53 protein-coding genes and 3 pseudogenes (1 of these 56 running past the window's edge) are annotated in these 56,098 nt (G+C 64.2%); 37 read left to right on the top strand and 19 right to left on the bottom strand.

From position 1 onward, the window contains the following. A pseudogene (locus AYJ54_RS53550) lies at positions 1 to 59 on the top strand (hypothetical protein); the annotation flags it as partial. A gap of 24 nt (positions 60 to 83) precedes the next feature. Further along, on the top strand, positions 84 to 1,472 hold the full coding sequence (locus AYJ54_RS29220; protein ID WP_063704446.1) for an ATP-binding protein: 1,389 nt from the start codon (positions 84 to 86) through the stop codon (positions 1,470 to 1,472). A gap of 179 nt (positions 1,473 to 1,651) precedes the next feature. On the opposite strand, the gene AYJ54_RS29225 is transcribed toward AYJ54_RS29220, so the two are convergent. Next, positions 1,652 to 2,182, bottom strand: coding sequence for a DUF3617 domain-containing protein (locus tag AYJ54_RS29225; protein WP_063704448.1), 531 nt, complete (start codon positions 2,180 to 2,182; stop codon positions 1,652 to 1,654). A gap of 43 nt (positions 2,183 to 2,225) precedes the next feature. Continuing rightward, positions 2,226 to 2,519 carry a hypothetical protein gene (locus AYJ54_RS29230; protein ID WP_063704450.1) on the bottom strand — a complete coding sequence of 98 codons (294 nt, stop codon included), beginning with the start codon at positions 2,517 to 2,519 and terminating at the stop codon, positions 2,226 to 2,228. Positions 2,520 to 2,701: 182 nt separating this feature from the next. Here AYJ54_RS29230 and AYJ54_RS29235 point away from each other — a divergent pair, with 182 nt between their 5' ends. The 4 genes from AYJ54_RS29235 to AYJ54_RS29250 all read left to right on the top strand — a co-directional run bounded on the left by AYJ54_RS29235 (position 2,702) and on the right by AYJ54_RS29250 (position 5,626). Next, complete coding sequence (locus tag AYJ54_RS29235) at positions 2,702 to 3,169, top strand: hypothetical protein (protein ID WP_063704451.1); 468 nt, start codon at positions 2,702 to 2,704, stop codon at positions 3,167 to 3,169. A 106-nt stretch (positions 3,170 to 3,275) separates the two neighbouring features. Then, a complete protein-coding gene (locus AYJ54_RS29240; protein WP_063704453.1) occupies positions 3,276 to 3,977 on the top strand; it encodes a ribonuclease T2 family protein in 702 nt (233 codons plus the stop codon). A gap of 325 nt (positions 3,978 to 4,302) precedes the next feature. Then, entirely contained in the window at positions 4,303 to 5,160 is an 858-nt protein-coding gene (locus AYJ54_RS29245) for a 23S rRNA (adenine(2030)-N(6))-methyltransferase RlmJ (protein WP_063704455.1), read from the top strand. A 250-nt stretch (positions 5,161 to 5,410) separates the two neighbouring features. Further along, positions 5,411 to 5,626, top strand: coding sequence for a cold-shock protein (locus tag AYJ54_RS29250; protein WP_008544396.1), 216 nt, complete (start codon positions 5,411 to 5,413; stop codon positions 5,624 to 5,626). 72 nt (positions 5,627 to 5,698) lie between these two features. Here the strand turns inward: AYJ54_RS29250 and AYJ54_RS29255 are convergent, their stop codons facing one another. Then, the gene (locus AYJ54_RS29255) at positions 5,699 to 6,322 is read right to left on the bottom strand and encodes an outer membrane protein (RefSeq protein WP_063704457.1); all 624 of its coding nucleotides are present in this window, start codon (positions 6,320 to 6,322) and stop codon (positions 5,699 to 5,701) included. Positions 6,323 to 6,573: 251 nt separating this feature from the next. On the opposite strand from AYJ54_RS29255, the gene uvrC reads away from it, so the two are divergent. The 7 genes from uvrC (at position 6,574) to AYJ54_RS29290 (ending at position 13,036) form a co-directional block, all read left to right on the top strand. Then, entirely contained in the window at positions 6,574 to 8,637 is a 2,064-nt protein-coding gene (gene uvrC / locus AYJ54_RS29260) for an excinuclease ABC subunit UvrC (protein WP_063704458.1), read from the top strand. 95 nt (positions 8,638 to 8,732) lie between these two features. Next, a complete protein-coding gene (pgsA, locus tag AYJ54_RS29265; RefSeq protein WP_063704460.1) occupies positions 8,733 to 9,350 on the top strand; it encodes a CDP-diacylglycerol--glycerol-3-phosphate 3-phosphatidyltransferase in 618 nt (205 codons plus the stop codon). Continuing rightward, positions 9,347 to 9,598 (top strand): molybdopterin converting factor subunit 1, encoded by a 252-nt coding sequence (moaD, locus tag AYJ54_RS29270; protein ID WP_063704462.1) that lies wholly within the window; start codon positions 9,347 to 9,349, stop codon positions 9,596 to 9,598. The genes pgsA and moaD overlap by 4 nt, the downstream gene beginning before the upstream one ends. A gap of 186 nt (positions 9,599 to 9,784) precedes the next feature. Next, complete coding sequence (locus AYJ54_RS29275; protein ID WP_063704464.1) at positions 9,785 to 10,252, top strand: molybdenum cofactor biosynthesis protein MoaE; 468 nt, start codon at positions 9,785 to 9,787, stop codon at positions 10,250 to 10,252. Next, positions 10,252 to 11,211 (top strand): 50S ribosomal protein L3 N(5)-glutamine methyltransferase, encoded by a 960-nt coding sequence (prmB, locus tag AYJ54_RS29280; protein ID WP_063704466.1) that lies wholly within the window; start codon positions 10,252 to 10,254, stop codon positions 11,209 to 11,211. Before AYJ54_RS29275 ends, prmB begins: the two co-directional genes overlap by 1 nt. A gap of 95 nt (positions 11,212 to 11,306) precedes the next feature. Further along, positions 11,307 to 11,906: a phage holin family protein gene (locus AYJ54_RS29285; protein ID WP_063704863.1), complete on the top strand. Its 600-nt coding sequence runs from the start codon at positions 11,307 to 11,309 to the stop codon at positions 11,904 to 11,906. Next, entirely contained in the window at positions 11,906 to 13,036 is a 1,131-nt protein-coding gene (locus tag AYJ54_RS29290; RefSeq protein ID WP_063704468.1) for a YihY/virulence factor BrkB family protein, read from the top strand. The genes AYJ54_RS29285 and AYJ54_RS29290 overlap by 1 nt, the downstream gene beginning before the upstream one ends. Before the next feature lie 50 nt (positions 13,037 to 13,086). On the opposite strand, the gene AYJ54_RS29295 is transcribed toward AYJ54_RS29290, so the two are convergent. Next, positions 13,087 to 13,929, bottom strand: coding sequence for a class I SAM-dependent methyltransferase (locus AYJ54_RS29295; protein ID WP_063704470.1), 843 nt, complete (start codon positions 13,927 to 13,929; stop codon positions 13,087 to 13,089). A 119-nt stretch (positions 13,930 to 14,048) separates the two neighbouring features. On the opposite strand from AYJ54_RS29295, the gene AYJ54_RS29300 reads away from it, so the two are divergent. From AYJ54_RS29300 to AYJ54_RS29310, 4 genes and pseudogenes are all read left to right on the top strand, one after another. Then, positions 14,049 to 15,611 carry a winged helix-turn-helix domain-containing tetratricopeptide repeat protein gene (locus tag AYJ54_RS29300; RefSeq protein ID WP_063704472.1) on the top strand — a complete coding sequence of 521 codons (1,563 nt, stop codon included), beginning with the start codon at positions 14,049 to 14,051 and terminating at the stop codon, positions 15,609 to 15,611. Between the two features lie 142 nt (positions 15,612 to 15,753). Then, positions 15,754 to 15,984 (top strand): annotated as a pseudogene (locus AYJ54_RS52860) (EAL domain-containing protein); the annotation flags it as partial. A 1-nt stretch (position 15,985) separates the two neighbouring features. Then, positions 15,986 to 17,196: pseudogene (locus AYJ54_RS29305) on the top strand (EAL domain-containing protein); the annotation flags it as partial. Between the two features lie 15 nt (positions 17,197 to 17,211). Beyond that, positions 17,212 to 18,066 (top strand): TIGR01459 family HAD-type hydrolase, encoded by an 855-nt coding sequence (locus AYJ54_RS29310; RefSeq protein ID WP_063704476.1) that lies wholly within the window; start codon positions 17,212 to 17,214, stop codon positions 18,064 to 18,066. 196 nt (positions 18,067 to 18,262) lie between these two features. Here the strand turns inward: AYJ54_RS29310 and AYJ54_RS29315 are convergent, their stop codons facing one another. Beyond that, complete coding sequence (locus AYJ54_RS29315) at positions 18,263 to 18,658, bottom strand: response regulator (protein WP_008567674.1); 396 nt, start codon at positions 18,656 to 18,658, stop codon at positions 18,263 to 18,265. A 228-nt stretch (positions 18,659 to 18,886) separates the two neighbouring features. On the opposite strand from AYJ54_RS29315, the gene AYJ54_RS29320 reads away from it, so the two are divergent. The 7 genes from AYJ54_RS29320 (at position 18,887) to arfB (ending at position 28,027) form a co-directional block, all read left to right on the top strand. After that, positions 18,887 to 19,858: a bifunctional riboflavin kinase/FAD synthetase gene (locus AYJ54_RS29320; RefSeq protein WP_063704478.1), complete on the top strand. Its 972-nt coding sequence runs from the start codon at positions 18,887 to 18,889 to the stop codon at positions 19,856 to 19,858. Positions 19,859 to 20,063: 205 nt separating this feature from the next. Further along, positions 20,064 to 23,063 carry an isoleucine--tRNA ligase gene (gene ileS / locus AYJ54_RS29325; protein WP_063704480.1) on the top strand — a complete coding sequence of 1,000 codons (3,000 nt, stop codon included), beginning with the start codon at positions 20,064 to 20,066 and terminating at the stop codon, positions 23,061 to 23,063. Positions 23,064 to 23,222: 159 nt separating this feature from the next. Beyond that, positions 23,223 to 23,717: a signal peptidase II gene (lspA, locus tag AYJ54_RS29330; protein WP_063704482.1), complete on the top strand. Its 495-nt coding sequence runs from the start codon at positions 23,223 to 23,225 to the stop codon at positions 23,715 to 23,717. Positions 23,718 to 23,811: 94 nt separating this feature from the next. Beyond that, complete coding sequence (locus tag AYJ54_RS29335) at positions 23,812 to 24,534, top strand: hypothetical protein (RefSeq protein ID WP_063704484.1); 723 nt, start codon at positions 23,812 to 23,814, stop codon at positions 24,532 to 24,534. Positions 24,535 to 24,731: 197 nt separating this feature from the next. Continuing rightward, positions 24,732 to 26,123 (top strand): M16 family metallopeptidase, encoded by a 1,392-nt coding sequence (locus tag AYJ54_RS29340; protein ID WP_063704486.1) that lies wholly within the window; start codon positions 24,732 to 24,734, stop codon positions 26,121 to 26,123. After that, complete coding sequence (locus AYJ54_RS29345; protein ID WP_063704488.1) at positions 26,120 to 27,493, top strand: M16 family metallopeptidase; 1,374 nt, start codon at positions 26,120 to 26,122, stop codon at positions 27,491 to 27,493. Before AYJ54_RS29340 ends, AYJ54_RS29345 begins: the two co-directional genes overlap by 4 nt. Before the next feature lie 117 nt (positions 27,494 to 27,610). Continuing rightward, positions 27,611 to 28,027: an alternative ribosome rescue aminoacyl-tRNA hydrolase ArfB gene (gene arfB, locus AYJ54_RS29350; RefSeq protein WP_063704489.1), complete on the top strand. Its 417-nt coding sequence runs from the start codon at positions 27,611 to 27,613 to the stop codon at positions 28,025 to 28,027. Between the two features lie 59 nt (positions 28,028 to 28,086). Here the strand turns inward: arfB and AYJ54_RS29355 are convergent, their stop codons facing one another. Continuing rightward, entirely contained in the window at positions 28,087 to 28,395 is a 309-nt protein-coding gene (locus tag AYJ54_RS29355; RefSeq protein ID WP_063704864.1) for a hypothetical protein, read from the bottom strand. 310 nt (positions 28,396 to 28,705) lie between these two features. Between AYJ54_RS29355 and AYJ54_RS29360 the strand changes: the two genes are divergently transcribed. The 4 genes from AYJ54_RS29360 to AYJ54_RS29375 are packed head-to-tail and all read left to right on the top strand — an operon-like array spanning position 28,706 to position 31,680. Next, on the top strand, positions 28,706 to 29,092 hold the full coding sequence (locus AYJ54_RS29360; protein ID WP_082905914.1) for a c-type cytochrome: 387 nt from the start codon (positions 28,706 to 28,708) through the stop codon (positions 29,090 to 29,092). Continuing rightward, on the top strand, positions 29,093 to 29,488 hold the full coding sequence (locus AYJ54_RS29365; protein ID WP_063704491.1) for a VOC family protein: 396 nt from the start codon (positions 29,093 to 29,095) through the stop codon (positions 29,486 to 29,488). Positions 29,489 to 29,532: 44 nt separating this feature from the next. Further along, the gene (locus AYJ54_RS29370; RefSeq protein ID WP_063704493.1) at positions 29,533 to 30,081 is read left to right on the top strand and encodes a hypothetical protein; all 549 of its coding nucleotides are present in this window, start codon (positions 29,533 to 29,535) and stop codon (positions 30,079 to 30,081) included. A 30-nt stretch (positions 30,082 to 30,111) separates the two neighbouring features. After that, a complete protein-coding gene (locus tag AYJ54_RS29375) occupies positions 30,112 to 31,680 on the top strand; it encodes a GMC family oxidoreductase (RefSeq protein WP_063704495.1) in 1,569 nt (522 codons plus the stop codon). A gap of 84 nt (positions 31,681 to 31,764) precedes the next feature. Here the strand turns inward: AYJ54_RS29375 and AYJ54_RS29380 are convergent, their stop codons facing one another. After that, positions 31,765 to 32,082, bottom strand: coding sequence for a ribbon-helix-helix domain-containing protein (locus AYJ54_RS29380; protein ID WP_063704497.1), 318 nt, complete (start codon positions 32,080 to 32,082; stop codon positions 31,765 to 31,767). Between the two features lie 253 nt (positions 32,083 to 32,335). Here AYJ54_RS29380 and mutL point away from each other — a divergent pair, with 253 nt between their 5' ends. Next, positions 32,336 to 34,147 (top strand): DNA mismatch repair endonuclease MutL, encoded by a 1,812-nt coding sequence (mutL, locus tag AYJ54_RS29385; RefSeq protein WP_063704500.1) that lies wholly within the window; start codon positions 32,336 to 32,338, stop codon positions 34,145 to 34,147. Positions 34,148 to 34,247: 100 nt separating this feature from the next. Here the strand turns inward: mutL and rsmD are convergent, their stop codons facing one another. Together rsmD and AYJ54_RS29395 are read right to left on the bottom strand one after the other, a co-directional pair. Further along, a complete protein-coding gene (gene rsmD, locus AYJ54_RS29390; RefSeq protein WP_063704502.1) occupies positions 34,248 to 34,802 on the bottom strand; it encodes a 16S rRNA (guanine(966)-N(2))-methyltransferase RsmD in 555 nt (184 codons plus the stop codon). A 99-nt stretch (positions 34,803 to 34,901) separates the two neighbouring features. Next, a complete protein-coding gene (locus tag AYJ54_RS29395; protein WP_063704504.1) occupies positions 34,902 to 36,863 on the bottom strand; it encodes a pseudouridine synthase in 1,962 nt (653 codons plus the stop codon). 119 nt (positions 36,864 to 36,982) lie between these two features. Between AYJ54_RS29395 and AYJ54_RS29400 the strand changes: the two genes are divergently transcribed. Continuing rightward, positions 36,983 to 37,441, top strand: coding sequence for a nucleoside deaminase (locus AYJ54_RS29400; protein ID WP_063704506.1), 459 nt, complete (start codon positions 36,983 to 36,985; stop codon positions 37,439 to 37,441). 167 nt (positions 37,442 to 37,608) lie between these two features. On the opposite strand, the gene AYJ54_RS29405 is transcribed toward AYJ54_RS29400, so the two are convergent. The 6 genes from AYJ54_RS29405 to AYJ54_RS29430 all read right to left on the bottom strand — a co-directional run bounded on the left by AYJ54_RS29405 (position 37,609) and on the right by AYJ54_RS29430 (position 42,640). Continuing rightward, entirely contained in the window at positions 37,609 to 38,511 is a 903-nt protein-coding gene (locus tag AYJ54_RS29405; RefSeq protein ID WP_063704508.1) for an alpha/beta fold hydrolase, read from the bottom strand. 232 nt (positions 38,512 to 38,743) lie between these two features. Further along, entirely contained in the window at positions 38,744 to 40,027 is a 1,284-nt protein-coding gene (purD, locus tag AYJ54_RS29410; RefSeq protein WP_063704510.1) for a phosphoribosylamine--glycine ligase, read from the bottom strand. 228 nt (positions 40,028 to 40,255) lie between these two features. Continuing rightward, a complete protein-coding gene (locus tag AYJ54_RS29415; protein WP_063704511.1) occupies positions 40,256 to 40,555 on the bottom strand; it encodes a winged helix-turn-helix domain-containing protein in 300 nt (99 codons plus the stop codon). Positions 40,556 to 40,557: 2 nt separating this feature from the next. Next, on the bottom strand, positions 40,558 to 41,109 hold the full coding sequence (locus AYJ54_RS29420; protein WP_063704513.1) for a hypothetical protein: 552 nt from the start codon (positions 41,107 to 41,109) through the stop codon (positions 40,558 to 40,560). Continuing rightward, the gene (locus AYJ54_RS29425; protein ID WP_082905906.1) at positions 41,106 to 41,627 is read right to left on the bottom strand and encodes a DUF2306 domain-containing protein; all 522 of its coding nucleotides are present in this window, start codon (positions 41,625 to 41,627) and stop codon (positions 41,106 to 41,108) included. The genes AYJ54_RS29420 and AYJ54_RS29425 overlap by 4 nt, the downstream gene beginning before the upstream one ends. A gap of 2 nt (positions 41,628 to 41,629) precedes the next feature. Beyond that, a complete protein-coding gene (locus tag AYJ54_RS29430; protein WP_063704517.1) occupies positions 41,630 to 42,640 on the bottom strand; it encodes an alpha/beta hydrolase in 1,011 nt (336 codons plus the stop codon). 119 nt (positions 42,641 to 42,759) lie between these two features. Here AYJ54_RS29430 and xseA point away from each other — a divergent pair, with 119 nt between their 5' ends. The 3 genes from xseA (at position 42,760) to AYJ54_RS29445 (ending at position 46,448) form a co-directional block, all read left to right on the top strand. Beyond that, entirely contained in the window at positions 42,760 to 44,400 is a 1,641-nt protein-coding gene (gene xseA / locus AYJ54_RS29435; protein WP_082905907.1) for an exodeoxyribonuclease VII large subunit, read from the top strand. A 675-nt stretch (positions 44,401 to 45,075) separates the two neighbouring features. Next, on the top strand, positions 45,076 to 45,438 hold the full coding sequence (locus AYJ54_RS29440) for a hypothetical protein (protein ID WP_063704521.1): 363 nt from the start codon (positions 45,076 to 45,078) through the stop codon (positions 45,436 to 45,438). Next, positions 45,435 to 46,448: a hypothetical protein gene (locus tag AYJ54_RS29445; protein ID WP_136624014.1), complete on the top strand. Its 1,014-nt coding sequence runs from the start codon at positions 45,435 to 45,437 to the stop codon at positions 46,446 to 46,448. The genes AYJ54_RS29440 and AYJ54_RS29445 overlap by 4 nt, the downstream gene beginning before the upstream one ends. Positions 46,449 to 46,574: 126 nt before the next feature. Here AYJ54_RS29445 and AYJ54_RS29450 read toward each other — a convergent pair whose 3' ends face one another. Beyond that, a complete protein-coding gene (locus AYJ54_RS29450) occupies positions 46,575 to 47,600 on the bottom strand; it encodes an ATP-binding protein (RefSeq protein ID WP_136624015.1) in 1,026 nt (341 codons plus the stop codon). Positions 47,601 to 48,062: 462 nt separating this feature from the next. On the opposite strand from AYJ54_RS29450, the gene AYJ54_RS29455 reads away from it, so the two are divergent. Together AYJ54_RS29455 and AYJ54_RS29460 are read left to right on the top strand one after the other, a co-directional pair. Continuing rightward, positions 48,063 to 49,259, top strand: a complete 1,197-nt coding sequence (locus AYJ54_RS29455; RefSeq protein ID WP_082905908.1) for an FAD-dependent oxidoreductase — start codon at positions 48,063 to 48,065, stop codon at positions 49,257 to 49,259. Positions 49,260 to 49,415: 156 nt separating this feature from the next. Further along, a complete protein-coding gene (locus AYJ54_RS29460; protein WP_136624016.1) occupies positions 49,416 to 51,116 on the top strand; it encodes a hypothetical protein in 1,701 nt (566 codons plus the stop codon). A gap of 552 nt (positions 51,117 to 51,668) precedes the next feature. Here AYJ54_RS29460 and AYJ54_RS29465 read toward each other — a convergent pair. Continuing rightward, the gene (locus AYJ54_RS29465; RefSeq protein WP_063704529.1) at positions 51,669 to 52,499 is read right to left on the bottom strand and encodes a dienelactone hydrolase family protein; all 831 of its coding nucleotides are present in this window, start codon (positions 52,497 to 52,499) and stop codon (positions 51,669 to 51,671) included. Positions 52,500 to 52,693: 194 nt separating this feature from the next. Between AYJ54_RS29465 and AYJ54_RS29470 the strand changes: the two genes are divergently transcribed. Then, on the top strand, positions 52,694 to 52,921 hold the full coding sequence (locus AYJ54_RS29470) for a DUF2093 domain-containing protein (protein ID WP_063704531.1): 228 nt from the start codon (positions 52,694 to 52,696) through the stop codon (positions 52,919 to 52,921). A 16-nt stretch (positions 52,922 to 52,937) separates the two neighbouring features. On the opposite strand, the gene AYJ54_RS29475 is transcribed toward AYJ54_RS29470, so the two are convergent. Continuing rightward, the gene (locus AYJ54_RS29475) at positions 52,938 to 53,243 is read right to left on the bottom strand and encodes a hypothetical protein (RefSeq protein ID WP_063704870.1); all 306 of its coding nucleotides are present in this window, start codon (positions 53,241 to 53,243) and stop codon (positions 52,938 to 52,940) included. Between the two features lie 446 nt (positions 53,244 to 53,689). Here AYJ54_RS29475 and AYJ54_RS29480 point away from each other — a divergent pair, with 446 nt between their 5' ends. Then, a complete protein-coding gene (locus tag AYJ54_RS29480; RefSeq protein WP_063704872.1) occupies positions 53,690 to 55,147 on the top strand; it encodes a hypothetical protein in 1,458 nt (485 codons plus the stop codon). 18 nt (positions 55,148 to 55,165) lie between these two features. On the opposite strand, the gene lpxK is transcribed toward AYJ54_RS29480, so the two are convergent. Continuing rightward, on the bottom strand, positions 55,166 to 56,098 hold the 3' portion of the coding sequence (gene lpxK, locus AYJ54_RS29485) for a tetraacyldisaccharide 4'-kinase (protein ID WP_063704533.1). It continues 84 nt past the right edge of the window; only the last 933 of its 1,017 coding nucleotides appear in the window; its start codon lies off the right edge, out of view; it ends in the stop codon at positions 55,166 to 55,168.

Consider the following 56,098-nt stretch of genomic DNA (forward strand, 5'->3'; position numbering starts at 1 on the left):
ATCCCCTGTTCCTCCAGGCGGTGCGCGGCATCGGCTACCGGCTGGTGGCCTCGCCGTAGGTTGAGAGCAGTGAAGCGCGACCGATGAGCACGATCGATACCGGCCTGACGCTGCTGAAGAGCGCCGCCGGACGCGTCTCTGCCGCCAATGGCTGGATGGGCAACGCGTTCAAGGGCTGGATGCCGACCGGCCTCTATGCCCGCGCGCTGCTGATCATGATCGTGCCGATGGTGGTGCTGCAATCGGTCGTCGCCTTCGTGTTCATGGAGCGGCACTGGAACACGGTGACGCGCAGACTGTCCGCCGCGGTGGTGCAGGACATCGCCGCCCTGATCGACGTCTACAAGGGCTATCCCCAGGACAAGGACCGCGATCACATCCGGCGCATCGCCCAGCAACGCCTGGGCCTCGTCGTCGATTTCCTGCCCGCCGGCGACATGCCGCCGCCGGGGCCAAAGCCGTTCTTCTCGCTGCTCGACCAGACGCTCTCGGTGCAGCTCGGCCGCCAGATCGGGCGCTCCTTCTGGATCGACACGGTCGGCCGCTCCAATCTCGTCGAGATCCGCATCCAGCTCGACGACGCCGTGATGCGCGTGTTCGCACAGCGCAGCGCCGCCTATGCCTCGAACTCGGAGATCTTCCTGTTCTGGATGGTCGGCACGTCCTCGATCCTGTTGATCGTGGCCGTGCTGTTCCTGCGCAACCAGATCAAGCCGATCCTGCGGCTCGCGGATGCCGCGGAAAGCTTCGGCAAGGGCCGCGAGGCGCAGAACTTCAGGCCCAGAGGCGCACGCGAGGTGCGGCGCGCGGCCGTCGCCTTCCTCGAGATGAAGTCGCGCATCGAGCGTGCGATGGAGCAGCGCACCGCGATGCTGGCCGGCGTCAGCCACGATCTGCGCACCATCCTGACCCGCTTCAAGCTCGAGCTGGCGCTGATCGGCGACAGCCCCGAGCTGGAGGGCATGCGCAAGGACGTCGACGAGATGTCGATGATGCTTGAGGATTACCTCGCTTTTGCCCGTGGCGATTCCGGCGAGCAGGCACAGCCGACCGACATGTCACAGGCGCTCGAAGAGCTGCGCAGCGACGCCGAGCGGCATGGCCATACCGCGACCGTGACGTTCCACGGCCTGCCCGTGGTCACGGTGAAGCCGGCCTCGTTCAAGCGCTGCCTTGCCAACCTCGTCACCAATGCCGCCCGCTACGGCAAGACCATCGCCATCGCCGGCCAGCGCGATCACCGTTATTTGACCGTCACGGTCGACGATGACGGGCCTGGCATTCCCAGCCATCTGCGCGAAGAGGTGTTCAAGCCGTTCCTGCGGCTGGACAATGCGCGCAACCAGGACGAGGGCGGCACGGGCCTGGGGCTTGCGATCGCCCGCGACATCGCCCGCTCGCATGGCGGCGACATCACGCTCGGCGACAGCCCGATGGGCGGCTTGCGCGCGAGCGTGAGAATTCCGGTGTAGTCTTTCTCACCTCGCCCCGCTTGCGGGGAGAGGTCGAATTCGATCGCAGATCGAATTCGGGTGAGGGGGACTCTCCACGAGTCCAACTCTCACCGCCCCCGCGGATAGAGCCCCTCACCCCAACCCTCTCCCCGTGAGAACGGGGCGAGGGAGCGCACCGGCTGCGTGGCAACGGCCGCTTACTTCGGCAGCAGGTTCTTCAGCTTGTCGGCGTCGCGCATGTTCATCTTGAAGCCGCCGGGCATCACGATGTCGCCGGGCTTCTGATCGGGCTTGCAGGCTCCCAACCACTTGGCTTCGATCGTCGTGGTGGCATGGCGCCCGGCCGCGCCGGCCACACCGCCTTGCGCGTGCGACGAAGTTTTCACCGTGTAAGCCGAATTGAAATCGCCGGTGAATTCGGCATGCGAGGTCGTGGTCACGCCGGCGACGGTGCACTCGGAATCGTTGACATAGCCGGTCGCCGTCTTCTTGATGTCCTGCTTGGAGCAGATCTGCTTGGCCATCGGGGAGATGTTGTTGTTCATCTCCTTGTCGACGGTCTCGTCCGTGCAGTGCTGCAGGGTCATTTCCGGCATCGGCGAGCCGGCCCTGACCATCTTCAGCTCCCACAGACCGGCCTTGCGCATCGGCAGATCGTCCGCGCAGGCGGCGCCTGCCGACAACAAGAGGCAAACGGCCGAACCAAGCAAAGCAAGCTGCCGCGTCATGCGAGGTGCTCCCGGCTGTGTCGTGGCCGCTACGGGCAACGCGTCAGTAGAGCGTGCGGATCGGCCGTTCGGCGGCGTCATAGGGCACCCAGCGGCAGGAAAACGAGATGTAGCCGCCCTCATAGGCCTGCACGGCAAGGAATTTGACCACCTTGCCGTACCGCGCGCAGTGATCGACCGCGACTTGCCGCGCATCGACCTGGGTCGCCATCGAATAGGCGATGATACCGCCGGTGTCGTTGCCCTTGAACGGCGGCACCGGCAGGATGTCGGCGCGCGCCGGCTGACTAGCCAGCATTCCCAACGCAAGAAGGCCCGCGGCCGCAATGATTCGCATTCCCGTTACTCCATTTGGCTGGCGCCAGTTTACGGTGCCGGGCGGGTCATGAAAAGAACGGACGGCCTGTCCGGTGCGACCTTGCATCCAACTCGTCAGCAAGTGTTGCCGTGCTGCACTTGACCTCCTCCGGCCTTCGCGGCACCGTCCGATCCTCGCAGACCCTGCCTATCGGATTGCCCATGCGCGCCCTCTCGACCTCCCTGAAATCGCTCCGCCTTGCCGCGGGGCTCGGCCTCCTGTTCGGGGCTCTGTCGCTCGGTGAGGCTAAGGCAGCCAATCCGCTGGAGCTGAACTTCTGGCTGAATGGGCCGCGCTATGACGGCAACGTCGCTGACTGCGACAAGGCGCTGCCGACGATCGCCACCCAGTTCTGGGAGAAGGAAAGCTCGTTCTGGAATTCCCCGCTGAAAATCACAGGTTTCGCCGGCGTCCACGAGATCGCATTCCGGCCCTGGCAGTCCGACAACATTCCGCGCCGCTACTGCACGGGCGAGGCCATGCTCAATGACGGCAAGATGCGCAGGGTGCATTTCTCGATCATCGAGGACGGCGGCTTCTCCGGCGTTGGCCAGGGTGTCGAATGGTGTGTGGTCGGGCTCGACCGCAACTGGGCCTACAACCCCTCCTGCCGCGCCGCAAAGCCCTGATTCGCGCTCGCGTCGCCCGGGACACGGGCGGCCAGCGCATTTTGTTCTTGAAATGTTCTTATCGCCTGCTAGGCTCGTTTGCACAGTCTAGTTGAGGGGCGTCGCCATGGTTTATTCCAGATTGCATTCGTTCTCCCGCCTGATGATCTCGCTCACCCTCGCCGCCGGGCTGATGTCGCTTGCCGGCGGGGCGATGGCCCAGGACAAGCGGCAGAACGCGCCCGGCGAATTCGATTTCTACGTGCTGTCGCTATCCTGGTCGCCGTCCTTCTGCGAGGAGGCGGCGGAGCGCGGCCGCGGCGGTGGACGTTCCCAGATCCAGTGCGGCGGACGGCCCTATTCCTTCGTGGTGCACGGGCTGTGGCCACAATATGAGAACGGCTTTCCCGAATACTGCCAGCGGCCGGCGCCGCGGCTGAATCGCAGCATCGTCTCCTCGATGCTGGACCTGATGCCGGCACCGGGGCTGATCTTCAACGAATGGGACAAGCACGGCACCTGTTCGGGCCTGACCGACCGCAATTATTTCGAGACGATCCGCAAGGCGCGCGCGGTAATCAAGATTCCGCCCGAATATCTCGAGCTGTCACAGGCCAAGACCGTGGCGCCGGCCGAGGTGGAGGAAGCCTTCATCAAGGCCAATCCGGGCCTGAGCAATGCGGCCATTTCGGTCACCTGCAACCGGACGCGGCTCTCCGAGGTTCGCATCTGTCTCAGCAAGGACCTGCTATTCCGCGCCTGCGATGAGATCGAGCGCCGCGCCTGCCGCCGCGACCAGGTGACGATGCCGCCGATCAGGGGCGGGTAGCCTCCCCCAGATCCGTCAACGCGAGCGCAGCGCTCTCCTCTCCTGCCCCGGAAGCAGCGCAGCGCGACTTCCGCGCTGCTCTGCAGTGCCGGGGCCCATGCTGCAGGGGAATCCGTGGCCCGTGGGTCCCGGCTCTGCGCCGCAACGCTTAGGGCGTTGCAGCGCGTCCGGGACACGAGAGTAAACGATGCTGCGGCCCCATGCCCCGTCATTGCGAGCGCAGCGAAGCAATCCAGACTGCCGCCACGGATAGATTCTGGATTGCTTCGCTGCGCTCGCAATGACATTGGGGTTGGGATCGCGCAAGATAATGTAGCCCCTTCTGATGAACTACCGTCACGCCTTTCACGCCGGCAACTTTGCCGATGTCATCAAGCACATCGTGCTGGCACGTATCCTGACCTATTTGCAGGAGAAGCCGGGTGCGTTCCGCGTCATCGACACCCATGCGGGCGCCGGTCTCTACGATCTCGAGAGCGACGAGGCGCGCCGCGGCGGCGAATGGCTGACGGGGATCGCGCGGTTGATGCAGGCACGCCTCTCGAACGAGACCGCGGCGCTGACAAAGCCCTATCTCGACATCGTCCGCGCCTTCAATCCGAAAGGCGAGCTCAATACCTACCCAGGTTCGCCGCTGATCGCGCGCGGCCTTCTGCGACCGCAGGACCGCCTCGTCGCCTGCGAGCTTGAGCCGAAGGCGCGGAAAGCTCTGATCGATGTGCTTCGGCGCGACGAGCAGGCCCGCGTGGTCGATCTCGACGGCTGGGTCGCGTTGCCGGCCTTCGTACCGCCGAAGGAGCGGCGCGGGCTCGTGCTGATCGATCCGCCTTTCGAGGCAAAGGACGAGTTCGAGCGGCTGGGCGAGGCGTTCTCGAGCGCCTTCACGAAATGGCCGACCGGTATCTATGTAGTCTGGTATCCGGCGAAGAGCCGGCGTGCCACCGATACGCTGGCGCAACTTGTGGCGCGGGCCGCAGCCGCGGCAAAGCCGCCGGGAAACTGCCTGCGGCTCGAGTTCAGCGTCGCTCCGCAGGTTGACGGTGCACTCACCACTACCGGGCTCCTGATCGTCAATCCTCCCTACACGCTGCAAAGCGAGCTCAGGACGATTCTACCGGAGCTGGAGAAGCCGCTCGGCCAAGGCGGCGCGGCGCGCTTTCGCCTCGAGGTGCCGAAGCCATAAGGCTCCGGCATCCTTGGGAAAAATATGCAGGAACGGTAGTCAATCTGCAAAGAACCGTATTATGCTGTGCTCGTGACTGGCTTTACGTTCCGCTTCCGCGAATGGTTGCGGCGGAGTGAAGGCCTAAGAAAGATCCGACCGGACCAAATGGTCCGCCCAAGGATGGCCAGCTCCCGGGCTTCGTGATGTCCGGTCATGTCGTGACGTGAGTCTGCGTCGCGACGGAGCATTGCGGGGGAGGAGTTTCCCGATGGCCATGACGGGAACGGTCAAGTTTTTTAACGGCGAGCGAGGCTACGGCTTTATCAAGCCGGACGACGGCGGTCGCGATGTCTTCGTTCATATCACTGCTGTGGAACGAGCGGGATTGAAAGACCTTGCCGAAGGACAGCGTATTACATTTGAAGTCGAACCGGACAAGAAGGGAAAAGGACCCAAGGCGGTCAACCTGGTGATCCTCTCCTAGCGAGCCTGACGCAAAAAAAGTCCCGGCCGCAAGCGACCGGGAGGCTTAGTGTGCGGTATTTTCTTGTTGCTATCAGAAGTGATAGTTCACGCCTGCGCGCACAACGCTGGCGGTATAGCCGTTTGACACGCCGGTAATTGCGAACTGGCTCGTCGACAGATCGATGTAAAGATATTCGAGCTTCGCGCTCCAGTTCGGCGCGAGCCCGACTTCGGCGCCGACACCTGCGGTCCAGCCGGCAGTGGTGTGCGACTCCGTCCAGCCGAACGTCTGCCCGCGCAACTCGCCGAAGGCGAGGCCGGCGGTGCCGTAGAACAGGACGTTGCTGAAGGCATAGCCGGCGCGGCCGCGCAACGTTCCGAACCAGGGATTGGAGAACTTCCACGGCGCGAAAGTATCGTCGGCGCCGGTCGCCTGGATGTCACCCTCGACGCCGAACACCCACGGGCCGTTCTGAAAATTGTAGCCCGCCTGCACGCCGCCGACGAAGCCCGACGGCTTTGCGGGATTGTTGTCCACCGAGCCCCATTCGTAACCGATGTTGCCGCCGAGATAGGGACCGGCCCAGCTATAGGCATTGAGCGGCTGATTGACCGTATAAGGCGCGCTCTGCCCGTAATTGAGATCGGCGGCCCCTGCCGAAGCTGTCCAGCCGGCTGCAACCAACGCGGCTGCGCCCACAACGAACCTCTTCATCCCCATTCTCCAACGCAACTGCCGCAACCGGTGCGATGCGCGCGCCGCCGCGCAACGCCAAACCGCATGGTTACGGAACCAGCAACTTTTCGCGTAGGATTTATCGAGAGTTTTAAGTTAAAGGGTTGTTAAGGCCGGTTACCGCGCTCTTAACAGACTTAAGGAAGCGTTACCGGGAACTGCGCCGCGATCCTGTGCGTGCGGCATGGCCGGAACTTCAAATCGGCTCTCCCAGCGCCTAAATTTGCCCCATGGATCACGATTCCACCGACAACCCGGATACTGTGCGCGCACGCAAGGCCCGGCGGGGCGCGGCTCTGGACGCCCCGCCCGACGAGCCGGCGGCCCCGGATGTCGATCCCGCCGCCGCAAGCGGCGAGGACGACGACGACGCACGGCTGCCGGACATCCTGGAAGAGAGCGGCGCGGTCGGCGAAGGCCCGCTGGCGACTGGCCATGAGGCGATCGAGCGCGCGGTCCGGCTCGCCCCCACCTCGCCCGGCGTCTATCGCATGCTGAATGCGAACGCCGACGTGCTCTATGTCGGCAAGGCCAAGAACGTCAAAAAGCGCCTGTCCAATTACGCGCGCGTGGGTGCGCCTCAGCCGGCGCGCATCCTGCGCATGATCGCAGCCACGGTCACGGTCGAGATCGTCTCGACCACGACCGAGACGGAAGCGCTGCTGCTCGAGGCCAACCTCATCAAGCAGCTCCGGCCGCGCTTCAATGTGCAGCTTCGCGACGACAAGTCGTTTCCCTACATCCTGATCACCGGCGACCATTGGGCGCCGCAGATCCTGAAACATCGGGGCGCGCAGACCCGACCCGGGAGATATTTCGGGCCGTTCGCCTCCGCCGGCGCGGTCAACCGCACCATCACGGCCTTGCAGCGCGCCTTCCTGATCCGCTCCTGCACCGATTCGTTCTTTGAGAGCCGCACCCGGCCCTGCCTGCTCTATCAGATCCGCCGCTGCGCCGGCCCCTGCACCCGCGAGATCGATTTTACAGGCTATACGACGCTGGTGCGCGAGGCGACCGACTTCCTCTCCGGCAAGAGCCATGCGGTGAAGCAGGAGCTCGCGGCCGAGATGGAGAAGGCCTCCGGCGAGCTCGAATTCGAGCGCGCCGCGCTTTACCGCGACCGCCTCGCCGCGCTCTCGGCGATCCAGTCGCAGCAGGGCATCAATCCGCGCACGGTGGAGGAAGCCGACGTGTTCGCCATCCACCAGGAGGGCGGCTTCTCCTGCGTCGAGGTGTTCTTCTTCCGCACCGGTCAGAACTGGGGCAACCGCGCCTATTTTCCGCGCGCGGAAAAGACCTTCACGCCGGAGGAAGTGCTCGGCTCGTTCCTTGCGCAGTTCTACGACGACAAGCCGCCGCCAAAACTCATCCTGCTCTCGCACGAGATCGAGGAGAGCGAGCTGCTCGAGAGCGCGTTGTCGATCAAGGCCGGCCACAAGGTCGAGGTCATCGCGCCGAAGCGCGGCGAGAAGAAAGAGCTCATCACGCACGCGCTGACCAATGCGCGCGAGGCGCTGGGACGCAAGCTCGCCGATACCGCGACCCAGAGCCGCCTGCTCGAGGCGATGGCGTCGACGCTGAGCCTGCCGCATCCGCCGAAGCGCATCGAGGTCTACGACAACAGCCACATCCAGGGCACCAATGCGGTCGGCGCGATGATCGTCGCCGGCCCCGACGGCTTCGTGAAGAACCAGTACCGCAAGTTCAACATCAAGTCCGAAGGCCTCACGCCCGGCGACGACTACGCCATGATGCGGGAGGTGCTCCAACGCCGGTTCAAGCGTCTGCTCAGTCCGCCGGAAGAGGGTGCGGCCAAGGCGAAGGACGACGACTTCCCGCAATGGCCGGACCTCGTCATCATCGATGGCGGCCGCGGCCAGCTCAACGCCGTCCGGGAGATCTTCGAGAGCCTCGGTCTCACCCAGGTCTCGCTGATGTCGGTCGCCAAGGGACCGGACCGGGATGCCGGCCGCGAAACCCTGTTCATGCCGGACCGCGAGGCGATCAAGCTGGAGCCGCGCGATCCCGTGCTCTATTTCATCCAGCGCTTGCGGGACGAGGCCCACCGCTTCGTCATCGGCTCACACCGCAAGCTGCGCAAGAAAGACATCCGCGAGGCCGGTTTGCAGGAGATCCCGGGCATCGGCCCGTCACGTAAACGTGCCTTGTTGCATCATTTCGGAACCCTGAAGGAGATCGAACGGGCCTCGATCGCCGATCTCGGCAAGGTTCCGGGGGTGAGCGCCGAAAGCGCTCGCAGGATTTTCGAGTATTTCCATCCCCAGCCGGGGTGAACTAAAGGGGACGTGGTCATATGGTCGTCGTGTCCACGCCCCATTTGGGGAGCGGGACGGTTGACCTTCATGCCACAGCGGTATTGGTAGAACGGATGAACATCGCCACGACACGAGGGGCCACAAAGAGCTCGATGTCCCTGCCGAACATCTTGACTTATGCCCGGATCGCCGCGGTCCCGGTCGTGGTCGGGTGCATCTATGCGCAGTCGATCATGGACCAGCCGCTCTGGCTGCGCTGGGTGGCGGTCGCCATTTTCATCGCGGCGGGGGTCACCGACTACCTCGATGGCTATTATGCGCGCATCTGGAATCAGCAGTCGGCCTTCGGGCGGATGCTCGACCCGATCGCCGACAAGCTCCTGGTTGCCTCGTGCCTGCTGATCCTCGCCGCCGACGGCATCATCCACGGCTGGTCGCTGTGGGCCGCCATCGTCATCCTCTGCCGCGAGATCCTGGTGTCGGGGCTGCGCGAATATCTGGCGGCGCTGCGGGTCAGCGTGCCCGTGACCAAGCTCGCCAAGTGGAAGACCACGATCCAGCTCGTCGCAATCGGCTTCCTGCTCGCGGGCGAGGCCGGCGACCAGGTGGTGCCGGTGATCACGCAGATCGGCCTGTTGCTGCTGTGGATCTCGGCGATCTTCACGATCTACACCGGCTACGATTACTTCCGCGCCGGCATCCATCACCTCATCAAGGAGGACGAGGGATGAAGGTGAAATACTTCGCCTGGGTGCGCGAGCGGATCGGCAAGGCCGAGGAGACCATCGAGCCGCCTGCGGGCGTGCGCACCGTGGAAGAGCTGATCGCCTGGCTGTCGGGCCGGAGCGAGGCCTATGCCTATGCGTTCGAGAAGCCGAAGGTGATCCGCGCCGCGATCGACCACGCCCATGTCAGGCCGGACGCCGCGATCGCGGGCGCCCGCGAGATCGCGTTCTTTCCGCCGATGACCGGCGGCTAGGCCTATGACATTGAACAGACCAGCATGCGACGCCGCCTCACCTCTCCCCAACGGGGAGAGGTCGGATCGCGTGAGCGATCCGGGTGAGGGGGCGGAGGTCTCACGAGAGAGCGGAACCCCTCACCCGCGCCTTCGGCGCGACCTCTCCCTATGGGAGAGGTTTGGCAGCATCGACGCTGTGGCAGCATGACCGGCCCAGTCACCATCCGTATCCAAGAGGACGATTTCGACATTGCCCGCGAGATCGCAGGGCTCACGAAAGGCCGCACTGACGTCGGCGCGGTCGTCAGCTTCTCCGGTATCTGCCGCGGCGACGAGGACAGCGCCAAGATTTCGGCGCTTACGCTCGAACATTATCCGGGCATGGCGGAGGAAGAGATCAGGCGCCATGTCGACGAGGCGGTGTCGCGCTGGCCGCTGAACGGCGTCACCGTCATCCACCGCGTCGGCCGGATCACGCCCGGCGAAAACATCGTGCTGGTGGTGACCGCCTCGCAACACCGTCAGGCGGCGTTCGAGGCGGCCGAGTTTCTGATGGATTACCTGAAGACCAGCGCCCCGTTCTGGAAGAAGGAAGAGAGCGCCGGCGGCACCGGTTGGGTCGAGGCCCATGCCCGTGACGACGAGGCCGCCGCACGCTGGACCAAATCCTGATGGCAAAAGCATCCAAGAAGGCACCGCGCGGCCGCGCCGCACCGAAACGCGCGAAGGTCGCAGCCGGCGAGCTCGTGACATTGCTCGATTTCGTCCGCTATGCGGTGAGCCGCTTCGTCGAAGCGAAGCTCGCCTTCGCGCATGGCACGACCGATCCCCTGGCGGAAGCCGCCTTCCTGGTCTGCGAGGCGCTTCACCTCCACCCCGACCAGTTCGAGTTCTTTGCCAATGCCAGCATCACCGCGGCCGAGAGCAAGGTCATCCTCGATCTCATCAACAAGCGCGTCACCACGCGCAAACCGGCCGCCTATCTCGTCAACAAGATCTACATGCGCGGCCTGCCCTTCTATGTCGACGAACGCGTGATCGTTCCGCGCTCCTTCATCGGCGAGCTCTTGGAGTCGCATTTCGGCGGCGATGGTGAAGTCGGCTCGCTCGTCGACGATCCCTCAGCCGTCGGACGGGTGCTCGACCTCTGCACCGGTTCGGGATGTCTCGCGATCCTCGCCGCGCATCATTTCCCGAATGCCGTGATCGACGCCGTCGACATTTCCAAAGGCGCGCTCGAGGTTGCCGCGCGCAATGTCAGAGAGCACGGACTCGACGACCGTATCACGCTCCATCGCGGCGACCTGTTCGCGCCGCTCGGCGACGGCAGCTACGACCTGATCATCTCGAATCCGCCCTATGTCGATGCGGATGGGATGGCGGCGCTGCCGCCGGAATGCCGGGCCGAGCCGAAACTCGCCTTCGACGGTGGCCCCGATGGGCTCGACGTGGTCCGACGCATCCTGCGCGATGCTCCCAAACACCTTGCGCCGGAGGGCGGCCTGCTCTGCGAGATCGGCCGTGGCCGCGAATTGCTCGACGAGGCCTTTCCGGAACTGCCGTTGCTCTGGCTCGATACCGAGGAGTCCGAGGGCGAGGTGTTCTGGATCGCGGCCGCCGACCTCGGCTGATCCATAACGAAAGGCCCCGGCGCCTCGGCGGAACAAGTCAAACACCGCCACGTTCATCCACCACCGAAATGTCATGGCTGCCGGAGGATGTCCGCATGCTTGCGCCATCGGGCGAATTGCTGCGCGCGGGGTTGACGCTCAAGCTGAACCACCTCAGGCGCGCCACGCGGTCCTATTTGCGCGACCGCACCAGCCAGGCGACCGGTCGGGCGACGTCCTACGCCGTCGCCGCCGGGCTGTTCGCGGCGGCGGGCCTGTTCGTCATCGGAGCCTGCTTCGTCGGGCTGATGGCGCTGTTTCGTTGGGTCGAGTTTACATATGGCCTGTTCTGGGCGTTCGGGGCGGTCGGCGCTCTGCTCCTGGTGCTGGCCGCGATCTGTGCCGGCATCGCAATGACCCGGATCAAGCGTCGCCCCAAAGAGGTCGTGCCCCTCGCCAACCGCCTGCGCGTTGCGATCACCACGCCGCGGATTCCGCGCGGTACGGTCAAGGAGGCGATGAAGGAGGTCGCGACGACCATTCCCCTGGTGCCACTCGCGCCGCACGAGAGGCCCGGTGAGAGGGCTCGCGGCGGCAGGGCCTCGTCGGCTCGCAGCAACCGGTCGGTGCAGCTCGGCCTGATGCTCGCGGCCATCGGGCTGTTGGGCGTAACCGCGGCGCGTCGGAGGCGGTACAGCCATCGATCGGACGCATGATGTCCACGCGACGATCCGAGCACCTTGACAGTTGGCTTCTGGTCGCGGCCACGACTGTCCTGGTCCTGAGCGCGGAGCGGTACTTCCAGACGTCCGGCTTCATGCAATCGGAGCCGGTGCAGGACCGCCGCAAGAACGAGGCGAATTCGCCGGAGACGACTGCGGCGCGCGCGGCCGCGCAGCCCGGCCGCGGCCGCCGGTCCAAGAGCCCGTTCACGATCCCCTGGGCGGGCTGGAAGGATATCTTCTGGCGCACCTATCAGCGCATCGATGACGATCGCCTGCTCGCGACCGCAGGAGGCGTTGTCTTCTTCGGGTTGCTCGCGATCTTTCCCGCCGTGACCGCGCTGGTCTCGTCGTACGGCCTGCTCGCCGATCCCTCGACGATCAGCGCCAATCTGCAGACGCTCGCGATGATGCTGCCCGAAGGCGCGTTCCAGATCGTCGAGGACCAGGTCGCGCGCGTGGTGTCGAAAGGCAACACGGCGCTCGGCGCCACCTTCCTGTTCGGTCTTGTGCTTGCGATCTGGAGCGCCAATGCCGGCGTCAAGTCCATCTTCGACGCCCTCAACGTCGCCTATGAGGAGCGCGAGAAGCGCAGCTTCATACGGCTCAATCTGGTGTCTTTGGCCTTCACGGTCGGCGGCATCGTGGCGCTGCTGATGATGGTGGGCACCGTGGTCGCCTTCCCGCTCGCGCTCAATCATCTGGGCCTCGCCCCCGAAAGCAAGCTGATCGTTGCGCTCGCACGATGGCCGCTGTTGTTCGTGATCCTGCTGATGGCGCTTGCCGTCCTCTACCGCTTTGCTCCAAGCCGCGACGCGCCGCGCTGGGAATGGCTGAGCATCGGCGCGGTAACGGCCGCAGTGCTCTGGATCGCCGGCTCGGCGCTGTTGTCCTGGTCTCTGTCGGAATTCGCCAATTACAATGCGACCTATGGTTCGCTCGGCGCGGCGATCGGCTTGATGATGTGGATGTGGATGTCCGCCATCGTCATCATGTTCGGGGCTGAGCTGAACTCGGAGATCGAACGGCAGACGCTGCGGGATACCACCACCGGGCGGCCCAAGCCGCTCGGCAGCCGCGAGGCGGTTTCGGCGGACACGGTCGGTGCCGCCGCCCCCACTTAGTTCGGCATTGTCAGGCCGAAGGTGCCGGCCTGACCACTGCCACGCTCGATTCAGCGTTTGCTGATCACCGCCTCCAGATATTCGCTATGGACGACCACCGTGCCGTCATCGGCATGGTTGAACTCGCCGAGCAGAGCCAGAAGATCGCGCCGCAGCGCCGCCTGGTCGGTTTGGTCGAGCGCGGCGAAGGCTTTCAGCATCGGGCCATAGAACGACTTGAAAATCTCGAGCCAGTGCTCCGGCGAGCGATAGCGGAACACGAACATCCTGGGCTCGGCCGCGATCTCGGACGCCTGGCTGCCGAACATCTCTTCGAGCCGCGCCGTGGTGCCCCACAAGGCCGGCGACTTCACGCCTGCCGGCGGCGGCAAATGCTTGCCGATCGTCTTGAAGAGCTGGCCGATGAAGCCCTGCGGCGTCCAGTTGGCGAGCCCGATCTTGCCGCCGGACTTGCAGACCCGCGCCAGCTCGGACGCCGCCTTGTCCTGATCCGGCGTAAACATGACACCGAAGGTCGAAAGCACGACGTCGTAACTCGCATCCGCGAACGGCAGCGCTTCGGCGTCCGCCTCGCGGAATTCGATCATGAGATGTTCCGCCGCCGCCCGCTCGCGCCCGCGCTTGAGCAGCGCCGGCACGTAGTCGGTGGATGTGACGTCGCACCAGCGGCGCGCCGCCGCCAGCGTCGCGTTGCCGTTGCCGGCGGCGACGTCGAGCACCTTGCTGCCGGCGCGCAGGTCGAGCGCCTCGCAGAGCTGCTCACCGACGATCTGCAAGGTGGTGCCGACGACGGCATAGTCGCCAGACGACCAGGCGCCGTGCTGACGCTGCTTGACGGCGGCGAGGTCCGGCTGGGCTTCGACTTTGTTGCTGAGCGCTGCGGATGTCGACATGGCAATCTCCTGCGGTTGAAAGTGCCGGGACGATAGGGCGCATGCGGTCGGCTGGCCTTGAGAGCCTCATTATTTTACCCTGAGATCACCTTGATTTCCGAGCAGGGGCCGAGGCGAAGGTGGCGTTCCAGTTCGAGGACTTCGTGCTTGATCCCGCGCGCCGCGAATTACGGCGGGCGGGCATGCTCGTCGCGCTCGAGCCCCAGGTCTTCGATCTCCTGACCTTTCTGATCCGCAACCGCGACCGCGTGGTGACGCGGGACAATCTGCTCGACGCGATCTGGAACGGCCGCGTCGTCTCGGAGTCCACGCTCACGAGCCGGATCAACGCGGCGCGGCGCGCGGTCGGCGATTCCGGTGAGGAGCAGCGGCTGATCCGCACCGTGGCGCGCAAGGGCGTGCGGTTCGTCGGCGAGGTGACCGAAACCTCCATCGCCGCCAGTCCCGCCATCCGGGTCCGGCCGGTCGAGGCGGCGCCGGCCGGCCTGCCGCTGCCCGATCGGCCCGCGATCGCGGTGCTGCCCTTCACCAACATGAGCGGCGAGGCCGAGCAGGATTATTTCTCCGACGGCATCAGCGAGGACATCATCACCGCACTGTCGAAACTGCGCTGGTTCTTCGTCATCGCGCGCAATTCCTCCTTCATCTACAAGGGCCGGACCGTTCACCTGCGGCAGGTCGCCGAGGAGCTGGGGGTGCGCTACGTCGTCGAAGGCAGCGTCCGCAAGGGTGGTGGCCGCGTCCGCATCACGGCGCAGCTCAATGACGTTGCCACCGGCAGCCATCTCTGGGCCGAACGCTACGACCGCGAACTTGCCGACGTCTTCGGCGTGCAGGACGAGATCACGGAAGCCATCGTCGCCGCGATCGAGCCGCAGATCTATGCCGCGGAGAGTTTTCGCGCCCAGCGCAAGCCGCCCGACAGCATGGACGCCTGGGACCTCCTGATGCGCGCGCTGTCGCATTACTGGCGCGTGACGCGACAGGATCATGTCGTTGCGCAGGCCCTGCTCGAAAAGGCCATCGCGCTCGACCCGAACTACGGCAAGGCGCTCGGGCTGCTCGGCACCAGCTACATGTTCACGGCCCATATGGGCTGGATGGAGATGGACGCCGCGATGCCGGTCGCCGAACGTGCGGCGCGGGCCGCGATCGACGCCGACGGCGAGGATGCCTGGGCGCACAACGCACTCGGCCATGTCCATCTGTTCGCGCGCCGGTTCGAGGACTCGCTCGCCGAATTCGAGACCGCGCTGCGGCTCAATCCGAACTTCGCGCTGGCGCAGGGCTATTATGGCCTCGTGCTCAGCTATTGCGGCCGCTGGCAGGACGCCGACGACGCCGCGCGGCGGGCGATCCGCCTCAGCCCGCGCGACCCCTATGCCCCGGTCTATTTCGGCATCGCCGCCTATGCCCGCTTCCTCGGCGGCGACTATGAGGAGGCGATCCGGCTCGCCCAGGAGTCCTTGCGCCAGCGAAACGACTTCGTCGGCGCCCACCGGGTGCTGACCTCAGCCGCCGGCATGGCGGGGCACGCCGAGATCGCCCGCGCGGCACTCCAGGAACTTCGCCGTGCCCAGCCGAACGTCTCGCTCGCCTGGATCGCCGAGTTCATGCCGATCAAGCTCGCCGCCGATCGCGAGCGCTACTTGGAAGGCTTTCGCCGCGCCGGCCTGACTTAAGCCGCGAAGAGGCCGCTATCCCCTCGAATCAACAATGATGTTAAGCTCCTCTCGCTTGGGGGAGCAGACGGCGCGACGGGTTCGAACGGCGTCCCGTGTTTTCCCGGGTGAGGCAGTCAGCTCTTGAGGCATAACGCGCGGCATGATTCGCATTTCGACGATCTTCATCGCCATCTGCATGGTCCTGGTCGCGGCCTCGCTCGGGCTTGTGCTCTATTCGGTCGCCGGCATCAGCGGAACGGAATCCGCGATCGTGGCGCTGACCGCGCTGACCTTCCTGATCCTCTACAATGCGGTGTCGATGCGGCTGCGCGACCGCAGCGATGTCGGCGGCCAGATTGCCGACCTGTCGCGCGGCACCGCCGACCTCGCCNCCCGCCAGGTCGCGGAATTCGGGCGCCGGCTCGCGGCGGCCGAGGGGCGCATCACCTCGGCCAATTCGACCAATTCCGACCGGATCCAGTCGGTGGTCGGCGAGATCAACGAACTCGGCGGATTGGTCAAGCAACTCGCCGCAACGGTGTCGGCCCATGAGGACCTGCTGACCACCGCGCAGGCTCCCGTCCCGGTGGGAAAGCCGGAACCCGAGGCACCGATCGAATTGCTCGCGACGCCCGAAGACAGGCCGGTTGCGTCACCCCCGCTCCCGGCAGCGCCGCGGCCGGCACCGACCGCCCAGACCACCGGCGCCCGCAACCAGACCCAATTGCTGGCCACCTTGCGGAACGCGGTCGACGAGAACCGCATCGACATCTTCCTTCAGCCGATGGTGACGCTGCCGCAGCGCAAGGTGCGGTTCTACGAGGCGGTGACGCGGGTGCGCGACGAGCGTGACCAACTGATCACGGCCGAGGAGTTCATCAGCATCGCCGAAGCCTCGGGGCTGATCGGGCGCATCGACAACATGGTGATGCTGCGCTGTGTGCAGGTGTTGCGCCGGCTGATGGTGCGCAGCAAGGATGTCGGCGTGTTCTGCAACGTCGCGGCCTCCACGCTCGGCAACTCCACCACCTTCGCGCAATGCCTCGATTTCCTTGAAGCCAACCGGGCGCTGGCGCCGTCGCTGGTGCTGGAGTTCAAGCAGTCGACGTTCCGCAATCTCGGCCCGGCCGAGACCGAAAACCTCGCGGCGCTGGCCCAGCGCGGCTTCCGCTTCTCGATCGACCATGTCACGGACTTGCGGATCGAGCCGCGCGAGCTCGCCGACCGCGGCGTGCGCTTCATCAAGGTGCCGGCCGGGCTCCTGCTCGATCCGAAGCAGGCATCGGCCTCGGACATCCACCCCTCGGATCTGTCCGACCTGCTTGGCCGTTTCGGCATCGACCTGATCGCCGAGCGGATCGAGGGTGAGCGCGCGGTGCTCGATCTGCTCGACTACGACGTACGGTTCGGCCAGGGCTTCCTGTTCGCGCCACCCCGGCCATTGCGGCCGGAGGGGGCATCTGCTACCGGCGGGGCCTCGCCGAACCAGGCGCAGGACATTCAGGTATCCAATGGCACCGGCACTCCCAGCCCGGCCGCGACGTCTGCCGCGCCTCCAACACAACGCATCACCGGCAACGCGGCGCTCGCGCGCCGCATCTGATCGGCCGCTCGCGTCATGACCACCCTGCATTTCGTCGAAAGCCTGCGCGAGCTCGCGGGCGGTGTGGACGTCGTGCTCAGCGACATCTGGGGCGTGGTCCATAACGGTCTGGAATCCTTCCCCGAGGCCTGCGAGGCGCTGCACACCTATCGCAGCCGCGGCGGTACGGTGATCCTGATCACCAACGCGCCGCGCCCCGCCGACTCCGTGCAGCGGCAATTGCGCAAGCTCGGCGTCGCCGACGAGACCTATGACGCGATCGTCTCTTCCGGCGACCTGACGCGGCTCTATGTCGCCGACCATCCCGGCCGCAAGATGTTCTGGCTCGGCCCCGAGCGCGACAGCTCGATCTATCGCGGCCTCGATGCGGTGCTCGCGCCGCTGGAGGAGGCCGACTACATCGTCTGCACCGGCCTCTACGACGACGAGACCGAGACGGCGGAAGATTATCGCGGCATGATGCTGAAAGCGCGCGAGCGCAAGCTGACGCTGGTCTGCGCCAATCCCGACATCGTGGTGGAGCGCGGCGACCGCCTAATCTATTGCGCCGGCGCGATCGCCGAGCTCTATCGCGAGCTCGGCGGTGATGTGATCTTCTACGGCAAGCCGCATCGGCCGATCTATGAGCGCGCGATGGCGCTCGCGGGCGAACGCCAGGGCCACCAGATCGACCGGAAAAAGGTGCTGGCGATCGGCGATTCCGTGCGCACCGACCTCACCGGGGCGCGCGAGTTCGGCATCGACTGCCTGTTCGTCACCCGCGGCATCCATTCCGAGGAATTCGAGGGCCTCGACCAGCTCGACCCGGCTTCCGTGATGGAGCTGTTCGGCCACCCGCCGAAGGCACTGATCCGCGAACTGAAGTGGTGATTCTCTGACCGTCATTCCGGGGCGCGTCGAAGACGCGAACCCGGAATCTCGAGATTCCACATTGCGCAATTGCGTAATGTTGTTCGGTGCTGGCGCACCGCCCCGGAATGACGACCATTGGCAAAACGCAGATGCCCGGGACAAGCCCGGGCATGACGATCCAGATGGAAGATTGTTATCCGGCGAAGTGTGCGCCTTAGGCGCTCGCCATGTCCGGGAAGACCGCCTCGATCTTGGTCTTCAGCGTCGCCGCGTTGAACGGCTTGACGATGTAGTTGTTCACGCCGGCCTTCTTGGCCGCGATCACGTTCTCGGTCTTCGATTCCGCGGTGATCATGATGAAGGGCGTGGTGGCGAGGTTGGGATCCGCGCGCACTTCGCGCAGCAGGTCGTAACCCGTCATCGGCTCCATGTTCCAGTCGGAGATCACGAGCCCGTACTTCTTGCCGCGCATCTTGTTCAGCGCCGCCGAACCGTCGCTGGCATCATCGATATTCTCAAAGCCAAGCTGCTTCAGCAGATTCCTGATGATACGGATCATGGTGCTGTAGTCATCCACCACCAGAACCGGCATCGACAAATCAACCGCCATCTCGACTCCCCCAACGCATACCCAGGATTATTGCGATCGGAGCTGCCGGACTGGAGTCCCGCAGTTCCACGTTTCAAGGACTAGCATCAAGGCGTTAAACAGCGCGTTAACTGCGCATCCCGACGAAGGTCTGAAATCGCATTCAAGGCAGCCGCATCCCCCGCTTGACTTCGTCTGGCCGGTCAAGCCACGGTCCCGGCCGGTCCCGCCGGCTCGAGAATTCCCCTGATGGCCCCGCATTTTACCGTTATCCGCGACAGCACACCGGATTCCGCGATCCCGAGGGGGGCGGTGGTCGCCATGGGCAATTTCGACGGGGTCCATCTCGGCCACCAGGCGGTGATCGCAGCGGCCCTGGAGATGGGCCGGGCGCATGGCCGCCCTGCGCTGGCATTGACCTTCGAGCCGCACCCGCGCCGGTTTTTCAGCCCGAACACCCCGCAATTCCGCCTGACCGACGAGCGGGCAAAACTCCGGCTCCTGGCCGGCACCGGGCTTGCGGGCGCCGTGGTCATGACCTTCGACAAGGCCCGCGCCGGGACCAGTGCACAAGATTTCATTCACCATGACCTGATCGGCCGCCTCGGCGTCAGCGGGATCGCGGTCGGCTACGACTTCCATTTCGGCAAGGGCCGGGTCGGCTCGCCGAGCCTGCTGGTCAACGAGGCGCCCCGTCTCGGCATCGAGGTCGATGTGCAGCCGCATGTCGATATCGACGAGCGACCGGTCTCCTCCAGCGCCATCCGGATTGCGCTCGCGGAAGGGCAGCTCGATGAGGCCACCGCGATGCTCGGCGCTCCCTGGTTCGTGACCGGCGAGGTCGTCCATGGCGAGAAGCGCGGCCGCGACCTCGGCTACCCCACCGCCAACATCCGGCTGGATGCCAATTGCGGCCTGAAGCATGGCATCTATGCGGTGCGGGTCGGCCGCGGCACCGAGCGGTTCGACGGGGTGGCAAGCTTTGGCCGGCGCCCGACCTTCGACAATGGCGCGCCGCTCCTCGAAATATTCCTGTTCCACTTCAAGGGTGACCTCTACGGGCAGGTCCTCGACTGCGCCTTCATCGGCTTCATCCGCGAGGAGCTGAAATTCGACAGCCTCGACGCCCTGATCCGCCAGATGGACGACGATTCCGCCCGCGCCCGCACCATGCTGGCCGCCGCCCCGGGCGCGTTTCCGAGGCTTGGAACGCTCGATTGAGGGGGCTCTCGCCCCCTTCCCGCCCCTTTGCGCTTCCCCGGCCCGGCTGCTATGGAGGGCCCATGTTTGCGCGGCGCATCATAGGGATTAGCGGCCCGGCTTCCGTCTGAGCCTTTCGGCTCGGCGCAAGACCGGGATTTTGTCGTTTCACCCCCGCGATTCCAGTCGCCATCTGTTTCCGCGCCCCTCCGAGCCAGTCATCCTCATGTCCGAAAAGCCGCAAAAGTCCGACGCCAAAGACTATTCAAAAACCCTGTTCCTGCCCCAGACGGAATTCCCGATGCGCGCCGGCCTGCCGCAGCGCGAGCCGGAAATCCTCAAGCGCTGGTACGAGATCGGCCTCTACGAGAAGCTGCGCGAGAGGGCGAAAGGCCGCGACAAGTTCGTGCTGCACGACGGCCCGCCCTATGCCAACGGCAACATCCATATCGGCACGGCGCTGAACAAGATCCTGAAGGATCTCGTCACCAAGAGCCAGCAGATGCTCGGTTTCGATTCCAACTACGTGCCGGGCTGGGACTGTCACGGCCTGCCGATCGAGTGGAAGGTCGAGGAGGAGCACTATCGCAAGAAGGGCAAGCAGAAGCCCGACTTCCGCGACAGTGCCGCGATGATCGATTTCCGGAAAGAATGCCGCGCCTACGCGACGCACTGGCTCGGCGTGCAGCGCGAGGAGTTCAAGCGTCTCGGCGTGATCGGCGACTGGGACCATCCCTACGCCACCATGAGCTATCCGGCCGAAGCCCAGATCGCGCGCGAGCTGATGAAGTTCGCCGCCAACGGCACGCTTTATCGCGGCTCCAAGCCGGTGATGTGGAGCGTGGTCGAGAAGACCGCGCTGGCCGAGGCCGAGGTCGAGTACGAGGACTACACGTCCGAAATGGTCTGGGTGAAATTCCCGGTGACCTCGCCCGCGCATGGCGCGCTTGCCTCCGCAAGCGTCGTGATCTGGACCACCACACCCTGGACGCTGCCGGGCAACCGCGCCATCTCGTTCTCTCCGAAGATCGCCTACGGCCTTTACAAGGTGACGGATGCGCCGGCCGACAATTGGGCCAAGACGGGTGATCTCCTGATCCTCGCTGATGCGCTCGCCGAAGAGGTGTTCAAGCAGGCACGCGTGGCGTCCTATGAGAAGGTCCGCGATATTCCCGGCGACACCATGGACGCGATCGAATGCGCCCATCCGCTGAAGGGACTCGCCGGCGGCTACGAATTCACCGTGCCGCTGCTCCCCGGCGACCACGTCACCGACGACACCGGCACCGGCTTCGTGCACACCGCGCCCGGCCACGGCCGCGAGGACTTCGACGTGTGGATGGCAAATGCGCGCGACCTCGATGCGCGCGGCATCAACACGGCGATCCCCTACACCGTCGACGAGAACGGCGCCTTCACCGACCACGCCCCGGGATTTGTCGGCAAGCGCGTGATCAACGACAAGGGCGAGAAGGGCGACGCCAATGAGGCCGTGATCAAAGCGCTGGTCGAAGCCGGCAAGCTGCTCGCACGCGGCCGGCTGAAGCATCAATATCCACATTCCTGGCGGTCCAAGAAGCCGGTGATCTTCCGCAACACGCCGCAATGGTTCATCGCGATGGACAAGGACATTGCGGTAAGCGGCAAGACCAGGTCCGGCGACACGCTGCGCGCCCGCGCGCTGCACGCGATCTCGGTGACGCAGTGGGTGCCGCCGTCTGGCGAGAACCGCATCAACGGCATGATCGAGGCGCGCCCGGACTGGGTGATCTCGCGTCAGCGCGCCTGGGGCGTGCCGATCGCCGTGTTCGTGCGCGAGAAGGGTGACGGCTCCGCCGAGATCCTCCAGGACGAGGCCGTCAACGCGCGCATCGGCGAAGCCTTCGAGAAGGAAGGCGCGGATGCCTGGTACGCGCAGGGCGCACGCGAACGTTTCCTCGGCCCGCGCGCGAACGAGGACTGGCAGAAGGTCGACGACATCCTCGACGTCTGGTTCGATTCCGGCTCGACGCACGCCTTCGTGCTCGAAGACCCCGTGCACTTCCCCGGCCTCGCCGGCATCAAGCGCAAGGTCGACGGCGGCAAGGACACCGTGATGTATCTGGAGGGCTCGGACCAGCATCGCGGCTGGTTCCACTCCTCGCTGCTGGAAAGCTGCGGCACGCGTGGACGCGCGCCCTACGACATCGTGCTGACGCACGGCTTCACGCAGGACGAGCACGGCCGCAAGATGTCGAAATCGCTCGGCAACACGATCGAGCCACAAGCCGTCATCAAGGAATCCGGCGCCGACATCCTGAGGCTCTGGGTCGCTGCCTGCGACTATACCGACGACCAGCGCATCGGCCCCGAGATCCTGAAGAACACCGTCGAGACCTACCGCAAGCTGCGCAACACCGTGCGCTGGATGCTCGGCACGCTGCATCATTACAAGCCGGCCGACGCGGTCGCGCCCGCCGAGATGCCGGAGCTCGAGCGGCTGATGCTGCACGAGCTTGCGGTGCGCGCTGCGGCGATCCGCAAGGCCTACCAGGAATTCGACTACAAGACGGTGGTCGCGATCCTCTCGGCCTTCCTGAACACCGAGCTGTCCGCGTTCTATTTCGACATCCGAAAGGACACGCTCTATTGCGATCCGCCCTCCTCGCTGACGCGCAAGGCGGCGCTGACCACGATCGACCTGCTCTGCAACGCGGTCCTGAAATGGCTGGCGCCGATCCTGAGCTTTACCGCGGAGGAAGCCTGGCGGATGTACAAGCCGGATGCCGAGCCCTCGGTGCATCTGACGCTGTTCCCGGAAGGTCTGGAAAAGCTCCGCGACGACAAGCTCGCCGCGAAATGGGAGATGATCCGCAACGTTCGCCGCGTCGTCACCGGCGCGCTGGAGCTTGAGCGCGCCGCCAAGAATATCGGCTCGTCGCTGGAGGCCTCGCCGGTGATCTACGTGGCCGACCGGGACACGCTGATGACGCTGTTCGACACCGATCTCGCCGAGGTCTGCATCACCTCGAATTACGAGGTGCGCGAGGGCGAGGCGCCCGCGGCTGCGTTCCGTCTTGACGCCGTTCCCGGCGTCGCCGTCGTGGTCGAGAGGGCGGTCGGCACCAAATGCGCCCGCTCCTGGAAGATCCTGCCGACCGTCGGCGAAGATCCTGAATACCCCGACGTCACTCCGCGCGATGCCAAGGCGCTGCGCGAATGGAAGGCGCTTGGGGTGGGGGTTTAACTCCGTGTCGTCCCGGCGAAGGCCGGGACCCAACCACCGCTGTTCAACGTAGCGAAGGTCGATGACCCCAAGTCTTCCAAACAACTTCCGCCTGGGGTTATGGGTCCCGGCCTTCGCCGGGACGACGGCGGAATTCGTTGCGACAGTGGGCACCTCCGCATGACGCCACTCCGCGCCGGCATCATCTCGGCCGTGGTCACGGTCGTGCTCGACCAGGCCTCAAAGCTCTGGCTGCTGAACGTCTTCGACCTCGCTCATCGCGGCGCCGTAAGAGTGACGCCGTTCTTCGATCTGTTGCTGGCCTGGAACATCGGGATCAGCTTCGGCTGGCTCCAGAACGACAGCCAGGCGGCGCAGATCGCGCTGATGGCGGTGAAGGCCATTGCGGTGATTGCGCTGGCGATCTGGATGGCCCGGTCGCACACCCGCCTGGCCACCGTTGCGCTGGGGCTGATCATCGGCGGCGCCATCGGCAATGGCATCGACCGCCTGGCCTACGGCGCCGTGGTCGATTTCGCCCTGTTTCACATCGAGATCGGCGGAACGACCTATAATTGGTACGTTTTCAATCTGGCGGACGTGGCCATCGTTGCTGGGGTGGCGGCCCTATTGTATGATTCCTTCCTGGGGGTACCCGCCGCAAAAGCGCCCTGATCCCGGCCGATATGGCCGGGTGGTGGAACCTTGCTTGTGAGGGTCGACCGCGTGCTCACGCGGCGATCTGCCACAATATGGAACAGGTACAGTAATGCGCAGCTCCGAAACCAGCGGTTCGATGGTTCGAGACCCCAAGCGGGGGTTCTGGCAGGTACTGAAATTGTCCACCGTCGCACTTGGCATCGGTCTCGTCATGTCGGCAGGCGCAGCGCGAGCCGGCGATGGCGATGACGACGACGACATGACCTTCGAAGAGAAGCTCATCGACAACCTGATGTCCGGCCTCGGCGCCAAGAGCATGGAGAAGCCCGGCATCGAATACCGCGAGCGCTCGCCGCTCGTCGTTCCGCCCAAGCTCGACCTGCCGCCGCCCGCGGCGACCGAAGCCAAGGCTGCGCCGAACTGGCCGAAGGATCCCGACGAGAAGCGCCGCAAGGAAGCTATCGCCGCCCGGAAGAAGGCGAACAAGGCGAAGGAGAACTGGGAAGCCGCCCGGCCGCTCACGCCCGCCGAGATGAACGCCGCCAAAACGGCCGCGCCCGCCCGCGAGAACAACGATCCCATCCAGCCGGGCACCAACGGCAACCCCTCGCTCATGCCGGCCGAACTCGGCTACTCCGGCGGCCTTTGGGGCATGTTCAAGGGCAACAGCTCCGAAGAGAAGCAATTCACCGCCGAACCCCCGCGCCAGTCGCTGGTCGAGCCGCCGCCCGGATACCAGACGCCGTCCCCGAACTACGCTTACGGGTCCGGACCGGACAAGTCGCGGAAGACGTACTACGACATCATGTCCGGCAAGGAGAAGGAGCAATAAGGCTCCTTGCCTGTCGCGCGCTTGGTCGCGCGGAACTGCCGCAATTGTCCGGTGTAGGTTGGACGCGGCAGATGACTTATTTTTAAGTTCAACTTGACCGCGTTCTCTGCTTCGTGACCCGAAGCTCAAAGCCGCGCGGTGTAGCATGCCGCGCTTTCACGCCAGGACATCAGGTCCGGGCTTTCACAAGGATCGCGATGTCCTCTTACCGATCGGCTGTTTGCCTTATTGCCGCACTGCTTTCGACCGACGTCCTTTCGAGCGGCGCTGCCCACGCCCAGACCACGGTAACATCCGCACCGCCCGCGAGCTTCACGCTCAGCAACGGCCTTCAGGTCGTGGTGATTCCGGATCATCGCACGCCCGTGGTCACGGAGATGATCTGGTACAGGGTCGGGTCGGCCGACGAGACGCCGGGCAAGTCCGGACTCGCCCATTTCCTCGAGCACCTGATGTTCAAGGGCACGCAGAAGCATCCGGTCGGCGAATTCTCGCAGACGGTGCTCCGCGTCGGCGGTAACGAGAACGCCTCGACCTCGGTCGACTACACCAACTACTACCAGCGCGTGCCGCGCGAGCAGTTGCCGACCATGATGGAGTTCGAGGCCGACCGCATGACCGGCCTCATCCTCAAGGATGAGAACGTGCTGCCCGAACGCGACGTCGTGCTCGAAGAGTACAACATGCGCGTCGCCAACAATCCCGATGCGCGGCTGAACGAGCAGATCATGGCCGCGCTCTATCTCAATCATCCCTACGGCCGGCCCGTGATCGGCTGGCACCAGGAGATCGAGAAGCTCGATCGCGAGGACGCGCTCGCCTTCTACCGCCGCTTCTACGCGCCGAACAACGCCATCCTGGTGATCGCCGGCGACGTCGAAGTGGCCGACGTCCGCCCGCTGGTCGAGCGCAATTTCGGACCGATCCCGGCCCAGCCCGCGATCCCGGCACGCCGCATCCGACCGCAGGAGCCGGATCCGGCCGCCCCGCGCGCCGTCACGCTGTCCGACCCGCGCGTCGAGCAGCCCACCATGCGACGCTATTATCTGGTGCCCTCGGCAACGACGGCCGCGGCCGGCGAGAGCGCAGCCCTCGACGTGCTCGCGCAGTTGATGGGCAGCGGCAGCAATTCCTATCTCTACCGCGCGCTCGTCGTCGACAAGCCGCTCGCGGTCTCCGCCAGCGCCAGCTATTCGAGCGTCTCGCTCGATCCGACCCAGTTCTCGATCTCGGCCGCGCCGAAATCCGGCGTCAGCTTCACTGAGGTCGAGCAGGTGATCGACGGCGTCATCGCCGACATTGTGCAGAACCCGATCCGCGCCGAGGACCTTGAACGGGTCAAGACCCAGCTCATTGCGGAAGCGATCTACGCTCAGGACAATCAGGCGGTGCTGGCGCGCTGGTATGGCGGCGCGCTGAGCACGGGCCTGTCGATCGAGGACATCCGAAGCTGGCCGGATCGCATCCGCGCCGTTACCGCCGAGCAGGTTCGCGCCGCCGCACAGAAGTGGCTCGAGAAGAAGCGCTCGGTCACCGGCTATCTGATCAAGGACACCACTATCGCCAAGCGCGAGGAGAAGCGTTCGTGACCCATCCCTTCCTTCGCGCGCGACGCATCGCACTGTCCTTCGTCACCGGCGCTGCGCTGGCGCTCGCCGCGGTTACGCCGTCCGAGGCAGCCGCAAAGATCCAGCACCTGGTCTCGCCGGGCGGCATCGAGGCCTGGTTCGTTCAGGACGCGACGGTGCCGCTGATCGCCATGGAATACTCGTTCGCCGGCGGCTCGGCGCAGGATCCCAAGGACAAGCCCGGCGTCGCCAACCTGGTCGGCGACCTCCTCGACGAGGGCTCAGGCGATCTCGACTCCAAGACGTTCCACGAGCGCCTGGAGCGCCGCGCCATCGAGCTCAGCTTCAGCGCCACCCGCGACACCTTCCGCGGCAGCCTGCGCATGCTGCGCGACAACAAGGATGAAGCCTTCGACCTGTTGCGGATGGCATTGACCTCGCCGCATTTCGACACCGTCGATGTCGAACGCATCCGCTCGCAGGTCATCTCCGGGCTGCGCCGCGAGACCACCAACCCGACCTCGCTGGCGAGCCGCAAATTCCTGGAGATCGCCTTCGGCGATCATCCCTATGGGCGGCAGACCAACGGCACGCTGGACAGCGTGCCGACCATCACGATCACCGACTTGAAGGATTACGTCGGCCGCGTGCTTGCCAAGGACACGCTGAAGGTCGCGGTCGTCGGTGACGTCGATCCCGCGACCCTCGGCAAGCTGCTCGACCACACCTTCGGCAGCCTGCCGGCCAAGGCCAACCTCACGCCGGTCCCCGACATCGCAGCCGCCAGGCCGCCGCAGCGCGCCTTCGTGCCGCTCGATGTGCCGCAGACCGTGATTACTTTCGGCGGCCCCGGCGTGAAGCGCAACGACCCGAACTTCATGGCGGCCTATGTCGTCAATCACATCCTGGGCGGCGGCGGGTTGTCCTCCCGGCTCTATCGCGAGGTCCGCGAGAAGCGGGGTCTGGCCTATTCGGTGTTCGAATCGCTGCTGTGGATGGAGCATTCGGCGCTGTTCATCGGCAATACCGGCACCCGCGCCGACCGCGCCGGCGAAACCATCGACGCCATCGAGAAAGAGGTGCGCCGCATCGCCGAGGAGGGCCCGACGCAGAAGGAGCTCGACGAGGCCAAGTCCTATCTCAAGGGCTCCCAGATGCTGGCGCTCGACACCTCCTCCAAGCTGGCGCAGGCGCTGCTGCAATATCAGCAGGACAAGCTGCCGATCGACTATATCGAGAAGCGGAACGCGATCGTCGATGCGGTGACGCTGGACGACGCCAAGGCAGCCGCCAAGCGCCTGTGGGGCCAGGGACTCCTGACCGTCGTCGTCGGCCGCGCCCCGCAGGCCGCCGCGCAGCCCGCAGCAGCACCGGCGACGAAGTCGAACTGACTTCCATAAGTCTCCTGAGAAATGGCCGGGCTCGTCCCGGCCATTTGCGTATCCGGTATGCGCCATTGCCGAACGTAGACGTCCGCGATATGTCCGGGCATCACGAATGGTGCCACCATGTTGCGGATATCCCGCGATCTTGCCATTGACGAGGACGACATTGAGGTCAGCTTCGTCCGCGCCTCCGGGCCGGGCGGGCAAAACGTCAACAAGGTCGCGACCTCGGCGCAACTGCGCTTCGACACCCGCAGGCTGACCCTGCCGGAGGACGCCAGCCTGCGCCTCGCGCGCATCGCCGGCCAGCGCATGACCAAGGACGGCGTCATCGTCATCCATGCGCAGCGCTTCCGCACCCAGGAGCGCAACCGGCAGGATGCCATCGACCGCCTCGTCGAGATGCTGAGCGAAGCGATGGTCCGGCCGACGCCGCGCCGTGCCACCCGGCCGACATTCGCCTCCAAGCAGCGCCGGCTGGACGGCAAGAAGCGTCGCAGCGACATCAAGGCGAAGCGTGGCGGCCGCTTCGACGATTGAGTGACAAAAAAACCTCCAGCCGCAGAGCGACCGGAGGTTTGCCGTTTCGTGTCTCGGCCTCAGTAGCGCTTGCCGCTCGCGGGACTGCCCGAAGCGGGATCGTTGACCGTCCCCCTGGGCGCTGCGCTGCCCGTGGTGCCGGCCGAGCCCTTCGTCCCTTTGGACGGCTTCATGCCCATCTTCTCACCCGCAGCACCCTGCTGCGCGCCGCCATCCTCATCCTCGCTGCCTACCGCGCCTCCCTGCATGGGTTTGCTTTGCACGGTGCCGCGTGTATTGGCGCCGGGTGACGCACCTTGTGCGAGAACGGGCGTCGCAATGAGGGCCGAGAGAGCGCATGCGATCACAGAGGTCTTCACCAACTTCATCCATTTCTCCTGGATTTTTTCGCGATGAACGGTTCGGCTGTTCCCGACGCCGCTCGCCTGCACCGGACCGTTTCATCGCGTAGAGGGCTCGAACGGCGCCCTCGTCATGCAATCCGCGTCGTGTGGTCATCGTTTAGGGATTTCTGGGCGGTTTCGCGGAATTGTGCTCCTCATATGCGGCAGTGCGGAACACAAGCGAACCGCGGGCACCTCCGCTTGCGACGAAACAGCCCGCTACTACCACCGCTCATTTGACGCCGCCTAGAGTTTGCGCAGGTCAGCGTTGATGTGGATGAGCGGGCTCTTGGCGATGCGGGCAGTCGTGCTGGAATTGTGTACCGCAGTGGTGCTGGCGGTGCGGGTGGCCGACGCGCAAATGCCGTTGCCGGCCGCCAAGCCGCCGGATGGCGCGACGCTGTTCAAGCAGCAATGCGCGGTGTGCCACACGACGGATCTGTCGGCGCCGATGCGGCAGGGCCCGCCGCTGGTCAGGATCGTGGGACGGCCGGCCGGCAGGGTCGACGGGTTTCGCTACTCAGAGGGCCTCGCCAAAGCTGACTTCGCCTGGGACGAGGCCAGGCTCGATGCCTGGCTGACAAATCCGCAAGCGGTCATTCCCGGCGTGGTCATGGCCTACCGGCAGGCGAAGCCGGAGACGCGCGCCGCCATCATAGCCTTTCTCAAGGAGCAGAACTGAATGGCAAAGCCGGTCCATTCCATGATCCGCGTGCTCGACGAGGCGCGATCGCTCGACTTCTACAGGCGCGCCTTCGGTCTCGAAGTCGCAGACCATCTGAAGTTCGCAGATTTTGCCCTGATCTATCTGCGTCACCCCTCCTCACCTTTCGAGGTGGAGCTGACCGTCAATTTCGATCGCAAGGAACCGTACGCGCTCGGCGACGGGTACGGACATCTCGCCGTGGTGGTCGAGGATCTCGAGGCCGAGCATGCGCGCTTCGAGCGCGAGAAGCTCGCACCGGGACCGCTGCGCGACTTCAAGCACGACGGCAAGACGCTGGCGCGCTTCTTCTTCGTCAGTGATCCCGATGGCTACAAGATCGAGGTGATCCAGCGGGGCGGACGTTTCAACTGATCAAAACATAAAATTCCAAAACATAAAATTCACGGAGGAACACCATGAGAGAAGTCGACCGTCGAAGCAAGCACAGCCGCCGCGTCTTTCTCAAGGGTGCGGCGACCGCCGTGCCGGTCGTGGCCGCAGCGACCAGCGTCGGCGTCAGTATCGAGAGCGCCTGGGCCGATGATGCGAGTGCGCTCTCGCCTGCGACGATGAAGACGCTGCTGAAGGTCGCGCGCGACATCTATCCGCACGATGCTCTCGGCGACAGCTACTACATCACGGCGATCAAGCCGTGGGACGGCAAGGCCGCCAAGGATCCCGCCATCAAGGCTCTCATCAGCGACGGCATCGCCAGGCTCGATCAGAATGCACGGGACCGCCACAAGGCGCCCTATGCCGAAGTGCCCTGGGAAGCCGATCGCGTGGTGCTCTTGAAGGAAATCGAGCAGAGCGACTTCTTCCAGAAGGTGCGCGGCGACCTCGTCGTGTCGCTCTACAACCAGAAAGAGGTCTGGCCGCGGTTCGGTTACGAGGGCTCCTCCGCCGAGCACGGCGGCTACATCAACCGCGGCTTCGCCGACATCGACTGGCTGCCGAAGGCTTAAGTCGCACCCCAACGGTTCAGGAGAACGCATATGGCAAAATTCGATCTGAACGACAGCGGCGTTGTGGTGATCGTCGGCTCCGGTGCCGGTGGCGGCACGCTGGGCAACGAACTCGCACAGAAGGGCGTCAAGGTCGTCATTCTCGAGGCCGGTCCGCGCATCGAGAACCAGGACTTCGTCAACGACGAGTGGGACAGCTTTGCCCAGCTCGCCTGGTCGGATGCGCGCACCACGTCGGGGACATGGCGCGTCGCCAGGGACTTCCCGAATCTTCCCGCCTGGATCGTCAAGGCGGTCGGCGGCTCCACGGTGCATTGGGCCGGCGCATCGCTGCGCTTCGACGAGCACGAGTTCAAGGTGAAGAGCACCTACGGCAACATTCCAGGCGCCAACCTTCTGGACTGGCCGGTCACGCTCGCCGAGATGGAGCCGTGGTACGCCAAGGCCGAGAACAAGATGGGCGTGACCCGCACCAACGGCATTCCCGGACTTCCCGGCAACAACAACTTCAAGGTCCTCGAGGCCGGCGCGAAGAAGCTCGGCTACAAGACCGTGCACACCGGCAACATGGCGATCAATAGCCAGCCGCGCGACGGACGCGGCTCCTGCCAGCAGATCGGCTTCTGCTTCCAGGGCTGCAAATCCGGCGCGAAATGGTCAACGCTCTACACCGAGATCCCGAAGGGCGAGGCAACCGGCAATCTCGAGGTCCGGCCCAACAGCATGGTGATCAAGATCGAGCACGATGCGAGCGGCAAGGTGACCGGCGTGGTCTATGCCGACGAAAGCGGCGCAACGCAGCGCCAGAAGGCGCGCATTGTTGCGGTCGCCGGCAATTCGATCGAGAGTCCACGGCTGCTGTTAAACAGCGCTTCCACCATGTTCCCCGACGGCCTCGCCAATTCAAGCGGCCAGGTTAGCCGCAACTACATGCGCCACATGACGGGCAGCGTCTACGCGGTGTTCGAGAAGTCAGTGCACATGTATCGCGGCACGACCATGGCCGGCATCATCCGCGACGAGGCGGCCAACAATCCGAAGCGCGGTTTCGTCGGCGGCTACGAGATGGAGACGCTGTCGATCGGCCTGCCCTTCATGGCGGCGTTCCTCAATCCCGGCGCCTGGGGACGCCCGTTCACCAGCGCTCTCGACGGCTATCCGCGGATGGCCGGCATGTGGCTGGTCGGCGAGGACATGCCGCAGGAGACCAACCGCATCACGCTCGATCCGACTGTGAAGGACAAGTTCGGACTGCCGGTCGCGAGCGTGCATTTCGACGACCATCCCAACGACGTCGCGATGCGCGCTCACGCCTACAAGCAGGGTGCTGCCGTCTACGACGCGGTCGGCGCCACCGTGACCTATCCGACGCCGCCCTATCCGAGCACCCACAATCTCGGCACCAACCGGATGAGCGAGAAGCCGCGCGATGGCGTGGTCAACAAGTTCGGGCAGACCCACGACATCAAGAACCTGTTCGTCTCGGACGGCAGCCAGTTCACCAGCGGCGCAGCGTGCAACCCGACGCTGACCATCGTCGCGCTCGCCATCCGGCAGGCTGATTACATCGCTGGGGCGATGCAGAAGAAGGAGATCTGAGGCCTGACATGGCAAAGCGGCTCTGTCCTATCGGACAGAGCCGCTTTTACTTTAGATGAAGCGCGAGCCTGATGATGGATCAGGCTATTCGGCCGCATCGAGAATGGCCGTAACCGCGCTCTTGAATTCCTGCACCGGCGCCATGTTCCTGGAGCGATAGATCAGGCAGGAGCAGCGCAGCAGCGAGGCGAAGTTGTTGACCTCGCCATGATGGTCGAGGACCTCGTTGTAGAGCGTCGTCAGGAACTTGCCGAGGCTCATGCTCTCCCTGGCCGCGATCTCCTCCAGCGTGTCCCAGAACGCTATTTCCAGACGGATGGAGGTGCAGTGCCCGTCGATCCTGAGCGATCGGGTCTGGGACTCGTAGTCGCGTTGGGGCTGATGCGCGAAGAGATGGCACATGGCGTCCTCCCGTTCCTGTTGCCATTTTTTCACGATGCTACACCCCCGCCCCACGCCTCACAATCAGGACGGTAGCAGGAGATCAGCCCATCTCCGGCGCGCGATTTGTTCGAACGTCCAATGTCTTCAATGTGATAGAGGGCCCTCTTCCCCAGCCCGCCACGATGTTGTTGCTCAACACATGCTTTTGACGCAACACGGCTTAAGATAACGCTGTCAGCGAATCCAAGTCCCAAGTTCAAGACCGAGCCCCATGCCCGTCCGCCAGCTTCCAGAGCAAGTCGTCAACCGCATCGCCGCCGGCGAGGTGGTCGAGCGCCCGGCGAGCGTGGTCAAGGAGCTCGTCGAGAATGCGATCGATGCCGGTGCGAGCCGGATCGACGTATTCACCGATGGCGGCGGTCGGCGGCGGATCGGCATCACCGACGACGGCGGCGGCATGACCGCGAAGGATCTGTCGCTTGCGGTCGAACGCCACGCCACCTCCAAGCTCGATGACGAGGACCTCCTGCAAATCCGCACACTCGGATTCCGCGGCGAGGCGCTGCCGTCGATCGGCTCGGTCGCGCGACTCTCGATCACGACGCGGCACGCGGGCGAGCCGCACGCCTGGGCGCTGTCGGTCGAGGGCGGCGAGAAGTCCGAGATCATGCCGGCGGCGCTGGCGCACGGCACCCGGGTCGAGGTCAACGACCTCTTCTACGCGACGCCGGCGCGGCTGAAGTTTCTGAAGACCGACCGCACCGAGGCCGAAGCCATCCGCGAGGTGGTACGGCGGCTGGCGATGGCGCGGCCCGACATCGCCTTCACGCTGGCCGGCGAGGAGCGCGCGCCGGTGACCTGGGCCGCGGCGCTGCCCGGCGCCGCCGGCCGGCTGACGCGGCTCGGCGACATCCTGGGCGCGGAATTTCGCAGCCACGCCATCGAGGTTCACGCCGGGCGCGAGGGCGTCGTGGTCGCCGGCTATGCCGCGGCGCCTGCGCTGACGCGGGCCAACGCGCTCGGGCAGTATCTGTTCGTCAACGGCCGGCCGGTGCGCGACAAGCTGATCCTGGGCGCGGTGCGCGCGGCCTATTCCGACTATCTGCCGCGCGACCGCCATCCCGTGGTGGCGCTGTTCGTCACGCTCGACCCGCGCGAGGTGGACGCCAACGTGCATCCGGCCAAGACCGAGGTACGGTTCCGCAACGCGGGGCTCGTACGCGCACTGATCGTGCACGGATTGAAGGAGGGGCTCGCACGCGAGGGCCGGCGCACCGCGGCCAACAACGGCGGCAGCGCGCTGTCCTCGTTCCGGCCTGCTTTCACGCCGCGCCCCGCCAGCTGGGACTGGCGGCAGTCGCCGGCCGCCCCGACGGCGCCGCTGCCGTCGTTCGACGGCGCCGCCGCGCCTGTCTTCGCGGAGCGCGTGCAGGCCGCCTTTGATGTCGGTGCGCCGAGCGCGGATGTACGGATCGAGACGCAGCCGATGGGCGATCTCGTCGATCGCCCACTCGGGGCCGCGCGCACACAAATCCACGAGAACTACATCGTCTCGCAGACCCGCGATGGCCTCATCATCGTCGACCAGCATGCCGCGCACGAACGCATCGTCTATGAGCGGTTGAAGGCTTCGCTGGCAGCGAACGGCGTGCAGCGGCAGATCCTCTTGATCCCCGAGATCGTCGAGATGGACGAGGCCACTGTCGAGCGCCTGCTCGCGCGCGGCGACGAGCTTGCGTCCTTTGGGCTTGCTATCGAATCTTTCGGCCCCGGCGCGGTCGCGGTGCGCGAGACGCCGTCGCTGCTCGGCAAGTCCGACGCGGGCGGCCTCTTGCGCGACCTTGCCGAACACATGGCCGAGTGGGACGAGGCGCTACCGCTGGAGCGCCGGCTGATGCACGTCGCCGCCACCATGGCCTGCCACGGCTCGGTGCGCGCCGGTCGCCGACTCAAGCCGGAGGAGATGAACGCGCTGCTGCGCGAGATGGAGGAGACGCCGAACTCCGGCCAGTGCAATCACGGCCGCCCGACCTATGTCGAGCTGAAGCTCGCAGACGTCGAGAAGCTATTCGGGCGAAGGTGACGCTCTTGTAGGGTGGGTTAGCGAAGCGTAACCCACCTCTTTCGCTTCCGCTGAGACAGACAGTGGTGGGTTACGCCTTCGGCTAACCCACCCTACGAAGCTACGTGCTCTTCAAAAACACGAACTCCGTGTCATCATAGGCCCGCCGCTCCAATTCCTCGTAGCCTTCCGGCGCGACGAACTGCGCGGCTTTCGCCTCCTCGACCACGAGCAGCGCACCCGGCGTGAGCCAACCGCCATCGCGCAAGCTCGCGAGCGCCTGCTCGGCAAAACCCTTGCCATAGGGCGGATCGAGGAACACGAGCGAGAACGGCTCGACCGGATGCGCAGGGCCAAGATCGGTCGCATCGCGGCGATACACCTTGGTCACGCCACCGAGGCCGAGCGCCTCGACATTGTTGCGCAAGAGCGCGCGCGCCTCGGCACCGTTGTCGACGAACAGCGTGAATTTCGCGCCGCGCGAGACCGCCTCGATGCCGAGCGCCCCCGTGCCGGCGAAGAGATCGAGCACCCGCGCATCCTGGATCGGATCGTCATAGGCGTGCACCAGGATATTGAACACGGACTCGCGCAGGCGATCCGCGGTCGGGCGGATGTCGCGCGAGGACGGTGAGGCGAGATTGCGCCCCTTCAATCGACCGCCGACGACACGCATTACATTGCCCACTCTGTCGCCACACGGGCGGTGCGCTCCCCTCCCCCTTGCGGGGAGGGAGGGAATGAGAGGGTGCCGAGCGAACGAGCGCACTTCACCTCACTCCTCCCGCGGCTTCAGGTCGCGCTTGCCGTGATAGCCGCGCTTGGGACGGCGCGGCGGACCGTAGCCGCTGGCCTCCCACTCGTTGCGCTCGCGTGCCTCCTCGCTGCCGGTGCGCTGAACCAGCACGCGGCGGCCCTTGCGGTCGTTGATCACCGCCCTTTTGCTCACCGGCTTCTTCTCGCGCGGTGCATCGTCGTCGCGCGACGAGGACTTTTGCGGCACGTCGAACTGCGCGCCCGACTTCTCGATCACCTTGTCGCCGAGCTGTTCGCGCAGCACGCGCGACTTGATCTCGTCGACCTGACCTTCGGGGATCTCGCCGAGCTGGAACGGGCCGTAGGATACGCGGATCAGCCGGTTCACCTCGAGCCCGAGATGGGCGCAGACGTTGCGCACCTCGCGGTTCTTGCCTTCGCGGATCGCGAACACCAGCCAGACATTGGCGCCCTGGTCGCGCTCCAGCGTCGCCTCGATCGGGCCGTACTTGACGCCCTCGACCTCGATGCCGTTCTTCAGCTCATCGAGCTGTGCCTGCGTGACGTCGCCATGGGCGCGGACGCGATAGCGGCGCAGCCAGCCGGTGTCCGGCAGCTCTAGCGTGCGCGCGAGCCCGCCATCATTGGTGAGCAAGAGCAGCCCTTCGGTGTTGAAGTCGAGCCGGCCGACCGAGATCAGCCGCGGCAGGCCTTCGGGCAGATTGTCGAAGACGGTCGGACGCCCCTCTGGATCGTCATGCGTCGTCATCAGCCCGCGTGGCTTGTGGTAAAGGAACAGCCGCGTGCGCTCGCGCGGCGGCAACGGCTTGCCGTCGACGGCGACGACGTCGCTCTGCGTCACGTCGAGCGCCGGGGAGTTGATCACACGGCCGTTGACGGTGACACGGCCCTGCGTGACCATTTCCTCGGCATCGCGGCGCGAGGCGAGGCCTGCGCGTGCCAGCACCTTGGCGATGCGCTCGCCGGCCTTCTTCGGCTTCGGTGCTTCATCGCGACGGGGGCGGCCCTCGAAATCACGATCACGCTCCCGATAGGCGCCGCGGCCGCCAAAGGCCGGGCGCCTGGTGAAGATCTGGCTGTCGTCCTCATTGTCACGACGCGGACGGTCGCGGAAGCGGCCTTCGCTGCGCGGATGCTCGTGCCAGTCGGAACGATCCTCGCGCGAACGGTCGGAACGTGGGCGGCCGAATTTGGGGCGGTCCTCGCCAAAGCGTTCCTCGCGCGAGCGCGAGAAGTGCGGGCGATCCTCACCTCCCTCGTCACGCCGCCGCGAAAAGCGCGGACGGTCCTCGCCGTGCCCGCCCTCGCGGCGGTCGTCGCGCTGACGCCAGGGCTTTTCCTCGCCGCGGTCGCGGCCACCAAAGTCCTTGCCGAAGCTCTTGCGGGGACGATCGTCCCGGTCGCGCGGGCGGTCGCCGAAGCTGCGCTTGCGATCTCGGAAGTCGCCCTTGCGATCTTCTCGGAAGTCGCGCTTGCGATCTCCAAAGGCGCCCTTGGGCTCTCTACCCTCGAAGTCGCGATCGCGGCCAAAATCCTTGCGCGGCCGGTCCGAGCCGCCGCGCGAAAACTTCCGGTCCTCGAAGCGGCGCTCGGAGCGCTCGCCGCGCGGCGCGCGCTCGTCAGAGGCGAATTTCGGACCGTCTCCGCGCGGCTTGAACGGGCGGTCGCCACGCGGCTTGAAGCTGCGCTCGCCGCGATCCTCGCGGCCGCGGTCGTCGCGCTTGAAGCGCGGCCGGTCGCCGAAGTCGCGGCGCGGGGCGTCGCCTTCCTCGCGGCGGCGGAACGGACGGCTGTCGCGGTCGCCGCGGGACGGGCGCTCGTCGCGATCGCCCTTGCCGGCAAAGCCGCGCTTGGCGAACTTCTTCTCCGGCCCGCGGGGCTTGCCGGTGCGGCCCTTGGCCGGGCCTCGATCACGCCGGCCGCGCGGGGAATCGTTGTGTTTGTCGCTGTCGCGGGGCATGAAGCGTCTCACTCAGGGATGGTCAAAGGGGCATTGTGCGCGCTCATTCCAAGCCGCATGCTCAGGCAAAACCGGTATCCACTCTTGCTGAAGGCGGAGCTACTAGCAGGTTTCTGGCGATGATACGAGGCATGAAAGCCCCTTCTTTCATGGATTTGGCGCTCAAGACGGCCGAAAATGCCGGAAAATCGGGCGAAGTTCCGATCGGGTGCGTGGTCGTCCGCAATTACGAGGTCATTGCCACCGCCGCCAACCAGACGCTGACCGATCACGACCCCACGGCCCATGCCGAGATCATTGCGCTGCGCGAGGCCGCAAAAAAGATCGGCAGCGAACGCCTGGTGGACTGCGACCTCTACGTGACGCTGGAGCCCTGCACCATGTGTGCGGGGGCGATCTCCTTTGCAAGGGTCAGGAGGCTGTATTACGGCGCCGCCGACCCCAAGGGCGGCGCGGTCGAGTCCGGCGTGCGGTTCTTTGCGTCACCGACCTGCCACCATGTCCCGGACGTGTACTCCGGGGTCGGCGAGAGCGAGGCGGCGCGGCTGCTCAGGGAGTTCTTTCGGGAGCGACGCTAGGGGCCACGCACTCCTTGGTCATGCCCCGCGAAGGCGGGGCATCCAGTACGCCGCGGCCTATCGATTCAATCACAACCGTCTCGGAGTACTGGATCGCCCGATCAGTCGGGCGATGACAGTCGAGTGTGTGGCCCACAGCTCCCTCAACGCCGCAATGACGATGTGGCTCAAGCCGAGAAAAACGCGCGCAGCGCCTTCGCGGTTGCCTCCGGGTTCTCCTCCGTGAGGAAATGTCCCGAATCCACCGGCATGCCTTCGACATTGGTGGCCCATTGCTTCCAGGTATCGAGCGGCGTGGCGGCGGCTTGCGCGATGCCGGCATTGCCCCAGAGCGCGAGCATCGGGACCGTGATCTTCTTGCCGGCCTCGAAATCGGTCTTGTCGAGGTCGTAGTCGAAATAGGCGCCGGCGCGATAGTCCTCGCACATCGCGTGCACGCGGGCGGGATCGCGGAACGGCGCGATGTAGTGCTCGAGCGCTCGCTTGTCGATGGCATCCAGCGTCTTCGACTTGGTCTGGCTCGCCATCTTGAAGCGCAGGAAGAATTCGCCGTTGTTCGCGATCAGCGTCTCTGGCAGCGGATAGGGCTGTGCGAGGAAGGTCCAGTGATAGATCTTCAGCGCATACTGCCGGTTCATCCGCTCCCAGTAATTATAGGTCGGCAGGATATCGAGCACGGCGAGCCGCGACAGCCGGCCGGGATGATCGAGCGCAAGACGGTAGGAGACGCGGCCGCCGCGGTCGTGGCCGGCGAGCGCAAAGTGCACGTGGCCGAGTTGCTCCATCGCCTCCACCATGGCCTTCGCCATCGCGCGCTTGCTGTAGGGGATATGCAGCGCATCGCTCTCGGGCATGTCGGACCAGCCATAGCCCGGCAGGTCGGCGATGATCAGCGTGAAGGCATCCGCAAGCTCGGGCGCCACGCGGTGCCACATCACATGCGTCTCCGAGAAGCCGTGCAGCAGGAGCAGCGGCGGCCCCTTGCCGCCGACGCGCGCGAAGACGCGGCCAAAGGACGTGTTGATCCATTCGGAGGCGAAGCCGGGGTAGAGGTCGGCGAGATCGGACATGGCTTCGTTCCTTCCAATTGTCATTCCGAGCGCCCCTAAGAAGAGGCTACGGCGCCCCCGACCAAAATGTCGAAAACAACCCCATGCAAAGTAGCACGATGGTCTCCGGCGAGGGATGCTAACCCCAATGCCTGATTGCGCATTTTTGGAATGTCGGTATGGCCGAGCAGTGGCATCCGAAAATCTCGATTCCGGATCGGCGCGCTTGGCGCGCCGTCGGGAAAAACGGCTGTCAGCCCTTGGCCTTCTCCGCCTCCACCGCCTGCCAGCCGATGTCGCGGCGGCAGAAGCCTTCCGGCCAGTTGATGCGGTCGACGGCCTGATAGGCACGGCTCTGCGCTTCCGCCACGGTCTTGCCGAGTGCGCAGACATTGAGCACGCGGCCGCCATTGGCGAGGATCGCACCGTCCTTGGCGACCGTGCCGGCGTGGAAGATCTCGACAGTGTCGACCTTCGCGGCCTCGTCGAGCCCCTCGATGCGCGTGCCCTTCTGATAGTCGCCGGGATAGCCCTTCGCGGCCATCACCACGGTGAGCGCGGATTCCGGATACCAGCGCAGATCGAAATGCTTCAACTCCCCGTCGCAGGAGGCGAGGAACGCCGGCACGATGTCCGACATCATGCGCAGCATCAGCACCTGACACTCCGGATCGCCGAAGCGGACATTGAACTCGAACAGCTTCGGGCCCTGCGTCGTCAGCATGATCCCGGCATAGAGCACGCCGCGGAACGGCGTGCCGCGCTGCTTCATGCCGGCCACCGTCGGCAGGATGATCCTGGCCATGATCGCGTCATGGATCGCCGGCGTCACCAGCGGCGTCGGCGAATAGGCGCCCATGCCGCCGGTGTTCGGGCCGACGTCGTGGTCGAATACACGCTTGTGGTCCTGGGCGGAGGCCAGCGGAATCGCGGTCTCGCCGTCACAGAGCGCGAAGAAGCTGATCTCGCGGCCCGGCAGGAATTCCTCGATCACGACCTCGGCGCCGGCTTCGCCAAAGGCGCCCTGGAACATCATGGCGATGGCGTCCTCCGCCTCGCGCACGGTCTTGGCGACGACGACGCCCTTGCCGGCGGCAAGGCCGTCGGCCTTGACCACGATCGGCGCTCCCAGACTTTGGACGTAGGCGAGCGCATCCTTGGCATTCGTGAAGCGCTTGTAGGCGCCGGTCGGAATGCCGAATTCGGTGCACAGCGCTTTTGTAAAACCCTTGGAGCTTTCGAGTTGCGCGGCCGCCCTGCTCGGGCCGAACGCCTTGATGCCGGCGGCGGTGAGATCGTCGACGATGCCGGCCGCAAGCGGCGTCTCCGGGCCGACCACCACGAGCTCGACTGCGTTCTTCTTGCAGAAGTCGATCACGGCGGCATGGTTTGCGACATCCAGCGCCACGCATTCGGCCTCGCGCGCGATGCCGGCATTGCCGGGCGCGCACCAGAATTTGGTCACCAGGGGAGAGGCGGCGATTTTCCATGCCAGGGCATGTTCGCGGCCACCGGAACCGAGCAGGAGGATGTGCATCGAAGGCTCAGAATTAAGGGTTTGCTGGACGCGTCGGTCGCACGAATCGAGGCAGCCCTCAAGGGGGTGTTCTCCCCTCTCCCGTCATTCCGGGGGCGCGCCCTCTTGGGCGCGAACCCGGAATCCATCAGGCCGCGGCGTTGGTGGTGCGATGGATTCCGGGCTCGCGACTTCGTCGCGCCCCGGAATGACGGCGGAGACGGGGGACGCCCCGGGATGACGACGGGGCTAGACCTGCTTCCCCGCGATGATCTCCTGCAGCGTCGCGACATGCCGTGCGAACGCGCCGCGGCCGGCTGCGGTGGCGGTGACGGTCGTCTGCGGCTTCTTGCCGACGAAGGCCTTCTCCACGGAGACGTAGCCGGCCTTGGCCAATGTCTCGATGTGAGCCCCGAGATTGCCGTCGGTCGCGCCGGTCAGCTTCTTCAGCCGCGCGAATTCCAGGCCGACCTGCTGCGGCAGCGCGTTCAGCGCCGCCATGATCTTCAGCCGCAGCGGCTGGTGGATGATGTCGTCGAGCTCGGCCACGTCTAGCTCCGGCGCATCCAGAGGCCGCCGACGATCAGCCCGCCGCCATTGACGGCCGCCATCCATAACAGCAGGGGAAGCCCCGGGATGTAGAAATATCCGATCAGCGTCAGCGCGATGATGGTCGCGCCGATCACGAGGAAAGCGTAGCCGAACCAGACACCCGCCATCATGTAGAACAGCATGATGTAGATCGGCCAGAATGCCGTTTGCTGGCGCGGCGTGAAATGGCCGAAATAGCAGCAGAAGATGCCGAAGGCGCCGATCAGCGCAAACGTCAGAAAATAGCGGCCATCGAACACGCGAACGCGGCTCTTCGAACGGTGATAGGCGCTGAGAGCAACCAGACCTACGGCCGACACCGCGTACGCTGCGAACCAGAAATAGAGTCCGTAGCGGGGCCAGAACCAGCCCGCGAGGTCGGCGACACACGCCAGCACGCCCCACATCAGCAGGACGAGACTGGAGACCTGGTAGATCTGCGACTGCCGCACACGGCGGACGGTATCCTCGATGTCGGCCAGCGCGTCCGTGGCCTGCTTGCTGTCGATCACGATGGCGCTCCGCTCTGCCCGGCCAGGGCGGTGGACACGATTGGTGCCTCCGATGAAGGCCGATACTTCCGGATCAGGATATACGCGATCATCATCGTCACAAGCGACGCGGCGAGCGCGATCAATGCGACCTGCTCCCGCGTCGTCACAGGGAGCAACCGTGCCGCGATGTTCGTGATTCCCGCCGACACCGGCGACGCATAGGACCAGGCGATGAAGTTATAGTGAGTCCTTCGCCAGTTCGACGGCCTCGGCGTGCGCAGGAGCGGGACGATCGCCAGCACGATCAGGGTGAAGTTGACGATCGCGGCGACATGGAACGCGTTGAAGTGGCCGGTGAACCGATAGACCAGCAAGGTCGCGGCGTCCGAGACCAGCATGGCGTAGACGTAGAAATAGCCGCGCGCGCGATGGCCTGCGCCGCGCTTGGGGCGCAGAAACTGGATGAAGCCGGCGGCGAGGCACAGCAGCGCCAGCACAGCATGAATTGCGCCTGCGGGTGTCAAATGCGCAATCATGATCAGCTCCCCGCTGCGCCGCGCGTCGCCACGTCCTCGGCAATCGCGGAGACCGCCTTCGGGCTCGTGACCATGCCCATGTGGTTGACGCCATCGATTACCTTGACGTCGACCGATGGCTTCACCGCCTGCACCGTTTCGGCATATTTATCCGAGATCATCATCTCGTCCTCGGCACCGCCGAAGATCGTCACCGGATGCGTCACGAGCGGCAGGTCGAGACGATAGCCGCGCGTCGCAAAGTTGCGCATCAGGCGATCGGAATAGGTCGGCACCAGGATCCGCTCGGAATTCGGCGGCACTGCGAAGGCGAGCACCGGGAGTTGCGCGCAGCAGTCGATGCCGAGCTTGCGCAGCGCGGCGAGGCCGAGATAGCGCGGGATGTCGGCATTGGCCCAGCCGCCGGAATGCGGCCTGTTGGTCGGCGCGTCGTAGCCGAGATAGGGCGCGATCAGCACGGTGCGGACGAACAGATCCTGCATGATCGGGGTGGCCGCGACGCGCAGCGCGAAACCGGCGCCGGCGGAATGGCCGATCAGGGTCAGAGGCAGATCGGGCGCGCTCTTGCGGACATGAGCGACGAAGTCGATGAGATCGTCCTCGAGCTGGCCGACATAGCCGATGTCGCCGCGCGTGCCCGAGGCGCCGTGGCCGCGGATATCGAGCGCCCAGGTCTCGACGCTGCGCGCGGCCAGCGCCGCCGTCAGCGCGTGATTGACCGTGCCGGAGGAGCCGGAAGACCCATGGATGAAGATGGCGCCGGCGCCGGTGGTGGCGCCGCTCGCTGCGTAGTGGCGATAGCCGAGCCAGGTGCCGTCGCGCGCCTGAAAGCGTTCCAGCGCCGGCAGGGTCGACATGTCGACACCCTTGCGGGAGTCCGAGACCGAGCGCAGTTCCACGGGCCGCTCCAGCGGCGTCGCGATCAGCGCCGTGAACAGCAGCGCCGCTGCGCCGACCGCGCACAGACCCCATTTCAACAGGTTCAGGACACCTCGCAGCAACCGCATCGCCATCGCCCCAGCTCGTTGAATTCGCCACCAATAGAGAACTCTATAATACAGAGTACTCTTTAAATCAATCCCGGGATTGGCGCCGCGCGGCGAAAATCCTTAACGTCGAGTCCGACCCAAAAATGCCGAATCGTTTGTCGATGCCGCCTGCGGAACAACTGCTCAACGCGCCCGAATTCACCGTCTCCGAGCTCTCGCTGTCCCTGAAACGGACGGTCGAGGACGCCTATGGCCATGTCCGGGTCCGCGGCGAGATCTCCGGCTTCCGCGGCGCCCATTCCTCCGGACACTGCTATTTCGCGCTCAAGGACGAGAGCGCCAAGATCGAGGCGGTGATCTGGAAGGGCGTGCACGCGCGGATGCGGTTCAAGCCGCAGGAAGGGCTCGAGGTCATCGCCACCGGCAAGCTCACCACCTATCCGGGCTCCTCGAAGTACCAGATCGTGATCGAGGCGCTGGAGCCGGCCGGCATCGGCGCGCTGATGGCGCTGATGGAGGAACGCAAGAAGAAGCTCGCCGCCGAGGGCCTGTTCGACGAGGCGCGAAAACAGCTCCTGCCCTGGCTGCCCGAGGTGATCGGCGTCGTGACCTCACCGACCGGCGCCGTCATCCGCGACATCCTGCACCGGCTCGAGGACCGCTTTCCCCGCCGCGTGCTGGTCTGGCCGGTTCGCGTGCAGGGCGAAGGCTCGGCCGAGCAGATCGCGGCCGCGATCCGCGGCTTCAACGCGCTGCCCGAGGGCGGCAAGATCCCGCGGCCCGACGTACTGATCGTCGCGCGCGGCGGCGGCTCGCTGGAAGATCTCTGGTCGTTCAACGAGGAGATCGTGGTGCGCGCCGCGGCCGAGAGCCTGATCCCGCTGATCTCGGCGGTCGGGCACGAGACCGACATCACCCTGATCGATTTCGCCGCCGACAAGCGCGCGCCGACGCCAACGGCGGCGGCCGAGATGGCGGTGCCGGTGCGCAGCGATCTGTTCGTCGAGGTCGCCGACCTCGCACGGCGTACCCGCGCCTATTGGCAACGCAGCCAGGAAAGCCGCCGCAACGAGCTGCGCGCCGCGGCGCGCGCGCTGCCGGCCGCGGGCGATCTGCTCGCGATCCCGCGCCAGCGTCTCGACTCCGCGGGCGCGGCATTGCCGCGCGGGCTCAAGGCGAGCACGCATGCGCATTTCCGCCGCTTCGCCGCGACCAGCGCGCGGCTGACGCTGCGGGTGCTGCACGGCCAGATCGCGCAGGCTGACCATCGGCTCACCGTCTGCGGCGAGCGGCTCGGCCTGTCCGCGCGATCGCTGCTCCGGCAGCGGCGCGACCGTTTTGCCGGGCTCGAGGTGCGGCTGCGCGCCTCGCGCCTCTCCAACGCACAGGCGCAGCGCAACGCGATCGCCCGCCAGCGCGAGCGCACGCATCGGCTCGCCGAACGCGCCGGCCGCGCGCTGGTAACGCTGCTGCAGCGGTTAGATGTCCGCGTCGAGAACAGCGGCAAGCTGCTCTCCGCCCTGTCCTATCGCAGCGTGCTCGCCCGCGGCTTTGCGCTGGTGCGCGACGAAGCGGGCCATCCCCTGCACTCCGCCGACGCGGTCGGGCCGAATGCACGGCTCGAGATCGAGTTCGGGGATGGGCGCGTGGGCGCGACAGCGGATGCCGATCGCCCCGCGCCGACCGCAGAGCGTCCGCCATCGCAGCCAAAGCCTGCGTCCCGCGAGGCCAAGCCGGCGCCCAAGCGCGTCGGCAAGCCGGTGGATCAGGGCAGCTTGTTCTAGAGGTAAAGTGACGCTCTCTGTCATTCCCCGCGACCCGGCTATGCCAAGGCTTCGCCGGGTTTGCGGTCGTGGCCGCCGAAGCTTCAGCGTAGGCGGCAAGCGGGGAATCCAGTGCGCCGCAGTTTCTCAATGAACTACGGACGTCTCGGAATACTAGGCGTGTACTCATAAACGCTTTGCGTCTGCTTTGAGGCGCAAACCGGAAAACATTTGCTCGGTCTGAAGCTTACGGCTTTTGATCCTGGCTGTGCGAAAAACGTTTCCGGCTTGACCCGCGGGAATGGTGCATTTCCGCTTGTCAACACATTTAGGTTGCGCTTTAATTGTGAACCCACAATACCAACACGACCAGCATCCAAGGTTGCAACGTTTATTTCAGAGTTGAGTCTCGTGGTTGGGAGACTGCCATGCAGATATTGGGGGTGCTCGCGCTAATCGTCATTATCGGTGCGGCTACACTCGCGGTAAATGATGCGGCGTCCCAGCCGCCGCCTCCGCCGAGGGGCGCGTGCGTCCTGGTCCGGCAGACCATTCTTCCGGATTATTGTGCCAACTCCTGCGCGCCTGCATTTGATTGCGCCGCCACAACTCGTCCCTATGGTCTGCTATTCAAACAAGCTGCGACTTGTGATGACGCAGTGATTTGCCCATCGTCCAATTGAATGGAGGCTAGCCGTGTCTGACAAGTGGACCGGTTTTGAGAGCTTCATCTTGGGTGGCGGCTTTGCCGATGTGCCGAATCCTCCCATCGCGCGGCCGGACGGCCTTCCTATAACGGTGTTAGTTCGCGGCGACGGCATTCATGCTAATGCGCCCGCATTGGCCGACGATATCAGGCATCTCGTCGAAGGATTCGTGCGGCAGCTATCTTCTTCTGAGCACACGACGACTCACGCACCTCATCGGGCAACAGAACAGACTGACGAATTCCAGATCGCCGTTCATCTCGGACTGAACGACGACGCCCAACAAGAACTCTTGCAGAAAATCAAAGAGCTGCTTCAGGAAGGCCTCTTGAAGAAGGATTCGCAACCATGAGCGTCTGCATTTCCTCCGCCTATGGTCCAGCCAGTATGTATCCAGTTCTCGACCCGCACAGGACCGCGGGGCCTGGCCCCTATCATTACGGACTTAACCTTGCGTGGGATGCTCTTGTAGCCCAGGTCTCGCCTGACAGTTCCTTGCTCCCTTGCCAAATGCGCATCACTCTCGTTTCGAGCCTGTCCTGGTACAAAGAGATAAAGGGCTGGAATTATTTCACCAACACCACCACTGTGGACATCGGCACAACACCCGGGCTGCAAACAAGCGCACTCATTACGAAGCCAAAGCCAACAGCAGGCTGCTTCACGGGCACTGATACGATCATTCTTTGCAAAGCAATGGGTGCCGGCTTCATGACAGGACTCTATTGCTTCGATCCCATCGAATTTTGGGACTTCTGGGGCGGGTATGACGTCACCTTTAACTGGTTCAGCGACAATCTTGGAAGCGGCGTCTGGGGGGCAGAGACGCCAGAGCCGACCTATCCCCTTGTCAGACTGCCGGATGGCACTCTCATGGAAGAAGTTGATTTGTCTGGGGGAGGGTTTACGCGTTTTTCTGTTGTGTACGGTGGCGCTTCGTTTGCAATTGACGATCCGAACGCCATCCCGGCCCTCGGTCTTGATCGGAATAACGCTATCCAGGAACAAAGGCTTCCTTCGCTACCCGCAGATTCCACGCTAGTTCGCGAACTCCATGCGAAGGAGATATATGTTGTCTTCGGGGGAGCGAAGTTCTTGATTAACCAGAAGAAATTTAACGCTTTTAATCAGGTACATCTTATTCCCCACGGCGGCACCAATCAACTACGCCGAATCCCATACGACGGTACGCTGATTAAGGAAGAGCATGATCCGCGAATTTACTTCGTGAACAAACAGCATCTTCACTGGATTGTGGATCAAGCCGCATGGGAAGCGGGCTGCTTTGCTTCGCGCAACGTTCGCACGGTTCCCGATGGCGCACTCGCAGAGTTCGGGCGCGGTCACGACATAACTGCATAAATTCGCCCGATGCTCGAACCTTGGTGCGGGAAAAGGCTCGCTGTTGTCGCAGCTTTCTTCGCCGAAACAACTGGCGCTGAAATTGATGTTGGCATCATTCTCACCGAAAGAGCAGCGCGAGAACAACTACAGCGCGGTCTCCTGTGACGTTTCGGGCGGTCTCGTCGCTCGCGACCTGATGCCAAGCCGGGAGCGGAGTTGAGCAGTCCAGCTCTTTGCGCTCTGCGGTGCCAAACAAGCACGGACAAACTGGAGTTCGCTCCACGGCGCATCGCAATAGCTTGAAATGAGGTGCCTGTTTGTGGATTCGCTTCTAAGAGCCTGCGGAAACAATGCAATCGTGCGATGTTTCAACGGAGACGGAGACTGGACATTTGTGCCTGTTATCGCTGACAGGAGGGAAGCGGCCAAATCAGTTCCATCGTCCAGAGCTAGGTGGCTAACCGGCGTGATGCGCGCATTCAACTCGATAAGCCACGCCCTATCGTTCCTGTCGATCATGAAATCGAAGCCGTGAAAGCCGCTCAGCTTAAGGCGTTTGGCCATCGTGGCGACGGTGTCGGTCATCTCCTGATGCTCGATGATGCGCACCACTGCTGCCGGTCCGTTGGTGCAGACTAGCTCCAAGGCCTCGACGCTCAGGCCGCCGAGGACGACCCCCTCCCGGCAGACGACCGCCCGATTTGCACACCGACCAACGATATGATGTTGCAAGGTGACGACAGGACGTTTGTACGACATTCGCTCGAGAAGCGGACCAACGTGCAGACCGTCGAACGATCTAATGATAGCGCTCGGCCAGCTCGCAGCGGCGCCGAGCTCCTGGAGGGCATCTCGTGCACTATCGGCCGAACTGACAATCCGAACCCCCTTGCCGCCATACGACCCGTCGGCTTTTACCACGAGCGGATATTTTGCCTCGGCGAGCTCTTGTTCGAGGATATCTGCATTCCCGACGACGACCGTCCTTGGACACCGAACTCCGGTCGCTTGGGCCAGTGCCATGAATTTGCTTTTCGAGACTGCATAGGGAAGGCCCTCGGCACTTCCAAGAGAGTCTTCGATGAGGCGAGCGATTGCGTGATCGCCACTTCTTTGGGCGCGGGCGTGCAGTTGCAGGAGCTCGACAACTGCCTGATCGTCGGATGCCACGATCAAGGTCGGTGACCATGCAGCGATCGCTGCCGCGATCGACGCTAGGCCTGCCCAAGGCCGATATACGTACCTTGATTGGAGAGAGCGCAACTTCCGCACCACGCTTCCAGCAGGAGACACCAACGCGACTTGCGCCCCCCGATTTGCTAACGCAATCGAAATATGAGCTGGTAGCGACCACCATTGGGTCGCAACTACGAGCACCTTAATGGGCTTCAAAAATGATCTCCCGTTCACTCCGTGGATTTAATTGATCCGAGCGAGACGTCGCGCCCGGTTAATCGACGGATGGAGCCGTAAGGGCTTCGTGGCACTAAAGAAAGCAATTTGGAGGAAACTCAGTCTGGACAAACGGACGTCCTTGTGACTGAATTTGAGCATTACATTGTTTCTATACCTTAAGCTGCACATCTCGCGATTCAACGTCTGATATTGTCAAAGAGGATTCTAGATTAACGAATGCCCGTGGACATCGATATTGCGATTGTTGGAGCAGGCCCATATGGATTGTCGACGGCCGCTCATTTGGCTGACCGGGGCTTAAGCTTTCGAATTTTTGGTCGGCCCATGCACGATTGGGTGCGCATGCCCAAGGGCATGTTGCTTAAGTCTGAAGGTCTTGCCTCCGATCTGAGTGATCCGCGAAGGGATTTTACTCTCCGGCACTATTGCAAGAAGCGTGGCATTCCCTACGCTGATATAGGATTGCCCGTCGAATTAAATACATTCATCGACTACGGGCTGGAATTTCAGCGCCGATTCGCCCCGAATTTGGAAGACCGCCAACTGATATCGCTCGCGCCTGAAGGAGCTGAGTTTCGCTTGCAGTTCAGCGACGGCGAAAATGTGACTGCCCGGCGCGTCGTTCTCGCGACGGGCGTCAGCTATTTCAAGCGCATTCCGATCCAGCTTGCCGGTCTCCCGGACACCTTGGTCTCTCATAGCATTGACAACGATGATCCCGCTCGTTTCGCCGGACGCGACGTTGCTATCATCGGCGCAGGGGCTTCCGCCATTGATCTGGCTGGTCTTAGTGCGGAGTGTGGTGCTCGCGTTCGACTCATCACACGCGCGCCTAGCATCGACATCCACGACAAGATGAAGGTGCCACGTCCGCTTGGGGAGCGGATATCAAGGCCGATGTCGGGGATCGGTCCGACGTGGCGGGGCCTTTTCTACTGTCAGCTTCCGTTCGTCTTCCGCCATCTGCCTGATTCAGTGCGCGTCGACAAAGTTAAGTCTACGCCGCGGCCGGCCGCAGGCTGGTTTATGAAGGATCGTATGCGCGGAGTTAATCTTGAGCTTAACCAGCACATCAAATCGGCGGAGGTCCTGGACAACCGCGTCATCCTGCGGCTTGTGAGGAGCGACGGCACCGAGAATACCATCGACGTCGATCATGTTGTCTCGGCAACGGGCTTCGAAGTTGACGTGAAGCGGCTGCCATATCTGGCGCGCGATGTGGCTAACTCCCTGAAGGTCGTGGAGGGTGCTCCCCGCCTTTCCGCCAACTTTGAATCGTCAATCCCGGGCCTCTATTTTACGGGACCAGCCGCTGCAAACACTTTTGGTCCGGTCATGCGGTTCGCTGTCGGTTCAAAATTTGCTGCTGGCCGCATAGTGCGTCACCTGGCGCGCACTGCTGCTCGTAATTGATCATGCGGGTCGCTCGAAATGCAATCGCAACTGGGCGCAGGGGCGAGGTTTGCGCGGCTGCTTTGAGCTATCAAAGCGCTCGCAAGAGGCATTGCCTCTCAATGTTGGGCAGTGACTTGCAGGTCTCCGACCCGCGGTCAGCGCAGGATTGAAGACATGAAACGTTATGTGGATCAGTCGAGCACGATCTTAATTGCTGGATATTCATCGGTTGGTATGGCTGGTCAGCTCGCACGGTATGCTTCGCCTATATGTCGTGCAGTTGCCTACCTAGTATCTTTTCTCGTTACCGCGCCCTTTTTCTATCACGTTGCCAACGGCAGCAATAGTTATGTCGGGCTGCTCGAGGACGACCACTTTTATTATACCGTCATCGCCAACAATCTTGTCGCTCTTGGAAAACTATCTTACGACGGTGCGATCGTAACGAACGGCTTCCATCCATTGTGGCTTGGAGTCGTCGTAGTCTTGCGCTTGCTGTGCGGGGGGCTTGGCGATTCTTTCTACGTCGCGTTGGCTTTCGTGGCTCTCGCTTCGATGATCCTAACATACGAACTGTCGCTGCGTTTTGCTCGTCTGCTTGGAACATCGGTCGGCGCAGCGTCGGTAATCGCTGTTATCGGCTCGCTAGGTACGGCGCAATTGCTAACGACCGGCATGGAATGCACCGTGGCGGTTCCAGCGTTTCTTTGGCTCCTTATCGAAATCGCGCGGGGCGGCCCAACGTCGTTCCGTCGAGCGCTCAAGCTAGGCTTCATCGCCTCCTTGGCAGTTCTGGCGCGGCTCGATATCGCAATCGCTGTCGCGATGATGTTGGGCGGGTTTATGATCTTGGCGCGCCCCAGCCTGGCCGAGGTACTCCGTGTTGGTGCAGGCTTTTGTCTCGGGGGATTTCTTGTTCCCGCCTACGCACTTTTCAACTTCGCTATATTCTCGTCTGTCCTCCCGGTCTCCGCACTTGCAAAGTCGCTGCAAACTGCCTTTGGCCTGAACATTCTTTACGCGCGGAATGTTGCGCTGAGTACCGTCTATGGCCCGATGGTCGCAGTTGTGCTGCCAATCGGCCTGGTTGCGTTCATTACGTTGCTGTTGCGTCGCTCGCGCATGGAGCGGTCGATAGCGCTCTGGACTGGCGGCTTGGCGATCGTGTTTGCGTTCACATTCTTCGGTTTGAACGCTCTTAAGAGCTGGATTTTCTTCGGCTGGTACGCCTATCCAATCGCCGCGGCCGTAATTGCGTCACTGGCTTTCGCATGGATGGTCTGGGGGGAGCCAATCGTTCCCACTCGCGCGCGTATTTTGGTGGCGACGTTGATGGTAACCGGGACGTTGGCATCCGGCATACGATACTTCATTGAACACGGTCCGTTGTGGTCGACAAACGACAATTCCCTGTTCGCGGCGAGCTTGCAGCTTGCCGACCTGATGCGCGCGCGAGACGGTCGCTTTGCCATGGGAGCAATCGGTGGGATAATGACTTACGCGCTGAACAAGCCTGTGGTCCAGCTGGAGGGACTCGTCGAAGATCGGCGTATGATCGAGCACATCCGCAACCAGGATGACCTCGGTGATGTATTACGCGAGTACAATGTCGATTATCTAATCGTCAGCGTTGCCCACCGTCACCTTGATCAACATGACGGGTGTTACGTGATTAACCAGCCGACCGCGGAATGGGCAGGGCTGCGGACCTCGCAGATGACAGGAACGATCTGTGCCGAGCCCATTGTGTCTTTTAAGACCGAGAGCGCTGGAAATAGCTGGTCGGTCTTTCCATCAATCGAGACCATGGTCTGGGAGCTCCGCAGCGCGAAGTGGCTCTCCCATCCGCTGAATGGTGCCAGCAGCATTCGATAGCTCGTCGGTCGGGGCGTTCAACAAGCATGGCGGAGCGAAGCTCGGCGCCAGTGGGGGGCGTCCGAACTTCTCTCAACGACGTCGGTGCGAGGAGCGCCTGCAACGACGGCGCAATCCCCTCATCCAGCGGCCTACCGGCAGGACAATCCCGCGTCGATGGTGGTCCAGAAGCCGCAATGTTCCGGTGCGAGCTGCGGTGCGCCAGCGCGCGCTTCGAAGAGGAAGATCGCGAGGCTGAAAATGAACAGTGCGGAGCAAAAGAGCAGGACGCGGTGGCGCATGGGAGATGCGTTTAATCGACATCATGGTCGAACTATGGCACCGCACATGCTGAAACCGGCCTGAGACCCGATCCGTAGCTTACCGGTCGGCCATCATGTTCCGTGCAGGGCGGTGGTCGATGCGGGGCCGTCCGCCTCACGTTGTTCCTCGGGCGACCCCGCTTCATACTCAGGCGTAGCCCGGATCAAGCAAAGCGTAATCCGGGATCGTGCCAAGGCTTCCCGGATTTCGCTTCGCTCCATCCGGGCGACGGGACCTGCAGTCCGGTCGCTACCGCGCGAGCCACTCCGCGACTTCCTTCTGCGCCTCCGCGCGCGCTTCCGCATCGGTGCCGAGATGACCGCGGTCGGGAGTTGCCGCATCGGTGCTGCCGGCGAGCGCGTGCAGCGGCGTGTTGGCGCGGTCAAAATCATGATAGGCGCCGGGGTAGACCACGATGCGCGCGAGCGCGCTGCGGCCATGTGCGCCATCGACCATCTGGCGGCAGGCCGGCGGCGACGACACGTCGTCGTTGCCGCCGATCAGGACCAGCGTCGGCACCCGCGTGCTCCAGCCGAGGCCCGCTGAAATCCGGCAGTCGGGATAGAAGGCGACGGCGGCGCGGAAATCCGGGCTCGCGTCACGCGCCGCGTTCTGCGGGCGCACCGCCCAGAGCAGCGCGCTCGCGCCGTTTGCCCAGCCGATCAGGCTGATGCGATTCCGCGCTACCCAGGTCTGCTTCATCAGCCAGGCGCGCGACGCCACGATGTCGGCGACGCGCTCACGCCGCGCCTTGACGTGTCCTTCCTTGACCCGGCATTGCGGCCCGACCTCGCGGGACCCGTAGCTGTCGGGCAGCAGCACCGCGCTGCCCGCCTTGAGCAATTCCGCGGCCCAGTCGCGATAGCGCGGCAGCACCGGATCGGAATGGCCGCCGAGCCCGCCGCAGCCATGCAGCGCGATCACGGTCGGAAACGGTCCGTCGCCGTCGGGCTTGTAGAGCTGCGCATGCAGGACGCCGCTCGCAAGCGGGATATCGACCTGCTGCGGCATGGGCGCGGGGGCCGCATGGGCGGCCGATAGCAGAAGCGTCAGGAACAAGGCGATTGACGGAAGGCGCATCGGGCTCTGCCGTGTGAGGTACCGGGTTGCAGACGCACCGGGACCAGCGATCCTTCGCGCGAGCACTATCATGCGGGAACGGTGGCAAAACATCACAAATCGGTGGGTTTAACGGGCGGACAAGGCACCCTATTTATGCTAATCGGATTCATCACATCACGCCCTGAACGGGCCTTCCACGGAGACTTTCGACCGTGCTGAACAAGTTCGGCCCCTCGGGCCATGGCGAGGCGCAGGTGCAATATCTTGACGGCGACTTCCGCGTGATCTCGCCGGGAACCTTTGTGCGCTGCGCCGTGACCGATACCCGGATTCCGCTCGACGAGCTGAAGTACTGGAGCGTGGACCTGCAGGAGGCCTACGCCACTCCCGCCGCGGTGCTGCAGCGGCATTTTCCCGGCGCGCTGAAGCCGCAGCCGTAAGGATCGCGCCTCGCGCCTATTGCTCCGCGCCATCGGTGCCTACACAGCTTTTGACGAAATTCTTGCGGGGCTCGCCGACGATCTTCTGATCGATCGCCTGCTTCAGACAGTCGAGCCGCGCCTGGGCCATGCAGAGCTGCATCTGGTCCCGCTTGTCCTGTCCCTTCAGGCTTTGCGTCGAGCTGAGACACGTCACGCGCTTGGTGGCGGGAACCGGCACGGTGCTGGGGGCGGCCGCAGGCGGTAAGGCCGTTTGCGCGAAGGCAGACGCAACAATCAGACACATCAGGCTGGCGGCAACGGTCGCGGACGGCAATTTCATCGAACTCTCCCGATCGTCCGTAACCGATAGGAGCAGCACGATGAATGCCGGGTGAATGGTATGCGCCGCTGGGCGGGTAAAGCCACGCGAGAGCGAGTCCTGCCCTTCGGCCACGGTACAGGAGTGCTTCAGATCATTTCATTGTAGGACAATAGTAACCACTGCCGGTGGAGAATAGCGGCGAGCACGCTGTGGCAAGTTCACATAGGTTCGCGTTCTCCGATTTCTGTCGGTGGCATCGTGTTCGAGCAATTCCCGTCCGAAGCACCTTGGTGGACCTCGCTTCCGAGTCTCTGGTCACGCCGCCGGGCGCTGACCTGCAGGACCATTCCCTGTTCTGCCTGGGGTCAACATCCTCCCCTATCGGCCGTCTCGCCGCACTGTGAAATAGCACCCGCGCGCAAAAGAGGGGGCACGCCCTGGGCATGCTAGGAAACGACTTCAGCATGAATCAACGTTGGATGATCGTAGCCGCGATCCTCGCGGCCTTGTGCATTCAAACACCAATCGTCCTCAACGCCGATTTGGGTTGCCTGCTGACGACGAACGAGAAAATTCTCGATGGCGCAACGCTTGGGGTCGACGTCTTCGAGCTGAATCCGCCTCTTTCACTTTACATGTACATGCCGGCGGCCAAATTGGCACGAATGACCGGCGTTGCGCCCGAGCTCGTTGTGATCATCCTGGTGATGATCGAGATCGTTGCCGCGCTTCTTGTGATCGATCGGGCAGCCGCGGCGGCAAAGTCAGGAGCGCGAGAGAGAAGTCTTTCAACGTGGTCGCTTGCGCTGTTGCTCGCAATTCTTCCTGGCGCCGTATTCGGACAGCGCGAACACATCGCCGTCGTTGCACTGACTCCGTTTGTCGCCATCACTGCACTGCGCTGGCGCGGCTTTGATCCCGGACCGGTCGCGATCCTCGCAGGCGTGGGGGCGGGGCTCGCCATGAGCATCAAGCCCTTCTTTGCTCTGGTGGCAGGCCTTCCGATCGTCCTTGGCATGGTCCGCCAACGTTCGTTCAGACCTTTGTTCACCCCTGAAACATCTACGGCCGCCATTATCGCAATCGGCTACGGAGCGGTCGTCGTTACCGCCTTCTCCGACTATCTGTTCACCTATGCGCCGATGGTCACTGAGGCTTATCTGCCAATCAGGAACGCGTTGGGTAGCCTGGTTCTTATTCCAATCGCTGTGATAGGCGCCTCTATTGCGTTCCTGCGCCTGGTCGCTCCCCGAGATCTCAAAATGGGGAGCGACGTAGTCCCGTGGCTGGCCGCATCGATCGGCGGTGGCGCGAGTTTCCTTCTCCAAGGCAAGGGCTGGCCATACATGGCTTTCGCGCTTTGCATGTTTGGGATTGCCGCGCCGTTGCTGCATATTCGCACAAAGTTGCGAGCGTCGGTCATGATCGGCGGCATTGCGACCATTGTGCTCATCGCGCTCTATTTATCCTCACCGGCCCCGGGGTTTCCGCCACTGGAGGCGCGCGTCCAGGCACTTGTGAAGCATCCGCGGCTGCTCACGATTACCGATCATGTTGGTCTCGGGCATCCCCTCGTCCGTCAAATCGATGGAACCTGGGTGGGCAGCTCTTGCGCGGCGCAACTCCTGGCGGCCGGTGCAATACTGCGTCAGTCCAGCTCGCAGCCAACTCAAGCCGAGCAGGCAAAGTTGGACGGCATCATCCGTTTCGAGCGTCGGCATTTGCTGGAGGACGTGCGAAACGGCCGCCCGGATGTCATTCTGGTGGATACTTATCTGCTGAGTTCGTTCCGGTTCGATTGGTTGGCTTGGGCCAATTCAGATCCCGAACTCCAAGTGGAGTTAAGTCACTATCGTGAAGTCGAGGATGTCGGCCGCGTTCGAATATTCGTCGATCAACCAGATTTGGAGCGTCCCCGTTAGCAGGCTCAGCCTACGACATCATCGCCGGCCAAATCTTCGCTCACGCGCCTTGTAGAGATACTCGCCGATCAGGCGGCGGAGCGCTGCGGAGTCGTCGAATTCGAGCTGAACCGCGAACGGCACGATACCATCAGGCATGCCTTCGCTGCCGCGCAGGCGCGCGAGATCCTTTTCGGTGGTGACAAGCGTGAGCTGCTCGCGCTGTGCGTCCGCCACCAGCGCGGCGATCTCGGCTTGCGTGAACATGTGATGATCGGCGAACGGACGCATGCGCGCGAGGTCGATGCCGCTTGACTGCAGCGTACGGAAGAAGCGCCCGGGATCGCCGATGCCGGCGAAGGCCAAAACCCGCTTGCCGGACAGCAGCGCGACCGAAGTGGCGTCCGGTCTCAGGCGCGCGCGCAGGACCGGCTTGTCGCGCGCAGTGATCTCGGCCGCAACATCGTCGGCTGCATTGCCATCGCCGATCAGCACCAGCGCGTCGGTGCGTGCGAGCTGGACCTTCAGCGGCGCACGGAGGGGACCGGCGGGAAACACCTTGCCGTTGCCGAGGCCCCGTTCGCTGTCGATCACGATCAGCGAGGCATCCTTGATGATGCGCGGATTCTGGAAGCCGTCATCCATCAGGATCACGGTCGCTCCTCGCGACTTGGCCAGCGCCACGCCGTCGAGGCGATCGCGCGCGACCGCGACCGGCACGTCGCGCACCATCATGAGCGGTTCGTCGCCGACGTCGACCGCGGCATGACGCTCGCGATCGACCATCACCGGGCCCTTCAGGCGGCCGCCATAGCCGCGGCTGAGCACGACCGGGGTTTCGCCGAGCTCGCGCAACAGCTTCGTCAGCGCGAGCACAGACGGTGTCTTGCCGGCGCCGCCGACATGGTAGTTGCCGACGCAGATCACGGGGATACCGGCGTCAAAGCCCTTGCGCGCCATGCGCCGCGCCGC

Source organism: Bradyrhizobium centrolobii (genome assembly GCF_001641635.1).
GTDB classification, from domain to species: domain Bacteria; phylum Pseudomonadota; class Alphaproteobacteria; order Rhizobiales; family Xanthobacteraceae; genus Bradyrhizobium; species Bradyrhizobium centrolobii.

Bases quoted from the DNA above. Each gene is read 5' to 3' on its own strand.
- AYJ54_RS29220 (WP_063704446.1), top strand. From the start codon at position 84: ATGAGCACGATCGATACCGGCCTGACGCTGCTGAAGAGCGCCGCCGGA.
- AYJ54_RS29225 (WP_063704448.1), bottom strand. From the start codon at position 2,182: ATGACGCGGCAGCTTGCTTTGCTTGGTTCGGCCGTTTGCCTCTTGTTG.
- AYJ54_RS29230 (WP_063704450.1), bottom strand. From the start codon at position 2,519: ATGCGAATCATTGCGGCCGCGGGCCTTCTTGCGTTGGGAATGCTGGCT.
- AYJ54_RS29235 (WP_063704451.1), top strand. From the start codon at position 2,702: ATGCGCGCCCTCTCGACCTCCCTGAAATCGCTCCGCCTTGCCGCGGGG.
- AYJ54_RS29240 (WP_063704453.1), top strand. From the start codon at position 3,276: ATGGTTTATTCCAGATTGCATTCGTTCTCCCGCCTGATGATCTCGCTC.
- AYJ54_RS29245 (WP_063704455.1), top strand. From the start codon at position 4,303: ATGAACTACCGTCACGCCTTTCACGCCGGCAACTTTGCCGATGTCATC.
- AYJ54_RS29250 (WP_008544396.1), top strand. From the start codon at position 5,411: ATGGCCATGACGGGAACGGTCAAGTTTTTTAACGGCGAGCGAGGCTAC.
- AYJ54_RS29255 (WP_063704457.1), bottom strand. From the start codon at position 6,322: ATGAAGAGGTTCGTTGTGGGCGCAGCCGCGTTGGTTGCAGCCGGCTGG.
- uvrC (WP_063704458.1), top strand. From the start codon at position 6,574: ATGGATCACGATTCCACCGACAACCCGGATACTGTGCGCGCACGCAAG.
- pgsA (WP_063704460.1), top strand. From the start codon at position 8,733: ATGAACATCGCCACGACACGAGGGGCCACAAAGAGCTCGATGTCCCTG.
- moaD (WP_063704462.1), top strand. From the start codon at position 9,347: ATGAAGGTGAAATACTTCGCCTGGGTGCGCGAGCGGATCGGCAAGGCC.
- AYJ54_RS29275 (WP_063704464.1), top strand. From the start codon at position 9,785: ATGACCGGCCCAGTCACCATCCGTATCCAAGAGGACGATTTCGACATT.
- prmB (WP_063704466.1), top strand. From the start codon at position 10,252: ATGGCAAAAGCATCCAAGAAGGCACCGCGCGGCCGCGCCGCACCGAAA.
- AYJ54_RS29285 (WP_063704863.1), top strand. From the start codon at position 11,307: ATGCTTGCGCCATCGGGCGAATTGCTGCGCGCGGGGTTGACGCTCAAG.
- AYJ54_RS29290 (WP_063704468.1), top strand. From the start codon at position 11,906: ATGTCCACGCGACGATCCGAGCACCTTGACAGTTGGCTTCTGGTCGCG.
- AYJ54_RS29295 (WP_063704470.1), bottom strand. From the start codon at position 13,929: ATGTCGACATCCGCAGCGCTCAGCAACAAAGTCGAAGCCCAGCCGGAC.
- AYJ54_RS29310 (WP_063704476.1), top strand. From the start codon at position 17,212: ATGACCACCCTGCATTTCGTCGAAAGCCTGCGCGAGCTCGCGGGCGGT.
- AYJ54_RS29315 (WP_008567674.1), bottom strand. From the start codon at position 18,658: ATGGCGGTTGATTTGTCGATGCCGGTTCTGGTGGTGGATGACTACAGC.
- AYJ54_RS29320 (WP_063704478.1), top strand. From the start codon at position 18,887: ATGGCCCCGCATTTTACCGTTATCCGCGACAGCACACCGGATTCCGCG.
- ileS (WP_063704480.1), top strand. From the start codon at position 20,064: ATGTCCGAAAAGCCGCAAAAGTCCGACGCCAAAGACTATTCAAAAACC.
- lspA (WP_063704482.1), top strand. From the start codon at position 23,223: ATGACGCCACTCCGCGCCGGCATCATCTCGGCCGTGGTCACGGTCGTG.
- AYJ54_RS29335 (WP_063704484.1), top strand. From the start codon at position 23,812: ATGCGCAGCTCCGAAACCAGCGGTTCGATGGTTCGAGACCCCAAGCGG.
- AYJ54_RS29340 (WP_063704486.1), top strand. From the start codon at position 24,732: ATGTCCTCTTACCGATCGGCTGTTTGCCTTATTGCCGCACTGCTTTCG.
- arfB (WP_063704489.1), top strand. From the start codon at position 27,611: ATGTTGCGGATATCCCGCGATCTTGCCATTGACGAGGACGACATTGAG.
- AYJ54_RS29355 (WP_063704864.1), bottom strand. From the start codon at position 28,395: ATGAAGTTGGTGAAGACCTCTGTGATCGCATGCGCTCTCTCGGCCCTC.
- AYJ54_RS29360 (WP_082905914.1), top strand. From the start codon at position 28,706: ATGCGGGCAGTCGTGCTGGAATTGTGTACCGCAGTGGTGCTGGCGGTG.
- AYJ54_RS29365 (WP_063704491.1), top strand. From the start codon at position 29,093: ATGGCAAAGCCGGTCCATTCCATGATCCGCGTGCTCGACGAGGCGCGA.
- AYJ54_RS29370 (WP_063704493.1), top strand. From the start codon at position 29,533: ATGAGAGAAGTCGACCGTCGAAGCAAGCACAGCCGCCGCGTCTTTCTC.
- AYJ54_RS29375 (WP_063704495.1), top strand. From the start codon at position 30,112: ATGGCAAAATTCGATCTGAACGACAGCGGCGTTGTGGTGATCGTCGGC.
- AYJ54_RS29380 (WP_063704497.1), bottom strand. From the start codon at position 32,082: ATGTGCCATCTCTTCGCGCATCAGCCCCAACGCGACTACGAGTCCCAG.
- mutL (WP_063704500.1), top strand. From the start codon at position 32,336: ATGCCCGTCCGCCAGCTTCCAGAGCAAGTCGTCAACCGCATCGCCGCC.
- rsmD (WP_063704502.1), bottom strand. From the start codon at position 34,802: ATGCGTGTCGTCGGCGGTCGATTGAAGGGGCGCAATCTCGCCTCACCG.
- AYJ54_RS29395 (WP_063704504.1), bottom strand. From the start codon at position 36,863: ATGCCCCGCGACAGCGACAAACACAACGATTCCCCGCGCGGCCGGCGT.
- AYJ54_RS29400 (WP_063704506.1), top strand. From the start codon at position 36,983: ATGATACGAGGCATGAAAGCCCCTTCTTTCATGGATTTGGCGCTCAAG.
- AYJ54_RS29405 (WP_063704508.1), bottom strand. From the start codon at position 38,511: ATGTCCGATCTCGCCGACCTCTACCCCGGCTTCGCCTCCGAATGGATC.
- purD (WP_063704510.1), bottom strand. From the start codon at position 40,027: ATGCACATCCTCCTGCTCGGTTCCGGTGGCCGCGAACATGCCCTGGCA.
- AYJ54_RS29425 (WP_082905906.1), bottom strand. From the start codon at position 41,627: ATGATTGCGCATTTGACACCCGCAGGCGCAATTCATGCTGTGCTGGCG.
- AYJ54_RS29430 (WP_063704517.1), bottom strand. From the start codon at position 42,640: ATGGCGATGCGGTTGCTGCGAGGTGTCCTGAACCTGTTGAAATGGGGT.
- xseA (WP_082905907.1), top strand. From the start codon at position 42,760: ATGCCGAATCGTTTGTCGATGCCGCCTGCGGAACAACTGCTCAACGCG.
- AYJ54_RS29445 (WP_136624014.1), top strand. From the start codon at position 45,435: ATGAGCGTCTGCATTTCCTCCGCCTATGGTCCAGCCAGTATGTATCCA.
- AYJ54_RS29455 (WP_082905908.1), top strand. From the start codon at position 48,063: ATGCCCGTGGACATCGATATTGCGATTGTTGGAGCAGGCCCATATGGA.
- AYJ54_RS29460 (WP_136624016.1), top strand. From the start codon at position 49,416: ATGAAACGTTATGTGGATCAGTCGAGCACGATCTTAATTGCTGGATAT.
- AYJ54_RS29465 (WP_063704529.1), bottom strand. From the start codon at position 52,499: ATGCGCCTTCCGTCAATCGCCTTGTTCCTGACGCTTCTGCTATCGGCC.
- AYJ54_RS29475 (WP_063704870.1), bottom strand. From the start codon at position 53,243: ATGAAATTGCCGTCCGCGACCGTTGCCGCCAGCCTGATGTGTCTGATT.
- AYJ54_RS29480 (WP_063704872.1), top strand. From the start codon at position 53,690: ATGAATCAACGTTGGATGATCGTAGCCGCGATCCTCGCGGCCTTGTGC.